Source organism: Arthrobacter sp. 05T423 (genome assembly GCF_056396245.1).
Map to the genome: position 1 here is coordinate 1 of NZ_JBFTLC010000006.1, position 57,671 is coordinate 57,671.

Genomic DNA, 57,671 nt, shown 5'->3' on the forward strand with positions numbered 1-57,671 from the left:
CTGGTGGGTGCTGACCGCCCTGATGGGTGTGCCGTACGGGTCGGTGAGCATCGCCTCCAACCAGGGGCTGTACATCTCCGCCGCCCCCGAGGACAGGGGAGTGGCCGCCGGGATCTTCCAGACTTGCCGGTACGTCGGCGCCATCAGCGCCACGGTAATGATCGGCATCTTCTACGGTACCGACGTGAACCAGGAGAACTGGGGCCGCGTGGTGCTGGTGATGCTTGCGCTGAGTGCGGTGACGTTCGTGGTGTCGCTGCTCTGGCGGGAGCGGAAGGCGGCGTAGCCGCGCGGCAGGGATATCCGCGCTTCCTGTTCCAAGCGTTAAGCATTGGACTTCGATTGCGACGAGCACCCTCAAGATTGGCTCAAGACCGAATCAGCTTTGTCCCAAGATCAACGCAGTTTCGGTTTCCGCGGGCATCGAGGAAATAGTCTCTTGCGAGAACCAATTCGGCTTTAGCAAAAAGGCCCGGCTATTTGCCGGGCCTTTTTTAATGGGAAAAAACTATGTCGAGCTATGAAAGCCTCAGGCGTCCGGGGCCATCGGGCGCGGGGCCGGCCCCGGGGCCGCCCAAGAAACCACGCGTTTCCACTTTCATTGTCGGGGGCCTCACTGCGCTATTCATGATCATGGGGGCGTTCAGTGGCGGCCTTGGGGGCGAACTGGTCTTCCTTGCCATCACGATCGCCCTTACCGGCCTCTACGTCCTGGCGACCGGCCGCCGTTCCTGGGCGTGGCTCCCGCCCAAACGGAAAGCAGGGGCCATCGCCCTTGCCGTCTCCCTTGCCCTCTTTATCGGCGGTGCTGTAGCGTTACCGCGGACCACCACAGGGAACCTTCAGGCCGCGCCATCGGAGAGCGCGGCCTCGCCAACCTCCACCGAAGCGAGCGCGACTGCCGAAGCGCGCGGAACTGCCAAAGCGGCACCCACGCCGTCGTCCGCTGCAACCGTGCAGGAGACCGGCGCTCCGCTGGATCCTGACAGCCCCTACCTCTTGGCGCAGGGGGCCAGTGTTGCGGCTCCGAAGACTCAGCCTGCCTTCGCCACCAAGGCAGTCGACCTGCTGGCCACCCTTCCCATCAAGGGCCGGGCACCTAAGACGGGATATGACCGCGCGCTGTTCGGGCAGGCCTGGGCAGACGTTGACCGTAACGGTTGCGACACCAGGAACGACATCCTGAAACGCGACCTTACCGGTATTGCCTACACCAACAGCGTCCCCTGCAAGGTGCAGTCCGGAACTCTGGCGGACCCGTACACGGGCACCACGATCGACTTTCTGCGGGGGGCTGCCACCAGCAGCGCCGTCCAGATCGACCACGTTGTTGCCCTCAGCGACGCCTGGCAAAAGGGGGCACAGCAGCTGACCGCGGAACAGCGGACGGCTTTCGCCAATGACCCTTTGAACCTGCAGTCGACAGACGGCCCGACCAACATGAAAAAGGGCGACGGCGACGCAGCCACCTGGCTGCCGCCGAACAAGAGCTTCCGGTGCGAATACGTGGCCCGGCAGATTTCGGTGAAGGCCACCTACAGCCTGTGGGTCACCCAGGCGGAACACGACGCGATGGCGAGGATCCTGGCCAACTGCTCGGGGCAACTGGCGCCAACAAACGAGAAGGCACCGGTGTCACCGACCAAGGCACCTGCCGCCGCTCAGACTGCACCCGTGGTGGCCGCGCCTGCCCCGCCGGCTCCGGCTGCTGTTGAGCCGGCTCCGGCCCCAGTTGCTCCCGCACCGGTAGTGCCAGCCCCGGTTCCCACTGTGCCGGCACCGGCGGCTGTCTACTACGCCAACTGCTCGGCGGCGAAGGCCGCAGGTGCGGCGCCGCTGTATGCAGGGTCCGCGGGCTACCGTCCAGCGCTGGACCGCGACTCCGACGGCGTGGCCTGCGAACGCTGATCCATTCCATCACTCCACCGTTTCAATCTTTCCAAGTGGGAAAAATGAAAAAGACACTCACACTACTTGTGCTGACCGGCCTCATGCTTACTGGATGCGGCGGCAACCAGGCGGACAAGCAGGCGGCACCGCAGCCGACAGAAACGGCCACGGCCACCGCCACTCCAGAGACGGTCACCGTTCCCAGCGTGATGAGCCTGACCCTGGATGAGGCCCGGATCAACTGGAAGATCTCGGGTTCGAGGTCGACTCCGTGGACATCGTCGACGGCAAAACGATCGTCCTTAAGAAGAACTGGCAGGTGATGTCCCAGGACGCCGGGGAAGGCGCACAGGTGGCAAGGGGCTCCATCGTTCACCTCGGCGTCAAGTCCCTGGAAAAGATTGCAGCCGAAAAGGCTGCCGCCGACAAGGCTGCGGCCGACAAAGCGGCGGCGGCGAAGGCTGCGGCTGACAAGGCTGCGGCAGCGAAGGCCGCGGCGGACAAGGTGGCGGCCGACAAAGTGGCGGCGGCCAAAAGGGCAGCAGATGCGGCGGCCGCCAAACAGGCGGCCGAACAGGCAGCTGCGGTGCCGGCGCCTGTGGCGCCTGCCGCTCCCGTCGCACCTGTCGTTCCGGCAGCGCCTGCGGCGGCTGCTTATTACGCCAATTGCGCTGCCGCCCGGGCTGCAGGTGCCGCACCGCTGTATTCGGGGCAGGCGGGCTACAGCACCAGTCTTGACCGCGATCACGACGGCGTGGCCTGCGAGTAGTAGTCGTCGCTGACTTCGAAGCCGTGGATACCCTCGTTTCGAAGGTATCCACGGCTTTCACGTCAGCAAGTCGGTGTCAGCGCCAGGTGCGACGACGCCGATCTGGCTTTCGCGTCCCAGCAAGACGTCCTGCCGCGCACGGTGTGAAGTCCGGAACGCGCGGAAGCATCCCGCTCAAAGTCCGGGCCGGTGCGACACCTGGTAGAGCGCCAGCGTCCAGTCGTCTCCGCTGCGCTGTGCGGCGACGCCGATGAGCACCGGCAGCGTCGGCCGACCGTCGGCGAACCCGAAATCGACGCCGAGGTAGCCGTAGACGTAGTCGCTTGCGGGCCTCCGCGTTTCGAGGATTCGGTACTCTGCGGTCAGTCCGAGGGGCTGGGAGGCGTAGTAGTCGGCAACCCCTTGGCGGCCGACCGTGTACGGGTGCAGGCCCTGGAAGATGGCGTCTTCGGTGAACAGTTCGGCGATGCCTTCGGAGTCGTGCGCGTAAATGGCGGCTTTCCAGGGGTCGAGGACGCCCCGCAGGATTTCCACGTCCGCTGGTGTCGTGGTCATTTGTTTGCTCCTCTCGGTGGGTGTGGTCAGCGGCCGGCGCTCATGCCGCCGTCGACATGCAATATCTCGCCGGTGACGAACCCGGCGTGTTCGAGGAAGACGATCGCGTCGACAATGTCGGTCACTTCGCCCATGCGGCCTACGGGGTGCAGGGCCGCAAGGTCTGCATACGTCTCGGGCGAGTGCATGGGGGTCTGGATTGTGCCTGGGGCCACGGCATTGACCCGGATGCCACGGGTTGCGTATTCGATGGCGAGCGACTTCGTTGCTGACTGCAGGCCGCCCTTGGTCAGTGATGCCAGCACCGAGGGAACGCGGGAGTCGGCGTTGTCGACAAGGCTGGTGGTCACGTTGACGACGTGGCCAGCGCCGACGGTCAGCATTTGTTCGACGGCGCGCTGGGTGATGCGGAAGAATCCGTCCAGGTTTACGCCGGTTACGGCCGCGTAGTCGTCTGCCGTGTAGTCCGTGAAGGCCTTGGCAATGAACACGCCGGCGTTGTTGATCAGCGTGTCGAGCCGCCCGAACCGCTCGACGGCGGTGGCGATAACGCGGTCGGCTGTCGCGGGGTCGGCGACGTCTCCCTGCACGGTGATTAGCTCTGGATCGTCGGACATCGGGATGGAGCGCGACGTGGCGACGACGGTCCAGCCGAGCTTGCGGTAGGCGGCGACGGCGCCCGCGCCGATGCCCTGGGATGCGCCGGTGACGACGGCGACCTTGGGAGCTGGGCGGGTGGGCAGGGTGCGGGCGGAGGCGGGGGTGGTTTGCGTTGTGGTCATGTATCGAGAGTGCTCCTGACCCGCCTGCCGCCGCCACGACCGCCGTCCTCCCTTCTGGTAGTCGGAGCCTCTCAGTACGGCCTAAGGGGCCGGGCGACGGTGCGGGTCGCCAGCGGGCAGCCAGACATCGGGGCGATGCAGGTCGAGGTCGCCGAGATCCGTGGACAGAGCCTCGACGACGGCGTGCACGGCGGCCCGCGTCTCGTCGGAGCGCCACACGAGCGACCACGTCCAGTACACCTCCGGTGCCACGACCGGGCGCTCATGCAGGTCGGGCGGAATCGGCGCGATGATGTCCTTCGGCGATCGGAGTACGGGGCGGCCGCTGCGCCGCACGTGGTCGAAGAACGCCGGGCCCGTGATGCCGCCGTCGGTGATGCGGTGGGTGTGTGCGCCGGTGTCGCGCGCGAACTGCCCGGCGTAGAGGTTCCACGACGACCACGAGGCGGTGTCGTCGTCGAGCAATGCGACCACGTCCCGGGCCGCCACTTCGCCGACGGTGTCCCCGGCCGAGACCGCATGGAGGCGGTCGGCGCCGAGGAGCGCGGCCCGCAGGCCGTGTGCCTCGAGGTCCGCTGCGCGAACCCAACACACCGCAAGGTCAAGGCTCCCGTCGGCGACCCGCTCCGCCTGGGTGTGCGACGGCGCGACCCACGGGTCCACGTGCACTTGGGCCACCGACGCGGTGCGCGCGGCGAGGTCGGCCGGGAGCCAGCTGACATACCCCAGGCGTACCGGCTCGGTCCCGGACAGGCGGGCCGCCCGCAGCTCGACGTTGTCGGCGCGAGCCAGGAGATCGCGTACCTCGGGGAGCAGTGCAGCTCCGGCCGGGGTGAGGGTCACGGATCGCCGGTCCCGGTCGAACAGCCGCACGCCGAGATCCCGTTCTAGCGCCTTGATCTGCTGGGACAGGGACGGGCCAGCAATGAGCAGCCGGGACGCCGCCCGCCCGAAGTTCAATTCTTCGGCGACTGCGACGAAATACCGCAGCTGGCGCAGTTCCACGGCCCCAGTCTACGTGCGCTAGGAGGCTGTGCCTATCACAAGCGAGGACGCCGGTCGTGGCGGCGGGATCGGGAGCGGCCGGACTATGAAGAGGTACGGACGGCCTGCAGAAAAGGGCCGTCGGAGGAAAGAACGGAGCCAGATCATGCGAGAGTTCCTAGTCGAGATCACGACGAGCATCCCCGAGGGCACAAGCCCTGACGAGGTGGACCGTCGCCGCGCAGCTGAGGCAGGGCGCGCGCGGGAACTGGCGGCCGCGGGCCGCGTGGTCCGGTTGTGGCGTCCTGTCGGCGAGCTGCGCAGCATCGGGATCTGGCGGGCGGCCGACGAGGCCGAGCTCCACGAGAAGGTTCTCGGCACGCTGCCGCTCCGTCCGTGGATGACCGTGACGGTGACCGCGCTCGAGTCCCACCCGAACGACCCCGGCCGCACGGCGGCAATGCCGGCCACGGCATCATGACTTCGATCGTGAACGCCGCCGTGACTTCCACCATGAGACCGTGGCTGCACGTGTGGCAGGCCGCCGCGGCGCTGGCCGCGGGGATGGGCGTCGGGCGGTTTGTGTACACGCCGATCCTGCCCGCCATGCACGCGCAAGCAGGTCTGTCGACGGTCGCGGGGGCGCATCTGGCCACCGCGAACTACGTCGGCTACCTCGCGGGCGCGCTGGCCGGCATCGCGGTCCCCGCGGTATCTCGTTCGCGGGCCACGCTGCGGGGCTCCTTCGCCGTGTTGGTTGCGAGCCTGGCGGCGATGCCGGCTACGGAGAGCGAGCTCGTGTGGATGGTCCTTCGCGGCCTCGCCGGCGTGACTAGCGCGTTGATCTTCCTGGTTGCGGTGAACGCGCTCATCAGCGGTTTGCGGGAAAGCCACGCCCACCTGGCGGGCTGGGGCTTCGGCGGAGTCGGCGCAGGAATCGCCGCATCTGGGCTGCTGGTTCTAGTGCTCCGGCCGGTCGCCGACTGGAGGGCAGCGTGGTGGGCATCTGCCGCGCTCACCGCGGTGCTCGCCGCGATCGGTTGGACCCTGCGCACGGCACCGGGGGACCCCGCGCCGGCCGTCGCGGCTAACCTTCGCACCGTTGGGCCGGCGGTGCCACGGCGTTTTGCGGCGTTGTTCATCTCGTACACCCTTGAGGGCGTCGGGTACGTCATTGCCGGAACGTTCCTGGTGGCCGCGATCGAACAAAAGGCCGCCGGTGGGCTCGGAGCCAGCGCCTGGGTGCTGGCCGGTGCGGCCGCTGTGCCGGCGTCAGCACTGTGGACGCGGTTGGGGCGGCGATGGTCCCGCCTCCACCTAATGCTGGCCGCCCTCGTCTTACAGGGCGTCGGCATCGCCCTCCCGGCGCTGACAGACGGCGTCGGCGCCGACCTCGCCTCCGCAGCCCTGTTCGGCGGAACGTTCGTCGGGATCAGCGCGCTCGCCCTTGCTGTCGGCAACGAGCTCCGATTCCCCAGATCGGTCGGGCTGCTCACCGCGGGATACTCCGTTGGCCAGATCGTGGGCCCGCTGGTCGTGGCCCCGATACTGCAGCAGGGATACGGCCCGGCGCTGGTCACCGCAGGGGCAATCGTTCTCGCCGCGGCCGTCGCTGCGGCCAGCGTGGGGCGCGTGCCCGCCCGGCAGCTCTCCACGCCGGCCCCAGTCCTCCCCGAAAAATGAGGACCCTTGTCTGCCGGGCCCATCGAGCGGCTACTTCGGGCCGGCGATGGCTGTTGGGGCTGTGCGGGCGGCAATGGCCAGGGTAAAGGCTGTTGCGAGGCCGAGAATCGTCCAGGCGTAAATCTCCCGGCCGGGGAGGTCCGTGGTTGCGAGCCAGCGGATGGCATAGTTCGTGGTTGCGCCAACGGGAAAGGTGAATACCCAGAACATTTGCGTGAAGGGAAGCTTGCGGTACTCGGGGAGGAGCATGACCTGCATCAGCGCCATGATCACCAGCACGCCTGTCAGGCCGAGCTGCACTGCCCCTACGGGTCCTGGATGTGAAACCATCCAGGCGATATTGGCCGTTGCAGGCGCAGCCAGATATGCGGACAGTCCGATCTTGGCGGCTGGCGGCACCTCGCCGCCGGTCATCAGCCGCACGGTGACGACGGTTCCCACGACCAGCCAGAAGAACGCGCCAATGCCAAACGCGGCCATGGCCGCATCGTGGGCATGGATGCTTGAGAATCCGATGCTGGCAACGAAGAACCCCGGCACGACGGGCAGCAAGTAGCCGGGATGGATGGACTGCATGGACACCCCGCCGGTGACCCAGTGGGCGAGGAGCTGGGCAGCGACGATGGCAAGGGCGGCAATGAAAGCCATGCACAGCCACGCGCCCCATGGCGGCAGATACTGGCTGTAGTGCGCCGAAAGCAGGATCCCCACTAACGGGATGAAGGCGGCAAACGGCCCTGTCAGTTCATGTCTCAGGTCGGCCCTGAAACCTCCTTTTCGGCGGAGGCCGCGGAATACGTAGAGGGCCGTCAGGACCAGCCACAGAGCGCTGGCAGCTCCGTATAGGATTTCCTCCGGCCACATCGGGGATCCGAGTGTGCTCCTCGCGGCGGACCAGCCACCGCCCAGACCGGCAAGCCCCAGAGGAATTCCGAAGCGGCTCAAAGCCCCCGTTCCCGAAGGGGCGGCCGGGGGCAAGGCGCGGTCCTGGGCTGTCGGCGTCAGCGCCGCGATGGTGCCGGTATCAGTCATTTCGTGAGTCCGCTCGGTTGGTGGGGGAAGATGAGCAGCGTGCTCGTGGCGGTGGCGAGGAGTTCTCCGCCGGCGGTGCTGAGGCGGCCTTCGGTGAATATCACCCGCGAGCCGGATTTCACCACTGACCCCACTGCGTGAAGAGCGCCCTTGTTGAGCGTGATGGGCCGCAGGTACTTGACCGCCAGATCGATGGAGGTGTAGCCGATCCCTGCTGCCAGCGTGCTGTGTACTGCGCAGCCGAGCACCGTGTCGAGGAGCGTGCATGCCAGGCCGCCGTGCACCATTCCGAGGGGGTTGTAGTGCGCTTCTCCCGGCTCGCACTGGAACTTCACGTGTCCGTATTCCGCCTCGACGAGATCGAAATTCATGAGGGAAGCGATCGGCGGCGGCGCAATGCTGCCGTCGCGGAGCCCGGAAAAGTAGTCCAGGCCCGACAGCCGTGGCAGCTGTTCGAGGGCGATTGCCGGATCCATCCACGTGAATGTTTCCGAGCGTTCCGCCGCGGTGTTGGTTGACATGGGGGTTCCCACTTCAGGTTCTCTGCAGGTCTTCAGTGTTTGACGCCGTCATACGGGAGCATTGGCAGTCAGGGCAGGGTACAGATCCGAGATCGGACCGGACAGGCCGAGCTTCACTCCGGCGCTGATCTCGTCCACGATGACCTCGTAGTCACCCTGCTCGAGCCCATCGAACGACTTCCGCGCAACTTCCCCGGGGGAGGTCTTCGGGGCATCCACGCCCTTGGCCATGGCTGTGTCCATGTAGCCGACGTGCACACCCGTGACCTGCGTGCCTTGGGGCGCCAGCTCCAGTCGGAAGGAGTTGGTGGCTGACCACAGTGCGGCCTTTGACGCGCTGTAGGCACCGGTGAGTGCGATCCAGCTCAGCACCGAGTGGATGTTGAGGACCGCCGATGTCCCGCTGGCGGCGAGCACCGGTGCGAATGCCCTGGTCAGGGCGACCGGTCCGAAGAAGTTGGTCTCCATGACTGCACGGATCTCCTCGTCGGGCAGTGCCAGCAGAGTGTCCGATTCGACGCTCATGCCGGCGTTGTTGATCAGGACTGTGACGTCCGGGGCCTGGGTGACGGCTGCCCGGATCGAGTCGGGGCTGGTGATGTCGAGAGCTAGGGCGACGATCCGGGGATCGTTCCACTCTTGCGGGCGGCGGGCGGTTGCGTACACCTTCGCAGCACCCCGGGCGAGGGCCTGTTCCACGAGCTCGCGGCCCAGGCCGCCGTTCGCACCGGTGACAAGGACGACGGCGCCAGATAGCAGTGACATGAATTCTCCTGATGTCGGATGTGCCGGCGACGCAGGGTGTCGCGGCCTCGGAGTTTCAGGCTACCCGAGTCAGTTGGAATTTCCAACTGACCTGTATACTTGAGGTGAGTACTGAAAGCAGGTGAAGGATGAATCAGCAGACCGAGACGTCGGTTAGCGCGCCGAGGGCGTGTTTCATCGCGGCAGGACTGGACGTGTTGGGGGAGCGGTGGGCGCTGCTTGCGCTTCGTGAGATGTCGCTGGGCGTTCACCGGTTCGATCAGATCGCACGAAACACAGGCGCATCCCGCGACATCCTGACGGGCCGGCTGCGCACACTCGAAAGCCGTGGCGTGATCGAGCGCGTCCAGTACTCCGAGCGTCCCGCGCGCTACGAGTACCACCTCACAACTTCCGGAGCGGAAGTCGCGCCCATTCTCATTTCCCTCGCGGCCTGGAGCAGTACGTGGATGCGCGACGAGACGCCCCGTGCCTCGTACAAACACACTTGCGGGGCCGACTTGAAACCGCTGGTCTTGTGTGCGGAATGTGGTGAGGAGTTCAAGCCAGGAAGCTTGATGCTCGGACCGCTGGTGTCAACGGCGGAAACCACACCGGCGTCCGGCCAGTAACCACAAAAACCAGACAGAGGACGACGGCGGTACCTCCCGCCGTCATCCGCCCCGGCGCACGCTCACGCCGCCGGGACCACCGGCACACTGAGCCGACCGCCCCGGTACGTGACGGCGAGGACCGTTCCCAGCTGCTGCGGGTCGGTGATGTGGGCCAGCCGGGACCAGTCGGGAAGGGCGGTCCACACCACGCTGGTGTGGGAGTACCACTGGTCCTCCACGACGGCGCTGACGGTCAGGTCCCTACCGCCGACGCTAACTTTATCGCCCAAGGTCAGTGCGAGGTCCCTGGCCACGGTACTGCCGATCACCACGGTGCCGGGCGGCGCGACGGCGGCCGGCGCCAGCCCGCCGTCGGCCTTGACGCCCGTCGACTGGTCAGGTCCAGCTGCTCGAGCGGCTGGCCACGGGTCTGTCCAACCGCGCCATCGCCAAGGAAATGTTCATTTCCGAGGCAACGGTGAAAACGCACCTGGTGCACATCTACGAAAAGCTCGGCGTGGACAACCGCACGGCAGCAATCGCCGTGGCCGCTGAGCGGCGGATCATTCGGGGACGGGGCTCCCGGTAGCCGGCAAACCCGGGCGTAATTCCCCGGCGCGGCTATTCGGACGAACGCCGGTTGCGTGCCAAGCGCGCCAGCCGGCTGAAAGCCAAGACAAAGATGGTCTCGATCAGCACCATCAGCCCGAGCAGCAACCACTGCCCGCGGCTGATGAAGAAGACGGCGCCGGTGACGACCAGTACAGTCCCGAGGGCCAGGGCGTAGACCGCGAACCCGAGGGCCACCCGGGCGCTGCGCACGCCCGTGCGGAAGCCAAAGCCCTGCGGCTGTCCGCCCGGCAGTCCATCCACGCGGTCGCGGCCTGCGGGCGGGAGCCGGTCGAACTCCTGCCACAGATCCTCGTCGTGATCCCGATCGGTCATGCTTCTATTATCCCGCGTACGTGGGCGGCCGCTGTAAAGTACGCGGACGGCGACGCAAATCCCTACCGGCGACCTGCCCGCTCGTCACGGACGCGCACTGTCGATCGTTTCACGCTGGCGGGACAGACGGTTCCAAGGGGGGGGGCGGCAGAGTTGGGTAATTTCACATTGCCGACGGGGCGTAGAGTCCGGGCAGCAAGGCAGGATTCGCCGGAATGAAGAAGGCGAAGATGAGCAGGGCGGCGCCGATGGTCTTACTCAGTGCAGGGCCGTGGGTCCACGTCTTCTCGAGGAATACCGTCGCGGCGATGACAGCCATCCAGGCCAGGTTCATCACGCCGACGGCGATGAGGACCGCCATCAGCCCCCAACAGCATCCGATGCAGTACAGGCCGTGGTACAGCCCGACGCGCAGGTCGCGGAGGCGCCCCCTATAACTGGAGACGTGGAGCAGGAACGCTACCGGCGAGCGGCAGTGGCGGAGGCAGAAGTCCTTGAGCGGTGTCACTTGATAGATGCCGGCGGCCCCCACTACCCCGGCTCCCACCCAGGGCGCGGCATCCGGCACTCCCATCGCCAGCCAGGTCGCCAGCTGCGCGGCCGCGAAGGCGACGGCCCCGAAGACAGCCCACGCCACCAGGTACCCGGTAACGAGTGCCACGGTTCGGGCAGCCCGGAGCGCAGCACTTCGGGTGGACCGGATGGAGCGCAGATAGACGGCCGTCAAAGGGGACAAAGCCGGGAGCATCATTGCGGCCATCATCAGTGTCCAAGCCGCCAGGAAGCCGATAATTCCCAACCCCATTGTCCCCTGCCCGGGAGGCATGTCCCGGAAGCCCAGGACTGTGAAGTACCAGGCGGCAGCCGCGAAGCCCAGCAGCACCAGCAGGGCCGCGTGGTTGCGGATCGACAGGTGCGCCTGCCCGCCCATTCAGGCCGACCAGGCGAACGGCGCCGAGAAGGAATTCTTTCCGGCGTTGTCCCACGACAGGCCGAACACGTCGACGGTGGAAGTGACGGCGCGTCCGGCGGCCACGGTGTCGGCGGGGAAGACCACACCGCTGACCTTCACCCCGGCGCCGGTCGTGTCAAGCGGTGAGACGAAGTCCTCCACCGTCATCTCCACCGAGCTGTCGATCCGGACCCGGTGCTGCCTGCCGTCATCCACGTAGGTGAAGGCGCGGGACTCCATGCCCAGCATTTCGCCGATCAGGGGGCCCACGCCTTCCATCGGTCCCCCCAGCTGGCCGCCGAACACTGCCCCGAGCGCTTCGGTCTGCTCCGGCGAGGCAGCCGCGTCCATCAGGAGACCCACTCTCCAGCCGCCGTCGCCCATCAGCGCAGGTGAGTCGACCACGACGCAGGTATTCAGCCCGCCGACGTCGACTCCGTTGACGTTGCCGGTGTTGATATGGAACACGAGCACCACGTTGCAACGGTCATAGTCCCCCGGTGCGGTCATCCCAGAGGGGGTGCATGGACATATCATGTCGCAGTTACAGTTTTCGAAGTAGGTTCCTTCGATTTGCCATGCCATGTGAGGCTCCTCTCGAACGGACCCCCCTTATGCTGGCAATCTGGACCCTGCATCGGGATCCGTCAAGAGGCAGGCGACATAAATTTTCCGGGTCCATAACCGGGTGTTTGACGGGGTGTCCCTTTTTACAGTCAGGCTGCCGGAGGAGGTTTTGGCCATCAGGATCCTGGGCTGTGCGTGTGCCGCCTAGAAACCGACAGTGGGTGTGGCCCTGAAGGCGTTAACAGCCCTATCTGCGATAACTTGGGCGTCACTTCCGGAATCAAGGATCGTATTCCGGGCTGATTCGGGATCGACCATGACGGCCGTAACGGCGAGGCCGTCCGAAACCTCGGTCGTCAACAGAGCGTCCACCTGGCCCTCGAAGCAGGAGTCACTTGACTTGGAGTGAACGTCCATCGCCACCACGTGGTTGTTGGAGACGAAGTTGCCAACGCCCGTCATCAGCCGGATGATGACAGGCGTCGCACCGGTCGGCCGGATGCTCTGTGAGTCGGTGATCTGGGAGAAGTGGTTGCCGATGACAGAGTTGTTGTTGCCGCTGACGCAGAGAAGTCCGTTGAGGTCGTTCAGTCCGTTGTCGACTCCCAGGAAGGGCGTCCAGGGCTCGTGGTCACGCAAGAAGTGATTCGTGGCCACGAGGTTTTCCGAACTATTCTCCGCCAGAATCACCATCCCGGGGTAGAACGAATGCAAACGGTTGTTGGTGACGCTTGAACGCGTGACACCGTGGAGATGGACGCTGCTCGCACCGCGGGGGAAGACGTTATTCGCGGTTATCAGGAGCCCGCCATGGTTTTCGGCGTAGATCGAGTGACCCTTGAAGCCTGCTCCGACCAAGTTGTCGGTGATCTTTGATGCCTGTCCCCACCCGCGCAGCTCGATGCAGCTTCCGCATTCAGCGATGAAGTTGTCGTGAATGGAAAGCGCGTCCGCGTTGTAGATGGTGAGAGCGTTCTCAAGGTAGACGAACCCCATGCCGTTTACGCGGAATGAGTCATTGGCGCTCGCGACATAGATACCGGTCTTGCCGTTGACGTAGGTGTTCTCCGGATGCGTCCCCGAGCCATCCGGGGTGAAGTGCAATCCGTCGATGCAGAAGTTGGAGAACTCGACCGAGCTGATCCGCGGGCTCCCGCTTCGCTCAACGTAGAAGGCGGCTCCCTTGGATTCCTCCCCGTCTCCGCTGAGGGGAAGGTCGACGAGAATGCGACTCCCTCCGGGCCACAGCTCATGCAAGTCGGGCCATTCGTCTTCCGGAACGTTGAACCGGATGCTCGACGACGTAAAGCCGTGTCCCGAGCCTTGGATCTTCAGGAAGCTGACGTCGATCACCACCTGCGTACGAAGATGGTAGTCCCCGGGCGGAATGTAGATCACCGCGCCGGGCTTCCCTCCATTGTTCTCATCGGTGACGGCCTGCCGGTCCTTGATGTCAGCGATGATGCTGTTGATGACTTCACCGACGTCCTCGGAGGGATTGCCGACCGGCCACGTAGTCACGTCGTAGTAGTTGTTGCTTGACATGGTTTTCTTCCCTTGATGTTGCGGTTTCTCAGCCCGATACCGGGGCGCCTGCACCGGACTTTATTGGGCCACCGGTTGATGCTCCGGGAGTTCCTCTCGCAGTTCCTCTGACGTCGGAGGGTGAGCGCCTGGGCGGCGTACTGTGATGGCCGCTGCTTTGGATGCCATGCGGCCCAGCGACTCCAGCACCGACGGTGCCAGCCCGTCTGCTCCGCGCATGAGGAGTCCGTAGATCAGGGCAGACATATACGAGTCGCCGGCCCCGATGGTGTCCACCACGGCAGACTTAACCGAGGGAACGAGGACCCGCGTGCCTCCCGTGGTGAGCAGGGATCCCTCCGCTCCCATGGTGACGGCGACGAGTCCGGCCCCAAGTTCCAGGATCCGGTTTGAAACGTCTTCCAGGGATAGCCGCGGATAGAGCCACAGTGCGTCCTCATCGCTGAGTTTAACTACCTCTGTGAACGGGACGAGTTCCTCGAAGATGGTTTTTGCCTCAAATTGGCTGCCGAGCAGCGCAGGGCGGATGTTGGGATCGTAGGTGACGACACAGTGCTTATGTGATTGCTCGAGAAGCTCTCTTACGGCTGCCGCTCCCGGTGCCAGGAAGGTAGCTATCGAGCCGGTGTGCAGGACTTTGGGACGGGTCGCCGGAGCGATCCGCGGGAGGTCCCACCGGATGTCGAAGTCATACTGCGCTGAACCATCGGAAGCCAGAATCGCAGTCGCCGTAGCGGTTCCGCCACGGCCCTTTGAACCGGGCAAGAGATTAACACCGGCGCTCCGAAGGTGCTTCTCGATGGCGGCGGCATAGTGGTCGTCGCCGATCGAGGTCAACAATGCGGTGTCCGTACCCAGCCGTCCGAGTCCGTGGGCAACGTTTGCGGGTGATCCGCCGGGGTGTTCCACAGTGCCTCGGGGAGAGACAACTATGTCCACGAGGGCTTCACCGACAACAAGGACATCAATGCTCGGTTTGGGGTCACCGTCGGTGTGCTGGACTGTTGGCATTCTGGACCTTTCATGGAGTCAGACTGGTTAGGTGAGTGTTGAGACCGCGAGCTTCAGGATTGTTGCTGAGCCACCCTCAGCCGATAGCCAGTTCTCCGGGTTTTCGGTTTCGGGGAAGATGAGATCAGTCAGGACCACCTTGCCGTCCTGCGCGAAGACCTCCACCGAGCAATGGTCGACGACGATCTGCAGCCTTAGCACGCCGTTCTCAAGGACCAGCGGGGCTGACTCCACGGATGCAAACTTTTCGTGGAAGCAGGTGTTTCCTGATTGTCTGCGGTCAAGGATGAGTCGGGCGCTGGTGGTGTTGTAGCTAAGAATGGTGCCCTTGCTCCCGTCACTGTTTCCGAAGAGTCGGAAATCAAAACGTTCGGCGCTTCCGGGCAGTATCTCCGCCTCGATGAGTTGGGCGCTACCGGGTACCGCATCCGGCAATCGGAGGGCGGAGTTCCGCAGCTCGAAGGTGTCTGCGTTCATTTGGTCCCTCGCAGCAGGCAGCTCTTTTCCCGGGCCGAGGTCGGCCAGGACCGGTTGCTGGATCAGGCGGGCGGAGCCGTTGACTGCTGTGAGGCGCACTTCGCGGGCGAGGGTCATGGAGGACCGCCAGGGGGCGGTGGGCAGCTCGTTGGCGTAGTCCCAGTTGTTCATCCAGCCGATGATGATGCGCCGGTCATCCGGGGCGTCGCTGAAGGATACGGAGGCGTAGCAGTCGCGTCCCCAGTCCAGCCACAGGCATTGCTGCAGCGCCGCAGCGGCCGAGGCGGAATCGCCCAGGGTGCTCACCCCGGCGGGCGCCGCGAGTGAACCGGCGTCCGGGAGGAACCGGGCGCCGTCGAAGTGTCCGATGAAGTACTGACCGCCGGAACCGCCCGCCACGGCGCCGGGGTTGATGTTTACGATCAGTACCCATTTGATGTTGTCCGGGTCCCCGTCCACGGCCAGGGGAAAAAGATCGGGGCACTCCCATTCGCCGGCGTCGGCATTGGCCGGGCCGAAGTCGCTCAGGAAATCCCAGGATTTGAGGTCTTCCGAACGGTAGAAAACCACCTTTTGGTGCTGGGCTTCGACGGCGACCATGACCCAGCAGGCACCCTGGTCCCCTTGGTAGCGGAAGACTTTGGGATCGCGGAAGTGCGCGGAGTTCCTGGCGAGAACAGGGTTTCCTTCGTATTTGCACCACGTCATTCCCGCGTCTGTGCTGTAGGCCAGGGACTGGGCCTGCGTACCGCAGTGTTCGGAGCCCGCTTTGTAGGCACTGGTGTAAATGGCTACGAGGGCAGGTGCATCCACCGTGCCGAAACCGGACGTGTTGCGGTGGTCGACTACGACGCTCCCGGAGAAGATGTCCTCTGTCTCGTCGCAGGCGATGGCAACAGGGTGTTCCGTCCAGTGCAGCAAATCACGGGAGGTTGCGTGGCCCCAGGACATGTTGCCCCAGACGTTGCCGTACGGGTTGTTCTGGAAGAAGAGGTGGTAGAGGCCGTCATAGTAGACCAGGCCGTTGGGGTCGTTCAGCCAGGTATCCCTTGCCGTGAAGTGGATGGCTGGCCGGAACCTGAAGGTCTCGTCCGGGTCTGTTTCCGGGCGTGCGGCATCAAGGCAACTGGACATATTCGGCGTTTCCTCTTGGAATGTGGACGGGGCTGGCTGCCTATTGCCGGGGAGCGGCGACGGAATCACGGCTCACCAGCGGGCAGTCCAGGATGGTCGGGTGAAACGCCATGAGGGTAAGGTCGGTCTTCCCCTCCACGGCGTCAATCAGGTGCTCGGTGGCCCAGGCACCCATCTCGTAGTGAGGCAGGGCCACGGTGGTGAGGCCCGGGTGAAGGTTGGCGGCGATCAGTTCCTGGTCATCGAAGCCGACGACCGAAAGGTCAGCGGGGATGGTGATCCCCAGCTCCGCCGCCGCGCGGTAGGCGCCCATCGCCATCCGGTCGTTGTAGCAGAACAAGCCGGTGGGCCGGTCCTCGCGTGCCAGGATCCGACGGGCCGCCTCATAGCCGCCCTGCACCTCGGAGACCTCGGACTCGACAGGTGCCGCACCGCCGTCGAACCCTGCTTCTGTCAACATGGCCCGGAATGCCTGGAGCCGCTGACGGGTCGCGGGGACATCATCGGTGTTGTTGATGAAGCCGATACGGGTGTGGCCTGCTTCGAGGAGCGCGCCCACGGCGGCGCGTGCACCGCCTTCCTCGTCCGGGATCACGGCAGTGATGTTACCGCCGGCGGCAACGGAGTCCACCAGGACGGAGGGAACGCTGCCGAGGTTGGCCGGCAGCTCCACGTTGCGGTGGTACATGGTGGCGTAGAGGATTCCGTCCACCCGGCGTTCCAGGAGGGTCTCGACGTCGGCCTGCCGGGATTCGAGGCTGGCTGAGCCAGAGGTGTTGATGATCATGAGGTTGTATCCCCGGGCTCTGGCGGCCTCGTCAGCGCCGAGGATGATCCGGCCGGCGTGGGGCGTAGTGGCGATTTCCTCGCTGACCAGACCCAGCATGCCGGTCCGCTGGGTGCGAAGGGCCTGGGCAAGGCGGTTGGGGCCATAGCCCAGTTGCTCCGAAATGGCCCTGACCTTGTCCCTGGTTTCGGGGCTGATTCGGGCGTAGGAAACCTCGTTGAGGACGTGGGAGACAGTTGTCACGGAGACGCCTGCGGCGACGGCCACGTCCTTGATACCGATGTTCTTGTTGCTCATCTGTCTCCGGCGTCCTTACGGTTGGTGATGCCCCTGGGGTTACCAGTAGGCTACTCGTTGCTGGTGGTCTAACCCTTGACGGCGCCGAGCGTCATGCCGGCGACGATCTTGCGCTGCAAGAGAAGGGTCAGGAGGATGACCGGGATGGAGTACACGGCGGCCAGCGCCGTCATGGATCCCCAGTCCAGGCCGAACTGGGTCTGGAAGTTTGCGATCACCACTGGGGTGGTCTGGGACCGGACAGCGGTCATGAGGAGCGCGAAAAGGAATTCGTTCCAGGAGGCCAGGAAGGCGAAAATCGCAGTGACGGCGATGCCTCCTGAGACCACGGGGATGACCACCCGCCACAGGGCACCGAGCCTGCTGCAGCCATCGACGGTCGCTGCCTCTTCCAAGTCCTGCGGCACGGCTTCGAAGAAGCTGGACATAAGCCAGATGGACAGCGGCAGGGAGATGGTGGTGTGCGCGATGGACAGGGCGATCGGCGTATCGGCCAGACCGACTGAGGCCATCATGGATGCCAGCGGGATACCGATGGCCACCGGCGGAACCATCCGTGTGACCAGGGCAGCCATAATGAACACCCTGCCGCTGCGGGTCTTGTAGCGAGTGATGCCGTACGCAGCGGGGACGGCGAGGACCAGTGAGAGGGCCGTGCTGATCACGGCCGTCTGGATGCTGTTGATGAACGACGCCGGCACCCCGCTGCGGCTCAATGCACTGACGTAGTTCGCTATTGTCCATTCCTTAGGCAGGATGGTGGGCGGGACGGCGATCGTGTCGATGGGTGTCTTGAAAGACGTGAACAGCAGGTAGAGAAACGGGAAGCCGTAGAGGATCAGCGACGCAGCGAGCAGGATCCACAGGATGGTCCTGGTGCTGCGCTTTCCGGCTTCGAGTCCTTCACGGTTGACACCCCGGCGCCTGCGGCCGCCGCCTGCCGGCGAAGGCGCCTTGGCGATCTGCCGGGCAGGGATTGTTGGCCTTTGAAGGGTGCTCATCAGGTGTCCTTTCCTGGCCGCCAGATGGTGGTGACCGCGACGAAGGCGATGGCGAGCATGGCCAACAGATAGATGGTGCCCATGGCGCTTGCGAGTCCGGGGTCACCGAAGCGGATCATGGTCCGGTAGATGAGCAGGCTCATGGTTTCGGAGGCGGACTGCGGCCCGCCGTTGGTCTGGATCAGGATGGTGTCAAAGGCCCTCGCCGCGTCAATGCCGCGGACCACCAGAGCCACCGCGATGACCGGCCGCAGGAGCGGGAGGATGATGCGGAACAGAAGCGATGGTGCGCGGGCGCCGTCGAGCCTTGCCGCCTCTATGAGGTCTCCTGGGATGTTCTGCAGGCCCGCGAAGAGCACCAGGCACATGAACGACGTCGTCAGCCAGATGTCCGGGATGGCGACGGAGAACAGGACGATGTCCGGGTTCGAGAGCCAGCCGATCTGATTGGGGTTCTGCAGGATGCCCGCCTGGTTCAGCAGGGTGCCAAGCAGCCCGAAGTTGTCGATCATGAGGAACTTCCACAGCAAGCCGGCCACGATCGGCGCAATCATGAGTGGGTACAGGAACATGGTCCGCCAGACCTGGGATTTCTTGCCCAGTGCGGTGAACAGGAGCGCCATGCCGAGGCCGAGAACGAACTCGAGTGTTACGACCATCAGGGTGTAGGCGAGCGTCCGCCAACCGGCGCCGATGAAATCCGGGGACGTGAAGGCTCGGACGTAGTTGTCCAGGCCCACGAAATCGCGGGGACCCCCGACAATCGGGGAGATCTTGAAGAAGCTGTCCGTGATAAGTCGGAACAGCGGGTAAGCAACAAAGACTGCGAGGAACAGCGCCGCCGGAGTCATGAGGTAGAGGGCGAAGCGGCGATCAGGGATGCGCACGGGATTCTCTTCCACTGGTTGGGGCCGCGGCCGGCACCGCCATTGCTGGTAGTGCCGCATGGATTGATGCCGGCCGCGGAGTCTTACTTGAGGAGGGCTTGGATCCTGGTTTTGGCGTCAGCCAGCAAGCTTGTGCTGTCTCCGCCAGCGACGGCCTTCTGGAGCATCGGTACCAGTACGGTGTCGACGATCTGCTGCCACTTCGCCGTTGGCGGACGCGTTGCCGTCGCGGGAGCGTTGAGTGTTTCGATCAGGGGCTTGAAACTCTCATAGCCGGGCTGGTCCTGGTACTTCTGGAAGGCGGAGATTCGTGACGCGAGGCCAAGGCTCGACTGGATGGCCAAGTCGTTGTGGTCGAAAGCGCACTTGACGAACTTCTTTGCAGCGTCCGTATTCTTGGTTGCCTTCGGGATCGAGAGGTACCAGGGACCAGGAACACCGGCCACGCCGGCGGAGCCGCCGATCATCGGCGCGGTGCCGACCTTGCCGTAGACGGGTGAGTCCTTCGGGATCTGCCGGTACGCATGGGCCCAGAACTGGGTCATGGCTGTCTTGCCCTGGTTGAAGAGGTTCTGCGCGGCAGCCCAGTCGACCTGTGCCGCACCCGGAGGGGCGTCCTTTACGAGGCTGGTGTAGAAATCCAGCGCTTGTTTGCTGGCCGCATTGTCAATGACCACGTTGTTGTTGCTATCCAGGACCAGCGGGGAGCCGGCCTGCAGCACATGGGCGAGGTACTCGGTTTCAACACCGCCCTTGACGTCGGTCCCGTACATGCCGTCCTTGGTGAAGAACGCTGAGATGTCCTGATACTGCTGCCAGGTTGTGGGTGCCGCCAGGTCGTAGCCGTACTTGGCCTTGAAGTCCGCCTTGTTCTTGGCATCTTCAAACAGGTCCTTGCGGTAAAGGACGATCTCGGCGTTTGTCCACGCGGGCATTCCGATGAAGTGTCCGTCGACATTGGCTTCCTTGACCAGCGAAGGGAAGATGTCCTTCTTTGCCTCGTCCGTGAAGAGTTCATCGATGGGCTGCAGGGCGTCCTTGAAGCTTGGCAGCCAGACGGAGTCAAGCGCGGCAACATCGAAGGAGACAGTGCCGGAAGAGAACTCACTGGAGAGGCGGTTGAACAGTCCGTCGTACGGGAGTTCAACGAAGTTGACGTTGACCCCGGTGTCTTTCTTGCACTGATCGGCGATGGGCTGCAATTCGGCGTGGCCGCCTGCCTCGACCAGGACGTTGATGGAGCTGCCGCCGCTTTCGGGGGACGCCGCGCCCCCTGCGCCGCATCCGGTTGCAGCCAGCGCCACGGCGGTGCAAATGCCGCCGAGGGTTGCGAGCTTGGAGATTGTCTTTCGAGAGGACATCGCTGTCGACTCCCTTTCTCTTGTATGGAAAGGCCAGAAACTGGAAGTGTGAAAAACCGTTTTGCCAAAACGACTTGGCAACAGATTAGGGCGCAACGGCGAGGCGTGTCAACAGCCAGGTCCCGTGTGCTTTGACAAAATCCAGCGCCACTTTTTTGGCATTGACTTCCCGGCGAGACCCCTCATAGGCTCATTCCGGCCCCGCCGGAAAAATCGTTTTGGCAAATTTGGCACTGGGGGCCCGAAGATCCCAATGAAGCAATCCCTGCACAGAGGAGAACCCGTGGAACGAACCAAGGGACAGAACGTAAGCCCGGCGAATCCGAGCCGTCGTCGGATGCTCGGAGCCGGTGCCGCAGGCACCCTGGCGGCGGCACTGACGCTGGGAGTACCACAAAACGCGAATGCCGACGACGGCGGCAAAGGGGCACTGTTCGGCTCACCAAACACCTACGATGTGACCGCCTGGAAGATTAAGGGGCATCCGGAAGTTACCGCCCAGTCCGATGTCGGTGCCGTCATCAACGACATCATCGCCGATATCAAGCGGCGGCAGACAAGCCCCGGTGCGAGACCTGGAGCGGTCATATTCGTCCCGCCGGGGGACTACGACCTTCGCACTCAGGTGGTCGTCGACATCAGTTTTCTGACCATCGCGGGCTTCGGCCACGGATTCTTCTCGCGCAGCATCCGCGACAATGTGGATACCACTGGGTGGCTGGAGCTCCAGCCAGGCGGCAGCCACATCCGCGTCCTCACGCCTGCGGCCACGCCTCAGGCATTCCTCGTGCGCCGAACCGGCAATCCGCGCCTATCCGGAATCGTGTTCAGGGATTTCTGTCTTGACGGGGTGGACTTCGTACCTGACCAGAACAGTTACCACAACGGCCGGACCGGAATCGAAGTGGCCTCGGATAACGACTCCCTGCACATCACGGGAATGGGATTTGTCTACCTGGAGCACGCGCTCATTGTCCATGGTGCCGACGCGCTGCGTGTGCACGACAACATGATCGCTGAATGCGGAAACTGCGTTGAACTGACAGGGGCTGGCCAGGCGACGATTGTGAGCGACAATCTTATGGGTGCTGGCCCGGACGGGGTCACGCTCCTTGCAGAAAACCATGAAGGCCTGCTCGTCACCGGCAATAACCTCTTTCCGCGGGGACGGAGCCTTATCGAGTTCACGGGATGTACCAGGACTTCGGTAACGTCCAATCGCCTGCAGGGTTTCTATCCCGGAATGATGCGCCTGCTCAATGGCTGCAAGGAAAACCTTGTCACGTCCAACCACTTCAGGAGGGGAACCGAGGGTTTCCCGCCATTCCTCGGCAAGAGCAACGGCCTGGACGACCTCTATGGTGTTCTCCACGTGAACGGAGACAACAACCTCATCTCAAACAACGTCTTCGCGTACGACGTCGCCCCCACCAAGGTGATTCCCCCGAAAGTCGAGCCCACCATCATCCTCATCAGCGGCGGGGACGCTAACGTTGTGGCTCTCAACCACGTAATCGCCAATCTCCCTGCCCAGCATGTGGTCCTGGACGCGTCAACGACCCACTCGAAGGTTCTGGACAGCGGCGCCGCCTCGACCATTACTTCCTATAGCCCGGACACCGCGATCCGGCCTACTCCCTGACGAGGCGGCAGGCAGCGTCCCCTCGCCTCAGTGCCGGCCGGACACGTCCGGCAGAGTTGTTGGAGGATAGGTCAATTGCGCGCTTGAACCGGAGATAGCTATCCGGGAGAGCGGACGACGGCGGAGGCCCGGGCCGTGTGCACGGGCTGCAGTTTTCATTGTTGTGCCAGTCGGGCAGTGGGAAGATGGTCGGAGAGCTGGGCTTTCCGCTGAACAGGGAGGCCGCCAGTACGACGGCGTGTGCCCAGCCTGGAGACCGATGCGACGGTGACCGAGCCATGACCGAACATCCCCTGCAGCAGCGCCGGCTGCGCGTGTCCGACGTCAACGTCGTCAATCACCGCACGCTGCGGAAGGCGCTGGGCGGGACCATCGTGGGCAACACGATGGAGTGGTACGACGTCGGCGTGTTCGGTTACCTGATCACCACCATGGGTCCGGTGTTCCTGCCCGAGGCGGACAGGGCCGTGCAGAACCTGTTCCTGCTCGGAACCTTCGGCGCCACGTTCATCGCCCGCCCCTTGGGTGGCGTGTTCTTCGGCTGGCTCGGCGACAAGATCGGCCGGCAAAAAGTCCTGGCCATGACCCTGATGCTGATGGCGGGAGCCACGTTCGTCGTCGGCCTTCTCCCTGGCTACTCGGTGCTGGGCATCTGGGCCGCCGTGCTGCTGGTCTTCACCAAGCTGGTCCAGGGCTTCTCCACCGGCGGCGAGTATTCCGGCGCCACCACGTTCGTGTGCGAGCATGCGCCGGACCACCGCCGCGGCTTCTTCGTCAGCTTCCTGGACATGGGCAGCTACCTCGGCTTCGCACTGGGCGCGGGGATGGTGTCCGTCCTCCAGCTCGTCCTGGGGCAGCCACAGATGGAGGCCTGGGGCTGGCGCATCCCGTTCCTCGTTGCTGGTCCGCTGGGCATCGTCGCCATCTACTTCCGCATGAAGATCGAGGAGTCACCCGCCTTCAAGGCCACGCAGGAGGCGGAAGCCGTGGCCGCCGGTCATCACGAGACCGACGACGAGCTCCGCCCCGTCGGTCCGGTGGGGATCTTTAAGGACCACTGGCGCCGCATCGTGCTGGCCATGATCCTGGTGGCCGCCGGCAACACCGTGGGGTATGCCCTGACGTCCTACATGCCCACGTACCTGACCACCAACAAGGGCTACGACGAGATCCACGGGACGCTGCTGACTGTTCCGGTGCTGGTGGTCATGTCCCTGTGCATCCCGCTGACGGGACGCCTCTCGGACAGGATCGGCCGCCGCCCGGTGCTCTGGATCGGGGCCATCAGCACGGTGGTGCTGTCGCTTCCCGCGTTCCTGCTGATCTCGATCGGAACCGTGCCGGCCACGCTCGCCGGCCTGGCATTGGTCGCGTTTCCCGTGGCGTTCTTCGTCGCCATTCTCGCATCGGCGCTGCCTGCGCTGTTCCCCACGGTCCACCGCTACTCTGCCATGGGCATCGCCTACAACTTCGCCGTCGCGATCTTCGGCGGCACCGCCCCGTTCATCATCGCCGCGCTCATCCAAGCAACTGGTAACGACCTGATGCCCGCGTTCTACCTCATGGCGACGTCGGCCATCGCGGCGGTCGCCATCTACTTCCTGCCGGAATCCGCACAGCGGCACCTCCCCGGGTCCATGCCTAGTGTGGATTCGGACGAAGCCGCCCGCGAGTTGGTAGAGACGCAGGACAGCAACCCGCTGCTGGAAATGGACTCGCTGCCGTTCGACAGCAGCTACGAGGAAGCGCGCGCGGCGCACGGGGACCGTCCGGACAGGCCAACGGTGATGTGAACAGGACGGGCGAGCCGTACCAATTCCGGCCCTAGCAACTGAGCGTTGACTACGGCTCGCGCAGGCCTACGATGAGGCGCATCAGGACATTCCAAGGAGGAGATGTGTGATGTCACGCGCTGAAGTAGAGCAGCTCGACGACCGCGGCATGGCGGCCTGGGACCAGCATGACACGGCGGCGTTCGCCGGCCTGCTGGCCGATGATTTCACCTTTGAGGACGTCATGGCGCCAGAGCCGTTCCGCACGCGGGAGCAGGTGAAGGCCTACATGGACGCATGGTTCGAGGCGTTCCCCGACATGCACGCCAAAACCACCAGACGGGTGGTCAGCGACGACGAGGTGGCGGCGGAAATCGAATTCACCGGCACCAACACCGGGCCGATCCACATGGGGGACAAGGAAATTCCGCCCACGGGCAAGTCGGTGACCGGAACCGGCACGTACTTCGCTTCAGTCAGGGACGGAAAGATCGTCTCCTTCCGTGCCCATCCGGACGTCGCCTCGATGATGGGGCAGCTTGGGCTGATGCCCGGGATGTGAACCGACAAAGGGGCAGGTCTGAGTACTAAAAAGGAGGCAGCCGGCGAGGCAGCCTCCTTTTGGTGCTGGAGGGCGGGCTCCGCGGCTTACGGCTCTGTATGGCTCGCCAACGCGGCAAAGCCCCCGGTGGTGCACGGGGGCTTTGCACTGTCCTAAGTGATTGTTACTTGACGGCTACGAATACTTTGTCGCCCAGCATGCCGGGCCTCACAGCCAGGACGCCTTGACCAGCGCCGGCAGTGGGCACTTCAATGGCCATGTTGCCGGTTGCGGTTCCGCCCTTGTACAGGGTGCTCGTGGTGTCGATGGGCTTGGGTGCGACGGCAGTCTTGTCCAGTCCATTGACGGTGGTGCCCTTTGTGGTGACGTATTCGAGTGACACGAACGCAGGCATCTGACCGTTGGCGTCATCACCGACATACGTAGCGGAGTAGTTCACGAGGATGTACTCCGACCCCTTGGCAGGCGGTTTGTTGAACTCGTTGGCCGCGAGTACGGCATCCGTGGCAGCGAGTTTGACTGAGTTGATCACAACCTGCCAGTCGTCAGACTTTATGACGGAGCCAATCGGGTACGGGTTCTCACGCGTTCCGGCTTTGGCGGCAGAATTTGCCTTTGCCGCTGCTTGGTCCTTCGTTCCTGCGTCCCCAGAGGGCGGAGCGACTGTGGTGTCGCCGCTGCCGAAAGCGTTGTCAAACGACGTCGCAACGACGGAAGAGAAGACGACAAACCCGACGATCGTGCCAACTATCGAGACGATAAGTGCGGTGACGCCCGTCCACTTGGCCTTGCGTTTAATAAAGAGCGAAACGATGGCCAAAACGAACGCGATCGGCAGCAGTACCCAGCCGACGATGAGTGCTCCAGGCATGCAGGCGAAAATGAACCCGAGCGCCGCTGCGATAAGCGCGATCAGCCCGACTACATTCGATTGTTTCTTCTGTTTTCTTGGACGGGGCGCACCTGTTTCAGTTGGCGGCCCATAATTCGGCTGTGCGAGAGGTGGTTGCTGTGGCTGATGGGGGGAAGTCTGCACTGAGCTTGCCCCCGGAAGCTCTGGTGTTGTCATTGCTCAACTATGACAGAAATGCCGAGCCTTTAGCACCCTGCGAACCTGCATTTGTATCAACTATTAAGAGCGATATTTATTTTGCGCCAGCCCCATCAAGAATGGCGCAATTATTGCGCAGGTTTAACGCACCAGCGGCTTCTCAGTGGTACAAACCTCGTGTAGATGTAACCAGTTTCGCAAAAGCAATAAGATAGGCGAATTCACCAGGTCTTTTCTCTTGCGAAGGAGTCAAAGAACGCGACGTCACTGACTTTTCGTGCTCTCGGCTCGCAATCACCTTTGGGTGTTTGGTTGTGTGTCATGTGTTGCAACCGGAGCATGACTGCAGCATTCCTTGACGCCCACCTGCGGCCGACAACGGTTCGAGGGCATGGCGCATGACGGGATCAATGGCGCCGCACCGCCCGTGGAACCCAGTAGTTGTGGACATGGGGGTGGGCGGCACCGGCAGTGAAGTCTCCGGTATGCATTGTGCTTTGCATGGTGCAGTTTGAATTGGATTCGGCATCCTCGACATGCTGGGATATTGCCGACCCTGAAGGGTGGCTCCTCAGCGTTGCTGCTAGTGCTGGAGCGCCGGCTCAGCGGCTTCCGCGTCTGACCAGCCGTGCTCATCGCGGCCCGGCGGGTAGGCGTGCCGCCGGCCCGCAGTGTAATGACAAGCGCGACGGCGACTGGCACCGCCGCGGCGACGGGCACCATGAGCGGGCCGGCGAGGACCAGAGCGGCGGAACCGTAGAGCGCTCCGATGGTGATGCCCACCTGGATGGTCAGGACCGTGAGTCCGTTGGCCGCGTCCCGGTCCTCGCGCCCGGCGCGGAGGATCGCCGCCTGGTTGTAAATGCCGATCGCGCCGATGCCAGCGCCCCAGACAGTCATGAGGATCATGGCGCCGGGCATGGTTCCGCCGCCGAGCGGGAGAAGGAGCATCGCGACGGCGACGGCCGCCGTCGTGATCAGCAGCGAACGGCGGGGCCGGGAGTCCACGGTGACGCCGGCGGTCCAGATGCCGATAAGGCCGGAGGCGCCGAGGACAGTGAGGGAGAGGCTGATGGCGTAGTCGGGCAGGCCGGCTTCGCGGATGAACGGCGCGATGCAGGTGAAGAGCGCGAAGTGGGCCAGGACCAGCAGCGGCCAGGCGATGGCGACGGACCTCACGCCGGGCTGGACGATGGCTTGCCGCATGGAGCGGCGGACGGCGTCGGGGATCCGGCGGACCTAGGGCAGCAGCCAGAGACCAGTCCGGTCAGCAGCAGGCCGAAGCCGGCGAGGAAGAGGAAGGAGACGCGCCAGCCGAGGAGCCCGCCGAGCGCGCTGCCCACAGGGGCGCCGATGGCCATGCCAAGGCTGTTGCCGCTGAAGACGATGGCCAGGGCCTTGCCTACTTTGTCGGCCGGGACCACCCACGAAACGAACGGTGCCACGGTGGTCCAGAGCAGGCCGTGCGCCAGGCCGCCGACGAGCCGCCCGCCCATGGCCGCCGCAAAGCTGGGTGCGAGGCCGGCGAGGACATTGCTCAGCGCGAAGGTGAGGACCAGTGAGATGAGCAGGGTCTTCCGCGGAACACTGGCCAGCAGCCGGGCGGCCGGGATTACGGTGACCACGATGACGGCGGCATAGGCTGCGGCAAGGTAGCCGGCCACGCCTCGGAGACGTTCAGGCCTGCACTGATTTGCGGCAGCAGGCCTGACGGCATGAGTTCGGTGGTGATGGCCGTGATGGTGGCCAGAACCAGCATCGCGGCGAGCGGGAAGCGTTTGGGCGCAGGCGGGGGCAGGGCGGAAGACACGGGGGGAGCGGATCCATTCAAAGGGGTGGGAGAGAAGGACGGCGCCGGTGCCAGAGTCCTTCGTCCAAGTCAGCCGAAATTTTCGGCGCGAGGCAGGCCCTCTCAGACCCTGTTTGAGGTAATTCAGATTGCGGGGAGCTCTCAGGTGAACTCCGCCCAGGGCAGGCTCCCATCTCATCGGGAGTACTTACAAAAATTTGTTTAGCGCTAAGAGTTTTTTGTAACTGCCGCTGTTGTCGGCACCTAGGGATACATTGCTGCCATGACGGAAGAACTGAGGCCTGCAAAGAAGCGGGTGACTGTCCGCAAATGCCCCATATGCGGGCATGAGTCCTGGCGAATTGCGTACGGCATGATGATGCCTGAGGCCATAGCTGAGAACCCGAAGACGGAGTTCGCCGGCTGTTGTATGACGGAGGAACTGCGGATCTATCCCGCCACGGGCAAGGTGGAGTCCGGGGTGCCCACGTGGGCCTGCCAGAATCCGAAGTGCCGGCACCGCTGGTGGTGAGGGGTCGCTTCGCGGTCACTGGACCAGCAACTCCCTGGCCTTTTGTACTTGTCCGTCAGCCGCAACCGAACTTCGGGTTCCAAGCGCGCGGTCCGCTCGGGATAGGTGTTGTCCGCGATGTCGGACAGCTTCACAGCCAGCGCGATGGGATTGCATCGGATGGCCTCCTGTTAAGCGTTGCCATTGTTGTCCTCGGTACGGGTGAGCAGGACGACGGCGTCAATCACCTCGCAGCTGATGCCGGCGGCTGTCAGGTCGTCCGGCGTGATGCCGCAGTCTTCGATGACGTCGTGCAGCCAGGCCGTCGCGAAGTGCTTCGGGTCGTCCAGCGCGGGGCGGACATTGAGCGCCATGCCCCGATCGGAAAAATGTCAGTGGGGCCGCTGACAATGAGGGCATCGGTTAGAGATGAAAGGCACCGACATGCTAGATAGGATCGCACTTCCCGAATCCTCACTGGAGCTAAGGCTGGAGCTTCAGTACCACGAACTGTTGGAATGGAAAGCTCAGGTGGGTGAGTGGGACACGGGCTGGCACGACGTGGAGTCACCCTCTCATCTTGTTGGCCTCATCCAAGCGGTCTGCCATGACGGCGACTGGCTGGTGGTGCAGACCAGGCATGTCGATGTGACGCATTTTGGGAGGTACGCCCAGGCCATGAGTACAGGAAGCGGATACCACGTGGAGGTTGCTATGGTCAGCGGTGAGGTCACCAACAACTGGCGCATCGGGCGGGGACTGGCGGCAGATGAAGCCGGGAACGAGCCATATGCGGGAGTCGCTCCGTCCCAGAACCTGAGCCTGGCTGAAGCCTCGGAGGTGATGGTGTCCTGGCTGAATGGCCGCGGGCTGCCGCTGGGCTACGGTGCAGCACTACACGTATACGGCTAAGCCAGCGAGCGAGAATGTGGAGCCGTGACGCAACCGTAGGAGACCTGCGGAGGGTCCATGAGGAGGCGAAGGATAAGTCCTACGTATCCAGCCTCGACTGGATCGCTAGTGGGGCGTTCGTAGACTGGGGGCAACCCGACGATACGCCGCTGTTCCCCCGGTCCGCCGCACCCATCAAAGCGCCGGACGGCGATGACCCTGACTGACCGCTTGCCGGCTTAGGCTAATTGGACTAATGCTAATTTCAGCAATCACCTCAGCCCTCGGTGCGCAACATTCTGGCCCCATCGGTAACCAGACCAAGTAGCCGCCGGCTGGCCACAAGGGCGCTTATGAACTAGATGGCGCTATTGAACTAGAACTCGCCTCATTCAGCCTTCCTCGTAACCTCTTTTGTCGTCGTCCCCGCACCCGGGAAGGCTAGCTTGGAAAACTTGTCCCTCACCGATCTGGCTCGGTCGAGGGCCTCGTTACCGAGACGTCCGGCGGCGTCGATACCCTCCATCCCCGTCTCAACCGCCTTGTCCCTCGCCGATTTGGTTAGGTCGAGCGTTTCGTTACCGAGGCGACCCGCAGCATCGATTCCCTCTGCTCCTGTCTCGAGCGCCTTGTCCCTTACTTCCGCCACCGCGTCCAACCATCGTCTCGCCTCCAATGACTGTCGGCTGTCCGCGATCCCGAGCCGCCCGTGAAAGTCCACGACGCCGGTCGCGACATGGTTGCTCGAATACACCACTGCCCGCGACGCGCCCGGGTGCAGCAGCACCTTCGCGTTGGCGGTGGCAGCAGCCGCATCCATGCGGGCCATCAGTCGCTCTGTGCTCCGCGCGATGAGTTCCAACCGGTTCTTCCGAGCAGCCCTCAGAGCGAGGCGATGCTGGTCCAGCTCATCCGGAGATGAGTCCAGCACGCGATCAAGTTCGAGAACGGCGATCGCATCTTGCAGTTGAAAGCAGCGAGCCAGAACGGCGAGCCACTCTTGAACTTTGGACTCGGCTTCCTTGACGGTTGCGGCGAGGTCACCCACCTTCGTTTTCTGTTCCATCTTCTCCGCGAGTGCGTCGAGTTGACGCAAGGTGTAGGCCTGAGTCCGCGCGATCGTCATCGAGGTAGCCTGCACCTTCGACCACGTGACCTCGGAGACCCGGCCAACCTGCTCACGAATGGTCATAGCCTCCTCGATAACGAAGTCCACTCCGATCATGTCCGCCAACACAGCGTCCTTCTGAGCGCGGAGCACATCGTCGACTTTCTCATCGATCGCGGCGAGATAGTCGGTAATTTCGTCCATGGTCTGTTGCATCGCTACTTGCGCCATGATCCCCGCGGCACCAGCCAGGATCGCGGGATTGGCCACAACCGATCCTGGTCCTTTCACGAATTCGACGAATCCTTTGATCTGGCCACTGTTCCCCTTCAACACGCCGGAGCTGAGACCCGTCTTCGAACTTTCCCTCAGCCCGTACTTATGGACAAGCTGTGCTGACTCCTTGCTCAGCTTCACCCAGCGACCTGAGTTGGCTGCAATCTCGGACCCTGCCTGCGCGACTCCAGCCGCGTTACCGAAGGCGGTTCCGAGCCGCTGCAGCCCGAGATCCTTCGACGGAAGTCCCTCGGCGACGAGAAAGCGTTCTACAGCCGCGGGATCACCGATGACCGCCAAGCCATCACCGTCACTGATCAGCTGAATCTCATTTTCCATTGTTGGCTCCTAACCATTGTTGGCTCCTAAAGCTTGCAGGGAAAGCGGCATTTCTGACATGAGTTTGTGTTCGAGATGCACTTGGGCGTGGGGTCCGTGCGACTACCTTCACACTAAGTAGTGAGCTTAAGTGCTGCACCGACACTACTTCTGCTCCTCGACGCGTCGTCGAAAGAGCTCTGCTTGTCCGGGCCTGCAGAAGATCAGGATTAGCTCGCTCACCGTCTGCCCGGTGATACGCTCCACCATCTGCGCGTAAGTCGACAACTGACGCCAGTATGCTGCCATTGTTTCCTGCTGGACGCTGATGTCTGTCTTGAAGTCGCCAATGACCAGGCTTCCGTCGTCTTCGCGGTACATCAGGTCGACTACGCCCTCCACTGTCACGCCGTCAACGGATGTGACGACGGGAAGCTCGAGCCAGTGCTCCCGGTCCGCGGCCCTCTGAACGGGTGCGCTCCTCAGGGCAGAGCGGGCACGCTCGGCGAGGCCGGCAGGATCATTGAGCCCGGCTGGGCCGGCCACTCTTTCAGCCAGCGCCTCAAAGTTCTCAGCCTCCCGCAGGTCGGTCAGTTCGAGCAGCCGGTGCAGGGCGGTACCGAAGTCCGTGCCGTGGTCCCCTCCTGGCTCAGCGAATGACGGTAGCTGAGCGTCGTCTTCCATGGCCACAAACCGGAGTGCCTGCTCGGTTCCCAGGCCCTTCTGTCCGTTTACGGCACCCTTTGCCGTCGCCGTGACCGAAGTGGAGGACTCTATCGCCGAGGACCTTTGCCACGTCTCGCGGCGTTGCTGCCATGCATCGAACGGTTCGACTGGGCGAGCCTCGTGCGGCGTTCGGGCCTGCGCTGGCATGTCCTCCGGGATATGCAGGTCTGGCGCTGAGGCTGCGTCATCGGCGTCCTTGAGGAACTGGCCCAGACTATTCTTGGCGTTCACGTAGTGGGAGACGACGAGGTGGCTCTCCGCGCGGGTGCAGGCAACGTAGAGGAGCCGACGTCGCTCGGCGTCATCAAACAGCTTTTCCACGCCTTCCGCGCTACCGTAACCGGCCGAGCGGATATCGCCGATGAAGTGCACTTGCAGTTGCGACTTTTGATCCCAGAGGGCTGCGGACTTCTGATTGTTGGGACCTGATCCGGTCCCGGCCAGAATCACCATGGGGAATTCCAGGCCCTTGGACGCGTGGATGGTCATGATCCGTACGGCCTGGACGTCCGTTTCCGGCACCACAGCTTCCTTGACCCGCGAATTGTCCTCCTGCTGCACGCCAGCCCACACGAGGTAATCGCGCAGTCCGCCATGTGTGGCCTCCGTCCAGGCCCTGGCCTGGTCAATTACGAAGCGAAGCCTGCGCCAGACGTCGCGGTAACGGGGGGCGTCAATTGCTGCCTCCAGCATGCGCCGGTCGGTAACCAGACGCTCCATGATCTCAGCGGGCGTCAGGACTTCGATGTCCCGGCACAGTGCGGCAAGGTACTGAAGGGAGTGCGCTACGGTGGAGTCTTTTACCGCATCCGGCGCAGCAGAGAACAGGTTCCAGTAGCCTCCGGCTTTCTTCCACTCGAACAGTTCATCATCGCCGCAGCCGAACATCGCCGACCGCAGGGACAACACAAGCGCAGCTTCATCCGCCGTGTTTGAAATTGCCCGCAACGCGAGCAGCAGGTCAGTGACCTCCTGGGTGGAGTAGACCAACGATGACGCTTCCGCCCGGTACTCGATGCCCGCGTCATCAAGGGCGTCTTCGAGAGCGGCGAGGGACGTGCGGGTGGGGATCAGGACGCAAATGTCCTTCAGCTGTACCGGTGAACACGTGAAACCGCCGGTCCGTTTGCTTTGCTTCTGCCACGCCGGAAGCCCTGCGGTGCCGGTCGCGATTCTGATCGCAGCAGCAACGTCGGCTGCCTCCTGCCTGCGCATGTCGTCAGCGGAGACCTTCCCCGATTCGCCGGGCTGGGCACCTGCGCGCCCAATGACGGAGACAGCCGGACCGTTTTCTTCGCTCCACTCGGGGCGATGCGGGTCGGGCGTCAGCGCGTGGTATTCAGGCTGAATCGTGCCGCTCGGCTTGATGAGCTGCCCAAATGTGGCGTTGATCCATTCGAGGAGGCGCCCCGTTGACCGGAAGTTGGTCTGGAGCGACGCGATTGCCGAGCTTTGGTCGTCGGAGAAGCGCTCCTGGGCCGCCAAGTAAGTGGCGATGTCGGCCCTGCGGAAACGGTAGATGGATTGCTTGGGGTCGCCCACCGTGAACAGCCGGCCTGGAGGGACGTGTAGCTGCTCCCACCCGTCGGGTCCGCAGACGTCGTCGGCCGAGATCCGGATGGCAAGTTCCGCCTGGATGGGGTCCGTGTCCTGGAACTCGTCCAGCATGATGCAGCGGTAGCGATTGTGGAGCGCCGTATGCACAGCCTGCTTGTCTTCGCCGACCAGCAGGTCCCGGGCGTGGATTAGTAGATCGTGGTACTCCAGCTCGCCGCTGTGCTGGCGTTCGCGTGCGGCCTGCACGAGTACCTCAGCCATGGCGGCTGTGACCGTTTCGACGGCGGGTTCGACGAAGCTATTGCGCAGGGCGATAGCTTGGTCGGCCAGGTCCTTGCAGGAGGTTCGCACGTCGGCGACGTTAATGGACCAGTTTCCTTTTTGCCCGCCGCCGAATCCCTTCTGCGGAACAGAGTGCAGGAGCTCGAGCACCAAGCCGAGTTCCCCGGTCTCGGCCTCGGTCAGCCGGCCGTGCCAGCTCCTGATGTGTTCGAAGGCGGTGAACAACTTGTCGGCCGAATCCGTGCAGTGATCAGCATGTGCGAGGACCTCGGCGGTCTGGCGCAGGATCGGGCCAAGGTCCACAGCCGGGATGTGCCGCTTCCGGGGAGGGCGGCTTTCCAGTCGGTCCCAGTTCGCGTCCAAGTCAGCGGCCACATTCTGCAGGTGGTCCAAGGAAACGCCGACGGCGAGGATGATGCGGAGGGCGTCGTCGATGGACGCGTCTGTGAAGAGTTTTTGCCGTGCCGCTTCCCACCGGCGCGTGAAGGCGATCTGGGACCGCAGCTCGTCCACCACGGTGATTAGGGGCGGCACCCCGGCTTCGATGGGATGTTCGCTGATGATCCGCGCAGCGAAGGAGTGGATGGTGCCGATGGGAGCGGTGTCCAACTGATTCAGCGCCCTAAGGCGCCGCTCGGTAGGGGCCGGGTCGGACAGCTTCCGGCGGACTCGTTCCCGGAGCTCACCCGCTGCCTTTTCCGTAAAGGTGATGGCGGCGACGCTTTTGAGTTCGACGCCGGCGTCGACCATAGCGCAGATGCGTTCGACAAGTTCATGCGTCTTGCCACTGCCTGCGCCTGCTTCGACGAAGATGTTGGTTCCGAGCTCCTGCTCGATCAGCGTGCGGTCTGTCTGGTCGGTGAGTTCCAGGACTTGGGATTTCATTTCTCCGCCTTCAGGAGCTTGGCATACGGCTGCAGTTCGTGGGCGTTTTGAAGCTTTAGCCACTGCTGGCCAAGCTCCTGGGCCCCCATCATGGTGGTGAAGTTGATGTAGCGGTCAGACTCGGGCCGCGGGGGGAATACGCCGTTCCGCAGCGCCGACATGATGAGGCCTGCGTCTTCACGAAGCTGCTCCATGACGTCGTCAGTCACGGTGTAGCCGATCTTCGCGAAGTGGCCCGCTTTGGAGATGAACCAGTACTCGGCGGCGACAGGTGACTGAGGATCTGCCAGCGTCCGCGCGAACAGGCCGTAAACCGGAAGTTGGTACCGGGTGCCGTCCGCGGTGGGATGGTTTTTGAGTGGTGCGTACTTGTCGGCCTTGCCGGTTTTGTAATCGATGACCTTGACGGTGCCGTCGGCATTCCGGTCGATCCGGTCCACCTTTCCCCGGAACCGGATCACGGTGCCGTCGTTGAGGGTCAGCTCGACCGGCGGGTGGCTATCGGTGTCCTCCGGCCCGAAGCTTGCCTCCTCGGCGAGGTAGCTCCAGCCGCCGGTGAGACTGTCGTGGTCCTCAGCCGCTACCCGCTGCAGGTCTTGGCGGATCATGGCCTGATTCCGCTCCCAGACGTGACTGAGCCACGCAGGGTTGGCGGATTCCGCAAAGGCGGCATCCGCCAACTCCATGAGGCGGTCCGACGACGGATCAAGGCCGTCTTTGGTGATGCTGCGGACGTAGTCTTCCAGCACTTGGTGAACGAGAATACCCCGCTGCTGAGGCGAAATCTGAACCTCCAAGGTGACGTCTTCCAGGATGTTCACCTTCAGGACGTGCTTCAGGAAGTAGTTGAGCGGACTGGTCACCCAGTCCTCGAGGCGAGTCGGCGACAACGCCTTTTCCGCTTCAACGATGGTTCCCGCATGCGCTCCGAGATTGCCGTTGAATCTGGAGAAAATGCCGTCGCGCCGGTCCCGGGTAACAGCCAGTGCCTGCTGCAGCGCCGTATCATCCCGAAGCGCCGCCATACGCTCCTCGGCGGTGAGGATGCGTCGTAGCCGCCACTCCTGGGCCGTTGGGGGAAGCCCGGCCTTAGTAGGGGAACCGTTCTCTATGCCGTGGGCGAAGGACTGCAGTTCCTTGTCAGGACGGGCGCTCAGCCATCGGGAAATCTGGTAATTTCCGGATCCACGTAGGTCCCCCCGGGGGCTTGTGACGATACGCTCCGATCCCGCGGCCAGTGCGGCGAAGAACTGTTCCTTGCTGGCTTCCGCCCGCTGCTCCACAGTGGGGAGACCACAGGCCATCGTTGCCCTGACGGTGTCCGGAAGGAGCGGGTTCTCCCGGATTCTAGCCGGCGCCAGCCCTTCGGCCGCTCCGACAAGGAACAGAACGTCCAGATCCCTGGCAACGGCGTCGGCGTAGCTGCCGATGACGACGCCGGTTCCACTCTTCCCGGTCCAGCCACCCTTCGAAGCTATCGCCTCCTCCATTGCACTTTGCACAAGCGATGGCCGAGGCTGCGGGCCGACGAGGTCCAAGTGTCGGAGCTCAAAAGCGGCCTGGTTCAAGGCGTCACGGGCAGCCGCCTTCTCCGGCCGTTCTGTTGCTGTTCGCGGGCCCATGAAATCTTCAAGAAGCGAGACCATCCCAGCTGACGCGTCGCTCCAGGTTTCGCTAGTGTGGATCTGCTCAAGCCGGGCTGCGAGTGCCGCGACAAAGGATTGGAATGTTTCGAACTGCTCAAGTTGACGGGCTCGGCTATCCGAGCTCTTCTCTCCGGTCTCGTCTCCCGCGGGTGGACTGGTGTGCAGCTTTTCACAGACGGCGCTGCTGGGCAGCTTCTGTTCCTGCCAGGCGAACGTTCCTTCGGCGTGGATGTTCAGGATGGCGCGCGTGTCAGGTTGCTGAGGATCGAGTTTCAGTAAATGAAGAAGGCCGCGGGCGAGCGGCGAGTCGGTGAGCCGATGGGCTGCCGGACCGACGAAAGTTAGCCCCGACTCTGTAAGCCGCTGGGACAGCAAAGCGGCGTACGGCCGGGAGGCTGAGTGGAATATGCCGATGCGGTGGCCAGGAGTGCCCGCTGCCAGTCTTTCAACGACAAGCCGGACGACTGCGCGGACTTCGTCATCGGCATCCGAGGCTGTCATCAGGGTTGTGCTGTCGCCCAGGTCACCGGACGCAGCCATGCTTTGCATGCCGCTCTCTTCGAGGCTCTGCCGGAAGGAAGATTCGGAGGGGCTGGGCTCGGTTCCGAGCATGAAGCCAATAACGGTCCCAAGCCGCCGCTTCATTGGGGTGGTTCCAAGTTTCTGGCCCGCGAGGATGAAGGCATCATGGTCGGTGTACCACTGGGAGGCCAAGGCCTCCTTGGCAGTCCCGTGAATCCGAAGCACTTCATGCGTAAAGCCGGGAAGGGCAGGATCGGTTGGATCCGGTGCGGCGTCCAGCAGCTCGGCGGTCTTAGCTATGGCACTGGCCGTGGCGGCCCGGTCGGCAACATCCTTGAAGAGACCCGGAGCATCATTCAAGACTTGGCTGACCGCGCCCAGCCTGAGGACCGGCAGCAGTGGGCGCTTTCCATTTAGGGCTGCGTCGTCGGCGATGAGTTCAGTCGCCAGGTCCTTCACGGTGAACGCTCTGACGCCCGCACTTCCTGCGCCTGAGTTCAGCGTCCGGCCGAGGTACCTGCTTACGTCCAGACCGGAAGCGTGGGACGGGACCAACACGGTGACAGGCGCCAGAGGGTCCGTGGCCTGTGCATGGCCGATGATTCCGGCGAGCTCAGCCAAGGCGTCGCTTACCGAAGAGAAGTTACTGCAGGTCATTTCGTTCCCTCATCCCGACGTTTCACACAACATAGCAACCTGCACTGACAGGATTGTCATTGCGTCCCCTCCCCGTTATTCCGACCGATGTCCTCGGCGGGCTGTACGGAGGTGACAGGCTCTGATGAATCCGCCTGCCGGGCGGCTAGCGCCGGCTCGCCGTCAAAGTGGAAGCTGCGCAGCGGTCCGGAAATAGAGGGGTCCTTGAGCAGGTCCATGGTCTTCTTCTCGATCTGACGAATACGCTCGCGGGTGACCCCGTAAACCTTCCCGATTTCGTCGAGTGTCTTGTGCTCGCCATCCGTGAGACCGAATCGCATGGCGATCACGCCGGCCTCCCGCTCGGTGAACGTGTCGAGGATGGTGTGGATCTGTGCAGTGAGCTCAGCCGCCGCTATCCGTTCGATGACATCCACACCGGAGGGATCGACCAGTTGTTCTCCCGCCGGCTCCAGTCCGCCCCTGCCGTCGGGAACCAAGAAGTCCAGCGAATAGACCATCTTGTCCAGGTTCAGGAGATACTCGACTTTCGAAGCGGTGGTACCAGCACGGTGTGCGATATCCGCGCTGGTGCAGGGGAGGCCTTCCAGAGCCGCGCCACGCTGCAAAGACAGGACCTTCTGAATCTGCTCCACCATGTGGACGGGAAGCCGAATCAGGCGTCCTTGATCCGCCAAAGCACGGGTGATGGACTGCCGGATCCACCACGTCGCATAGGTCGAGAACTTGAAACCCTTGGTGTAGTCGAATTTGCAGACTGCACGGTGGAGGCCGAGGTTTCCTTCCTGGATGAGGTCCAGGAAGTCCAAGCCGTGATTCATGTACCGCTTGGCGATAGACACCACGAGCCGCAGGTTTGCTTTGAGCAGGGCGTCGGCAGCCCGTTCACCCAGGAGCGCAATCGCTCGAAGTTCCCGGGATTCCCTGCGGCCTCGCGGAGTGCCGTCTTGCAGGAGGTGTGTGGCGAAGAGCCCTGCTTCGATCTCCTGCGCCAGCTCCACTTCCTGCTCGGCTGTCAGAAGAGCTGCCCGTCCGGCACGCTTGAGGTAATCGGAGACGGCGTCGTCACTGAAGCCTTCTGTCCCGGCAAGTTCCTCCGGCCACTCAGGATCTTCAAGATCGAACGAAGTCGGCGCGGCTTCATCCTCATCGTCGTAGCAGGCCGTCGGCAGAAGGTCCTCCTGCCCTACGCCGTCCAAGACATCCTCGCCGGGCTCGGTCTCCGGCTCATCCGAGGCATCTTCCCCGGCCGGGACCCGGGGGTCATTTGTACGCGCGGGAGGCGCCGGCTTGGGCTCAGGGGCCGGCGGTGCCACAGGCTCCGGCTGGCGAAGGAACTCCTGCAGCCGGTCAAGGTCCGTCTTCATGTCAAAGAAGTCGACCTCACGGGCGAAGGGCAACACTTTGCCGAGGAACTCCTCGCCCTGCACGTCCGGATCCTCCACAGTCCCCTTGGAGTAGAGAACAACAAGCCGGCCCACGCGACCGTCCGCCTTCTTGCGGATGACTCGTCCCAGCCGTTGCACCATCTGCCGCTGGCTTCTGTTGGCCGCCACGATGATGCCGAGGTCCGCTTCCGGCACGTCGATGCCTTCGTCGAGCAGCCGCGGCGCAGCGAGGATCTGGGAGGCGCCGCTGCGGAAGTCCTCCATGCCCTGTTTCCGGTCGTCCTTGGCCATGCCGCTGTACAGCGCGGAGGCCCTGGAGCCCAGAGCCGTGTAGACCTGCTCGGCCCGGCGCGCGGACTCCTGGGTCTGGGTGAAGACCAGCGTGCCACGGGACTGGTCCACGGTCTCCTTCAGCGCGGCCAGGGCGAGGTACTTGGTCCGCGCCTCTGCCAGCAGCGTGAGTCGGGATGACATGGCGCGCATGTACCTGCGGGCGAGCGTCGCTTCCCGGCTCGGGGACTCGGAGGCTGCCAGCGCGGCGACGGCGGCGATGAACTGGTGGAAAGGCCGTCGCGGGATACCGGCGTAGGACTCCAAGTGGCGGGCCGTCTCGGCCATCGTGTCGGAGAACTCGTCGTAGCTGACCTGCTCCGAAGCGGTCAGGTCGACGCCTACGAGCGCAATGTCGAAGGGCGCAATGACTTCGTCCTGCAGGGCTCGGTCATACCAGAGCTTGTAGACCACCCCGCCGAAGTACGGAGTCAGGAGGTTCTCGTGCTCGCCGTCGGACCGCTCGTAGGTGGCCGTGAGCCCAAGGCGCCAGGCATACCCTTCTTGGAGAGCGCCCGTGAATATCGGCGCTGCATAACGGTGGCACTCGTCGGCGATAATCAGCCCGGCTTTGTGGCTGCGCAGCGTCTCCCGGTTGGAGGCCGAGTGCACGATGGCCACGAGGATGTCGACGTTGTCCAGGGAGTCTGAGCGGCCGTTGCCGAGCGCGCCGCGCCGGGCCTTCGGCAGGTCGCGCTGGAGCGAGGCCAGCCATTGGGCTTGGAGCTCGGCAGTTGGGACGAGGATCAGCACCTTGATGCCCTGCCGGACTGCCTCGAATGCCGCAGCGATGCCGACGCGCGTCTTGCCTGCACCGGTGACAGCCTCGATGACGCCGCGGCGTGCATTGGAATGCCAGGCCTTCAGCGCCTCCTGCTGCCAGGCGTAAAGGAAGGCATAGTCGTACTCGGTCGGAACAGACGCGGCAGGGACCGCTTCAGACACCCGGGTGAGCGTGGCACTTAGGTGCGACGCGTCGTCGGCAAGTTCTGGCATTTCATCCCCCATTGGACGGTTTGGAACTCAGTGAATGAAGACTATGGGGCGGGTCTGACAAAAAACAGAACTGCCCGCCGTCGTGCTCGCCCAAACAGCGGCCAGCAATGGCGTCACGCCTGAGGAGGCCACCACGTCTGGGCCCGAGACAGTGCCATCTTCAGCTCCCTGCCGCCGGCCTCCTCCAGCAGTGTGCCGTCGCCGACCACCACCAGCAGGCTCCTCGCGCGGGACAGGCCGACGTACAGCTGCTCTGCTGCGCGTTCCATGTCCTTGAAGCCGTTGACGCACAGCACAACGACGGAGCGCTCCAGGCCCTTGAAGCCCAGTACGTGGCCGTAGAATTCCGCTTCGCCTGCGTGGAACTCGCGCCAGTAGTCTTCCGTGGCGCCGCGCTCGAAGAAGTCCAGATGGATCGGGTGCCGCTCCTTTGTGGTGAGGAGCGCAATCTGGTTGTTGGCCCAGCCTTCGGTGATGAGCGCATCCACGCAGTCTCCGCCGACGTCGAGCGCCTCGTCCGATGCGCAATCCACGAAGCGGACGGGCAGGCCCGTGCTGCCGCGCGGAGTGAAATGCTCTCCGGCCAGGGGCTTGAAGGTTTCGGCGATCTTGCGAGTGTTGCGGAGGTTCTCATCAATGTGGATGGGCACAAAGCTTGCCGTGGGCCCAAAGGTGAAGTCCGCCGTCGCCCCGCCCCACCTGCGGTAGACATCCTGACGGTCATCCATGAAGGCATACACTTCACCGCCGTCGGGGTTCTTGGTGCAGGCGAGCAGCGCATCCCACCACAGCGGGGCGAAGTCCTGTGCTTCATCGACGACGACGGCGTCCAGCCGCTCATGCTGCTCCATCGTTGCTGCCAGTTCCTTCAGCAGGCGGGGCATCGCCACATCGAAATACTCCTGCCCCGAACCGTCGGGAACGCCTAGCCCCCGTACGTATTCGTGGAACTCGCCGGTGAAGACCGGCTTTGCCTGGCGCCAACCGGAAACCCGGTCCTGCAGATACTGCCCGAGGCCCTTGTTGTAGCAGAAAAGGCCCACGCGTTTGCCCTGCCTGCTGAGCAGGCGGGCCTTCTCCACGGCGAGCCAGGTCTTCCCGCTGCCTGCACCGCCGGTGAACCGGACCCTGTCGAGTGACCTCGTAGCCTGAAGCAGTACAGCCTGCCGCTCGGTGAGGTGATCCTGCGTGTCCTCGGCTTCCTGCGGATCCAAGGAATCAACGGACTGCGTATTCAAATCCCCGCTCAGGTGCCTGACGATGCGATCCATGAAGGACGGAGCCAACACGCTGGCTCCGCCGCCTTCGCGCTCTATCGCTTCACGTACCAGTTCCGCCGGCGAAGCGACGTCTGCCTTGTCAAGGACAAGGGCCCGCGGACAGCCAGCCATATCCCAGTCCTGCCGCACGGGGGTGTACGGCAGCGCAACCATGTAGGCGAACCGGCTGGTCACAGGCGTACCAAGTTGCCTGCCAATCCAGTTCTTGAACGCGTGGAGCGAGCCTTGCGACTGGGCCACAGGGCTCAGGATGCGGTGCTTCCCACTTCGGTCGGACTGGCACCACTGCCCGTTGTCGATGGAGACAAGCCCGCCCTTAACTTCGATTGCGGCCATGCCGACGCCGGGCCACAGCACGAGCAGGTCGATCTCATGCTCAGCCCGGCCATCGCGCACTTGGACGGAATGGGCCAGCACGCAGTCATCCGGCAGGCTGTTCCGCAGCGCTTGCCATACGGCTTTCTCGGCCACCTGTCCGTCGCCGAACTCCGGTACTTCCGGAATAGACCTCACTGTGCCCCCATCTTGGTGCCCAACTCCGGGCTCGACGATGCGTACATCCTATGGCGTCGGCTTCCATTTCGGCGCGCAGAATTCATCGCTCGTTGCGAGTCTCCTGCCCCTCGATGGCTGTTAGCGTTTAGGTGGCCCTGCCTCGGCCGTGCATCCTATTGGGGTGGTCCTGTGTGTCCTCGGCTTCCTGCGGGTCCACCGGCACTGCGAAGTCCGTGTTGAGGTCCCCGCTGAGGTGCGGCACGATGCGCTCCAGGAAGGAAGGCGCCAGCGGGATGGCTGCGTTGCCTTCGTGTTCGACGGCGTGACGGACCAGCTCCGCCGGTGACTTCATGTCCGTCTGGTCCAGGATCAGCGAGCGCGGGCATCCGGCCATCTCCTTGTCCCTGGGGACGTCGGTGTAGGGAAGGCTGACCAGATACGCGAAGCGGCTGCTGAGCCGGGAACCGAGTCGGCTCTCCAGCCACTTCTCGAAAGCATGCAAAGAGCGCCACCGGGCTCTTGATGGGGTGCTTGCCGGCTCTGTCCGACTGATGCCACTGTTCACCATGGCGGCACGAAGAGCTGCTTGCTTCCTGTCGGTCCTCATGTCTTTTGACGCGAGAATTTCGACGTTTCAGATGGCTGGGTCAAAGAGCTCTCGGATGTCATAGCTCATCTCGCTTTGACGAATACTTAAGATCAAGCGACGGGCTTGGTCGGCGCCGGGGATGTGGAGTTGCTCGCCTTGTTGGAAAGCCTTGGCGCAGTGTTCAAGCATCGCCCGGTCTTGGCTATTCACATCCGGCTCGGGCTGAACGTTGACGCAATTCCGGCGAAATATGTACTGCCATGCGCTCTGGACATGCTCGTCAGTCTCGTAGGGTAGAGCGATATCCGCTTGACGCGTACTGGTGGCATTGATGTTCAAGATTTTCATGCTTTGCGTGCTAACAACTCTGCGCCCTTGCTGTTCTTCCTGAACTACAGGAACCTCAGCATCGACCAGCATCATGATCGCTGATGCTAAAGCTGGCCACTGCCTGAAAAGAACTGTCTTCGCGCTTGGTCCCCCCGGTTCGAATTCATGGTAGTCCTCCCACACCTCGGCAAGAGGACGGATCAAAGCCGTTCGCGGATCTGCAGGTGGCTTGGGAGGACAGGCGTGGTCCGCGCGCCAACGGTCGAATATCCAGCGCGCAGAAGTTCCGGTACCGACGGTTTGCGTGCTGGCTCCGCAGGAGCAGCGCTCCTCGATGATGGGGTAGTTGAACACAGCACAGCTTTCTAATTTATGAGGCCAGGGTGAGTATCAGTGGAAATTTCAGTTATCCTAAGCATCCTAAAGAGATGCGACTTCAGTAGTAGCCCAAGCTGAATCCATACATGTCGACGATCTTGGCACAGGTGAACCGTCGTTCGGTGAGCTTTCCCGATGTGAAGTCCAGAGTCTTATAGGCCCGGGCCAAACCTTCGATTTCCATTTTGTTTTGTCCGTAGAACTCCTCAAGTAAAGAGAGTGAACGGATTCCGAGTGTGTTGAATGCTGCCTTCTCCCGTCCCTCACCTAATGAGCGAAATCCCATGATGAAGTACTTGTCAAAAGACGGTACCGTCCCCCAAACTCCCATCATGACCTTGGTGACGAGAGTCAGGGCTGTACCGCCTTTGGGCAGGATGGCCCGACGTAGATCAGCATAAGCGGCAAGTGTCAACTCTTGCGCTTTGGGATCGAACAACGGCCTGTCATTCAACTCACGCATCTCTGGGTTGTAGCGCTCGATAACCTCGATGGTCGACTGATAATGGCGGGCGTTGGTTTCACGGAACAGGTACGTTGAACCACGCAGCATGCCCCAGCTGGCGATGTAGTAGCCAAGTTGAAGGCAGCTTAGCTCCATGTCCTGTGTGGGTGTGGAGTTCTCCTGAAAGTAGTTGAAGCAAAAGTCCCAGCTCCTCTCCCGGCGGTACATTTCACTTGACTTTCCGTCCGTTGAGCGAAGGAATTTCGCAACGGCCGATGTGATTTCTCCAGCAGGAACCGATTGCATGAGCTTAGACTAGCCGCAGTATTTGGATATCTAGTTGAGGCTCGATGAAACCGAGTTTAGAAGCATCTGCTCCGGACCGTTGGAAGTTTATGACTAAACGCGCGCTGAGTCGTGAATGGATATGTCCGCGCGTTACCTCTGCTGAGGGCTAGGTCCCAGTGCATCGATGTCGTTTACCGCATTTCCCAGCACGTCCACAAACAGCGGATTCGGCCGCGCCCCTGGCAAAACGGACTGCAGGTCTGCCAACGCTTCCAAGGGAGTCAGGCCATCTACCCGAGCGCCATACAGCGCCGCCACGGTCGGCGTCCGGGATTCCGCCCGGACGCATTGCAGCAGGACGGTCTTGCCCTCCGCCCGGTAGCTTTCGACGGCGGCCGTCGCCTCCCGGAGCACAAAGTCAGGATGGGCGTTGTCCCCGGCATCGAAGGAATCAACCACCCAGAAGGTTGCGTGATCGGCAGCGCCGACAGCCGGAACGTCGTCAACGCCTAACCGGCACAGTGACACCACCGCATCGATCCCCAACTCGGCCATCTTGGCGACGGAACCAACCCCGCCCAGCCAGACGCCGTCGTCGTGCGGGTGCCGGACCAGCGCATCGGTACGGCCCCATATGCTGTAGTCGTGGGTCACCGCTCGCGGCCAGGAGTCCAGGCGGCGGCCGTCGCCGCGGGCCAGCTCCATGCCGAGCGCCATCAGGTCCCGGGCACGCAGCCCCGGCCAGCCGTGCAGGTGCTGCCGCCACTCGAACGGCACCGCGCTGTAACCGTAGGCCGCACCGAGCGGGCCGCCGGCGATGGCGGCAACAGTATCCGTGTCGCGGCCGCCGCGGACGGCTTCCTCTAATGCCGCCCGGAGATGAGCCGGACCGGAGGTGAACGCAGACGTGTAGTGGATGGCGCTCCACGCTCCCTGGAACGCCTCCACGACCCAGCCGTTGCGGGCGAAGTCCCGCGGCCGGGACTGCTCCGCGGTCTCAATTCGCTCCAGCCAGACGGCCGCCCGCCCCGGGGCCACGTAAGCAAGACCCGCCCGAACATCCAGCGTGCCGGTGAGCACCGCCTTCCGGATCGCGACGCACCACAGGCCACACGCCTCCTGCGCATCGGCATCGACATGGGTCAGCGCGCTGACAACCCCGGCCTGGGCCATGAGCTCCTCAGGGCTGCGGTCCAGATAGGCCAGAGCCAGGGGAGCGGTGCGCATCAGCGAGCCGTTGCCGGCGCTCCGGCCCGTGCGGGCATGGAACTCAGCGGCAGCGGTAGTGAAGTCCTCAGCGTCGGCCTCGCTCCGGCCGGCGGCCACGGCCAGCCGCCGGGCAGCAGCGATGACCGAACTGGTTTGCGCGCCAACGTCCTTCGCGTCGGTGGCCCATCCCGTCCACGCCCGGACAAGAGCAGTCAGCACGGAGACCGAGCCGGGAGCGGACGGGGAGTCCACAAGCGCTTCGGCGAGGGCGACGGCCATGGACGTGTCGTCGGTCCACTCGGCGGGGCGAAGCCGAACGGGCCGCCGCCCTTCATGCTCACCGGGGTGCCGTCGGGCAGCGGTGCGCCGAATTCGTAGCCGGCGCCGAGGGCGTCACCGGCGGCCAGGGTGAGCAGGACGCCAGCGGCGCGGTCGTTCTGCAGTGGGTTCAGTTTCATGCGATCTCCATCAGGGGGTGGTGGGTGTTCCAGCCGGTCAGGTGGGCCAGCTCGGGTTCGCGGTGGGGGAGTGCGACGGCGATCCCCGCCGCCGCGAGGCGCCCAGTGGTCCGGGTGACGTTGCGGCTGCGCAGGGCGTCGTGGTTCCGGACCTCCAGGCCCGGCAGGCCGCCGTCGAAGTGCCCGAAGTCAAGAGCTTGGACGGCGGCGGCGAAGTCGCGGGCCCGCTGGGCGGGCATCGGGCCGGACGCCATCACGTGCGGCGGCAGGAGCTCCAGGTCCAGCAGTGCGGACTCGACCAGCTGGCGGTAGTGCCGGCGGAACAGTGTGTGGGTGCCGAAGACCTCCAGCAGGAGCGGCTGCGTGCCGAGCCCGATCAGCACGCCGCGCTGCCCCTCAAGCGTCGCCGGGGCGTCGTCGGCACTAAACCGGCGGTCCTTCCGGGGCTCGGCGGTGAACCGGTCCAGGTGCTCGAGCAGGGAGCTGGTCACGGACCAGCCGCGGGCGGCGTCGAACCGGCTGACCCGGTTCCAGATGCGGCCCTGGCGGTCGCCACCCCTGGGGTCGGCCGGCCCGGTGGCGAGTTCTGCCCAGACATTCAGCGGGGCACGGCGGGCCTGCCGCCGGTGGCTGGACGCGCCTTCCCAGCGGCCGCCTCCACGCAGTAGGTGTCGATGTCGCGCGTTTCGCCCGGGCCGAGGAGAACGTCCCTGGCGCAGGTCCGGTGCTGCTGGCCGCCCTCGAGCAGCTCGCCTTCGAGCAGGAGGGCGGCGCGGGCCCCGTTGTTGGTGACGGTGAGCTTGGCGACTTGTGGGCCGCCGGCCAGCTCGGTGACGGCGACGTCGGCGTGGGTGCCGGTGCTGATGCCGAGCTCGCCGGCACCGCCGGTCCAAACTGGAAAGATCGTGAGCGGGCCGAGCGCAGTGCCGACCCCGACGTGGAGCTGTTGAGCCTTCATGATGACCTCCAGAATCTTTAGCTCAGATCTGAGCTAATTGACTCCAGTATGCGCGGCTTGAATCTTTTGCGCAATACTGAAATAAATAACCTGTGAAAGCCTCTAGGAATGCTCCGCCCCCGTCCCTGCTCGACTATCCGCGCCCGTCGGTGGCGGTGGACACCGCTGTTCTTACCGTCGCTGACGGCAGCCTCCGCGTGCTCCTGGTGCGGCGCGGCGAGGGGCATCATCACGGCGAGTGGGCGCTGCCCGGTACCTTCCTGCGCGAGCGGGAGCGGCTGGCGGATGCCGTGCTGCGGTCGCTGCGGGAGAAGGCAGGGATCTCCGGGCGGGTGCCCCGGCAGCTGCACGTCTTCGACGATCCGGAGCGGGACGACCGGGGCTGGGTGCTGTCCGTGGCGCACGTGGATGTGGTGCCGCTCGCGGACCTAAGGGACGCATTGAAGTCCGACGGCGTCCGGTTGGCTTCCGTTTCCGGGGAGCCGAAGCTGGTCGCCGGGCTCCCGTACGGGCATACGGAGATAGTGTCGAAGGCGGTGGAATGGCTGCGTGCCGCCTACGCTGAGGCGCCGGACCCTGGAGCACTGTTGGACGAGCCGTTCACGCTGAAGGACCTGCGGGACCTGCACGAAGTGGTGGCCGGTCGCACGCTGATGCGCGATACGTTCCGGCGGTTCATGGAGCCGCAGCTAACTGGAACGGGGCAGATGTCCGATGGGACGCGGGGGAGGCCCTCGCGGTTATGGGTGCGGGGGGAGTAGCTTTCGAAAGCTTTCCAGTCACACGCTTGTTGTTCATGGCCAACGGACTCTGCTCGGAGTCAGAGCTCCTCATTTCTCGGACCCGCCTAGAGTTCTCTGCATTTCGTCGATTACACCAACAACGCTGCTTTCACCAATAGCTGCGGGCAGGGTCTTTAATTTGAGAAGTTCTCCTCTCGATTGCCTTCTTTCATGTTCAGGCCACCTTCATATTTGGGGCGCCAAGAAGTAGAAATGGCTCGATGTGGAGTGGCCGGTTAAAGCATCCAGAAAGACTTCAAGAGTTCGAGCCGGGTCGTCTGAGCACCGATGCTCTATAGAAATAAAACCGAGTTTGTCCTTCCACTTCCGGACTCTTTGTCTCACCAGCTGCTTTGAATCGCTGCGTTTCTCGCAACGGGTGACTAAATACCGCCCAGCAGATCAACGGTTGTGCGGGGCGCCAGCATCCTGGCCTGAATATCTTGAGAAGGTGCTCGTCGTCACCATGACCAGTGTGTTTGCCTTCCTGTTCGGGGCCAAGCGGTAGCGGTTCGTGCGGGAACCGCAGGTCGCACTGCATATCCTTGCTTGTTTCTTTGACCAGACCCTGCGCCGGGCTAGCCGACAATACTCCGGCCGGACGGCGCGGACCTTGTCCCGAACGGTGAGGCGGTGCCCGTCCAGCCAATGCATTCGGGCCACACCAAGGCCGGCATCGTCGGTATCTGCACGAGCAACGCCCGGACTCTCTGGGAGTCGGCGTCGAAACTGGAGCCGGCTGGCCTACTCATATTGCGATGGTCGGGCGGCCTCAACGCCCGGTCCACGTCCCACGGGAAACAGGGCTATCCGGCCAGCTCTCTGTTGGGCGATCACCTTCCATGAGGGTAAGTGGACTCATTTTCAGTTGGTTTTTGGTTATTTTCGACTGCCGCCAGCATGCTCTCTCATCCCGCAAATTGAGCTCCTCCCGGCCGGGAGCAGGACCAAGTACTATATCCTGGCTCCCATGGTTATGGGTGAGACGGGAAAACCGTGGACTGACGACGAGGTTAATGCGACGGTAGCGAAATACTTCGACATATGGCTCATGGATCTTCAGGGGCGACATTTTGTCAAGGCCGCAATTTATAGAGAGCTATCGGCGCGTTTCAAGTCAAGGAACGTAAATTCAATTGAGCAAAAAATGAGCAACATTAGTGCGGTGCTTGTTGGGCTTGGATACCCACATCTTCGCGGTCTATCTCCCCGCGCCAACTATCAGCGAAGCTTGGTGGAGTCCGTACTCGGCGAGTTGATTCGCCGCAAATCGCTCGATGAAATTCTTGAAATTGTGCTTACAGAGAGTGCTCCCTTGGGACCTGTTGATATTCTTCGGGAGTCGGTCGCCCCGCCCGAAGTAATCACAGATCTTTTGCATGGCCGGGCAATGGCGCGGACGTTCAAACGCGACTATCTGGCCTTAGAAGCCGCCAACCGGGCACTTGGTCTCGCGGGTGAACTGGCTGTCGTAAAGCGCGAGCAGTCCTTTCTCCACAATATTGGTCGAAGGAAGTTAGCGGACCGCGTTGAGCACGTTGCGCAAACGAAAGGGGATGGCCTCGGATATGACGTGCTTTCCTTCGATCCCACCGGCCGAGAAAAATGGATCGAGGTCAAGACCACCAAGTATGCGATAGACGTTCCCTTCTTCGTCACGCGGGGCGAAGTTCGTGTCTCAAGTGCCTCTCCGGAGCTTTACCACCTCTACCGTCTGTACGGATTTGGATCGGCCAAAGGGACCGGCCTCTACCGACTCGAAGGAGACCTGGAAAGATCATGCAAGTTGGATGCGCTTTCGTTTGAGGCGGCACCCAAGAACCACCTGACCGTCACACGTAACGGCAGAGGAAGCCGGCCACCGAACATGTGAGTAGGTGAGGAGGCAGCACTCACGTTCAGGGAAGGAACTGTTGCTGACCGCGTCTGAAGTGGCGCCCATGCCGAGGTCGTCTTGGTTTCTGGCCTGCCAAACACCTTGACGAATTCGAGCATCTTCAAGTTTACTTCGGTGGACGCATCGAGCCAGGAGATGAGGGAGGTCATATCGGTGTGTGCACTCGCTTCTTGTTGGGTCAAATCTTTGCGGGACTCTACGAAAAATGCTCCAACGACCCCGACTTATGAAGTGAGGTGAAGCGTTGTCTGAGCTTCGAGGCAAACAGGGGATCGCGTATGAGAACACCAGCTTCCAGATTTCCGTGAGCTGCGGCATTGCTGAAGTTTGCGCTCGTCACAAAAGCGAGGGCAGAATCCACAATGACGACCTTCGAGTGTTGAAGACCGTTTTGCCCACTCGGCGGTACGTACTTAAGGAAGCGCGCGCCTTGGAGCTTGTCTTGGAGCTTGACGGCTGTTTCGGCCATCTTTGACCCTTCTAGGACAAGCGTTACAGTCACACCTCTGGCGATTGCTCGCCATAGGGCCTCTACGAACGGCGAGCCGATCGATGCTGAGTAAGTCGAGGCGAGAACGTCATCCTTAGCTTCGTCGATCAGGTGCGCGACAGCTGCCGTCGTGTGGTCGCCGTCGCCGGGGAAGCTCGGGCCGCTCCAGACTGCCGACGGCGGGGCGGGTGCCCGCCCCGCCGCGGTCGCGTATCCCCTCAGCACTGACGCCAAGAGCGCTGAATTGCCAAGCAATGACAGCGCCTTCCCCAACAGCTCGACCGCGGCATGCGAGGAGTCCGGCAAAAATGATGCTGCTCGGTCCAGCCGCCCGTCGATTTCCAATGATGCGGCTATGCTCGTCGCCTGTGAGGCAGACAGGGCCTGCGCCAACTGAAGCAATGCATCTGCCACGACACCTAGCCTCCGAAGGCTTCGAGCACCGGTTGGAGCAGACCATCGACCGCGTACTCAGGCCCTGAATTCAGCGTTAGTGCGAAGCGACGGTCAAGGAAGCGGTTAGCCTTCTCGCAGGACGTCTCCGACACGAACAGACAGAAGTGGCAGGCCGCACCGTGTAGGAAGTCCTCTTGACCGCTGGGCACCCGATGCGCACAGATAGGGTCCGAAGAACACCGTTCCGCTCGCCGCAGCGCATCTCGGAATACCCCTTCCAGCCGCTCCGTTCTGGCCAGATCAACCAACCCCCCGAGAGTTCCCTCGCTGTCGGGGGATGTTGTGGCGATCAGAATACCTGCGGCAGCCTCCCGATCGTCCGTCTCACGCCATGCGTAAAGACGTTCGGACAGTGATGCCGAGCCGTAGCCGCTGGACATTGCCATCTCACGGATGAGTAAGTGCGACATCGTGTGCAGCGCCCAGTATCGCGGCGGGGGCATTCGGTCTGCCGGGTCGATCGCCACCGCGGTGCGACTCTGGCGCCTTTTGACGTTGCGCTCGTGAGCGGCCACATGGGACTGCCACACCTTAGATTCGAGTACGCCGTCCTCCCAGGCGCGAATGGCGTCCTCATCGAAGCGCAGGAATACTCCTTCCCCGCGGTCCTCCGTTGCCGGAACCCACTTCGGCTTACCTGACTGGACGAGAGGCGCTATCCGGTTGGGAGCGTCTCCTACACGGTCCAAGGCGTCGATGCGCGTGAAACCGATGAACGCGTTGGCCTTCTTGACCCTTTCCACCGCGACGACATGGGACAGAGCCGGTCGCAGGGCCGATGCCACCTCCACGGGCCGCACGCGGAAGCCAGCCTTTCGGTCTTCGCGCTCGAAATCCTCGGGGTGAACGAGGGTGTCCCACTCTGGTTCCAGCAGGCTGATCGGATCGAAACCCGAGGGTGAGGACTCGGGTTCAGCGACTGCCTGGCCTCGAGCGACCTGAATTCCGTTCCACAGGGCGTCATCTGCGATTCCGTCAAAGATCGTGCGGACATCCTTCGGGCCGTACTTCCGCCACCCGACTAAGTCATCGAGCGTTTGCACATCTGCGAAGGTGACGGCCGGCAGTCCCTTCACTGTCTCTGCCACGTCCGCGGTCGTAATGTTCTTGCGCGCAGGCAGTACAAGCACGCTCACCGACGCTGGGAACCACTGGTTCGCGGCGCCCAGCAGCATCAGCCTAACGTCCGCTTGACACGGACTGTCGGCCGGCGCGTAAGTGGGAAGGTGTGGGTGCCGTCCGCGGCAGTCGGGAAGCATCTCTTCTCCGCCGGCCCGCGTGAGCTCAGCGATATTTCGTGAGGCGTCGCAGGCCACGCAAGAGATCTTCACCTGCGGTCCGAGGTTCGAGCGCCATTCCATCATTCGCATCTCAGGCTTGGCGACCTTGCACTTCACGGGCTCGCCGTCGGCGCCATGTACCCACTCGACATAAGGGAACTCGTCGAGGTGCCCGTCGGTACAGGCAATCAAGTAACGGGCAGGCACGGCCAGGCGCGGCCGCGCTTCCAAAGTGCCCTGCTTCTGGCCCTTCTTCGGGCGGCCCTTGCACGACTTGTGCACGAACTGCGCCTTGTCGGGCCGGTGCTTGCTCGTGTTCACGAACTCGAACTTGGTCGACTCCGAGATGGGCGCCAACAGGTCACAGCCGGTGCAGCGCAGCCACTGGGGGAACACGCGGGTCGGGATTCCGATCGGAGTGCCGCCTTCATGGGCCTTCTCCGGCACCCAGGGGGGTTGCCGCAGCTCTTCGACACGAGGCAACATCTTGCGGACCGCCGCGAGCAGGCGCGGCACCAAGACCAGCTGCGGGCCGCCCTGCTTCGAGTAAGCGATCTCCCAAGCGTCAAGGCCTTGGGGCATCACCGCTATGTGAGGCATGTCCACCGTGGCCCCTATGCCCGAGGTGTACAGCAGGGCGCTGGGTCGCACCGAGCCGACGCGGCTGTGGTTCTTCGCGCCGGCGGCCTCCAGCTCCCCAAACGGGTTGGCCACCACTCCGGCGACGCTGGATGCCTCTTCCTCTACGACTTGACTCATTTCGCATCCTTCTTCGAGAAGACCCATTTCGGCGCAGCTGCACTTAGCGGCTCCGCTAGTCTGCCAACGATCGGTGTTACAAGGAGATTGATCTCGGGCTGAACTTCGCGCATCGAGTTGGCCACTTGAAACAGACGGCTGTCTTCGTCGGGAACCACTGTCTCCGGGCTCACCAGCAGGGGTGACACGATCTGCCCACCGCCCAGGGAGTCCTTTTGATAGGTCAAGGCGCCTGACCACTTGTCCGACTCGTCCGTCCACTTATCGAGGCGCAGGATAAGCTTGCTTTTGGCGGCGTCCGCTACCGCGTCGTTCCCGCCGCTGGCAATTCTGATCCGTGTGACGAGCCGGTCGACAAGGGTGTCGACGAACGTTCGCCGCTGCACGATCGTCCCAGCCCCGATTTCGGGCGAGAGCGAGGGCTCATTCCGTTGGTCGGCGACGCGGGCCGCCGACACCAGCACGCCAGTCAGGCCTCGCTCCAAAGCGGCGTCGGAGAACGGGGTCACGGACAGTGCTTCGACGTGCGCATAAAACGTGTCGTGGTAGTGCTCGAACTGTTCATAGTGCGCCATGTCCCGCGGCCGGGACCGGTTGGCGAGCGTCACCACGAGGCCGGGTTTGGAGGCTTCACGACCAACGCGCGAAGATGCCTGAATATACTCCGCGGTGTTCTTCGGTTGGCCAACCACCAGCATCAAGCCAAGCCGCGGCACATCCACACCTACCTGGAGCATGGAGGTAGCGAGGACCACGTCATACGGCATGTCCCGCGGGGGAAGCTTCCTGCCGGCCTTCTTGGCGGCTGCGGCCCGCACACCGTATTCCCGTTTAGCCTCAGACGTATCCCGGTCCGGGTCGAACGGGACACCCAGGTTGGTGAGCGTCTTCGAGATATCCGCTGACGAGATGCGGGACGTCAATTCGCCGATCCGCAGCCCGCTGGACCCTCGCCGCGGGTACCCTGATTCCTTGTCCGGGTTGCTTGTTCGGGTGACTATGTCGTCTTCGAGATATCGTCGCATGCCTGCCAGTTCCCTGGTCGCCGAGAAATAGTCAACCAGCGTCACGTACGGCTCGGCCGCTGCGCCGTGCGCATCGAACAGCTTCTGTCCGGCGAGGAGCAGAATTTCGCTAACCCGGATTTCCGCCAGCGTCAGGCGTGCCCCGTGGGCGCAAACGCCGACATAACGCCGGCCGGGGTCCACCTCACTGATAGTGACTTCCTTCGAAAAGAAAGTGTCTGTCACTGATAGCACCTGGGGTGGGAAGATCTGCACCTGGCGCGCATAGAGCTTCATCACCTGATCCCGGGCGTTCCGCACGGTCGCGGTGGAGGCGATAACCAGGGGCTTCACTAGCGAGGGGCTGTCGGCGGAGCCGTATTCCCACGTTGAAAGCGTGTCGATTGCTGCTTCGAACAATCCCACTGCAGTGCCGAGCGCGCCGGTGATGAGGTGGAGTTCGTCCTGGATGATGAGGTCCGGCGGACGCAGCCGGTCCGCATCCTTCACGATGGCCTTCGGATAGGTTCTCCCGCCCTCCGATTTTGCGGAGTGGCCGCTAGCTCCGCATACAGAGGTCACGGTGTCCGGGTGCTTGTAGCCGTGCCGTTCGCACCGCTGAGACACGTAGCCAAACAGGCTCGCGGCCTCGCCCTCGCGGGCGAGTCGGGCGAACTTGTCGACGGTCGCCAGCAGGAAGGTCGGCGGATTCCGGTAGATCTCGTCGTCGACGGTTAACACGGGCAGACCGTCGACCGCACTGCCGGCCGCCGAGAACGGGCACCGTCCGAGTTTGTCCCCGCAGTAGACATGGATCCGCTGGGTGGTCTTCACGGCAACGACATCCGCTTTGGGGTTGATTGGCGTTCCGCACCACGGGCAGCTGCTGAACTGGAGCACGGTGAGGCCGTAGGCGGAGTTGCTGTCGTCGTTGCGCACGTCGCGCACCTGTTGTTCCGCCTCAGCAAAGCGTTTCGGGCTGACGCTTGAGCCTACCCAAAGGCCGATGCGGAAGGGTTCCTGGCCCCAGGTCGCTGGGTTTTCACGCCGCACTACTTCGGCGGCGCACATGAGCGTGGTGGCACGCAGGAACTGCTGAGAGGTGAGCAGGCGGAGCGTGTACCGCATCAGCACGGCGACACCGTCGCTGCCGTCAATCAGACCGCCGGGCGTCTCAATGACGCCTTGGAGGCGGCGGATGCCGAACGTGAAAGCCGCGAGCCCCAGGTAGGCCTCGGTCTTGCCACCACCCGTGGGGAAGAACAGGAGCTCCGCTCGGGGCAAGTCACCGGACCGCCGAGGCACCGTCGGGTCGACGATCGAAGGCAGCTGCATCAGGATGAACGCAAGCTGGAAGGCACGCCATGAAGCAGCGCCATCACCCTTCTCGTCGATGGCTGCGGTCGCCTCCTTGACGGTGATATCGCGGTCTGCGTTCCGGAGCGCCGCGATCTGGGAGCGAATGCGCTGTTCGCGCATAGTGCGGTTCATGAAAGCAAAGGCTTTTCGAGCCTGTTCGCTTGCATGGGCGTTCGGATCAGTATTCGTCAGCAGACCGAGCCCCGCGCGCAGACGCTTGAGCGCGTCCTCGCCGTCCTTGATCCCCGTCTCAGCGATCTTCTGGAGGTGCTCCGGCAAGGCGTCAGCGTCGAAGCGGCGATCGCTGAGCCAGGTCTCATAGCCGTCGATCAACGGCGTCAGGTATTGCTCAAGCTGGTCAGGAGACGCGTCCATCAGCAGCCGCATGCTCATCTCGGCGCCTTCGATGGCTGGTGCAAGGGTCTGCGGGACCTCGGCGGTGGGCAGCCAAGCGGTCCGCACCGAAGTGGCCGTGCGGGACTGTGGATCCGGCAGGGTCCAGGTGGCGGAGGCCGTGCGGCCGACAGCGAATTCAAGGCGATCGCGGTACAGGAGATCGAGCTGCAGCACCTCGGGGTCGCCGAAGTCACGTGCCTGCTCAAGCGCGTCGCGAGTGGGACGGAAGACTGCGCTCTCGTCCTCGGCGCTGACTTCCAGCTGGGTCTGGAACAGCCAGACCTTGGGCGGGAGCTCTTTACCGGTGACCTTGGTGTTCTGGAGGGCGGCTTCTACCACCCGTAGCCCGTCGTGGTCGAAGACTTCGACCGAGATCGCGACGTGGCCCTCAATGATCACTTCGGTATGCGTCTGACCAGCGCCGATTGCCGCAATGTCGATCGTCCGCGGCACAACGTGGTCGGTCCGGTCGTAGAAAGTCTGCGTGCGGCCGTCCTCGTCGGTCTCCCGGCGGGACGCGTATTGACCCCACCGTGCTGTGAAAACGAGGTTGCCAACGTCGGGGCCGACCTGGAAGCGGAGGCCCATCGACGACGGCGCGATGAGCTTGGATTCCGGACCGCGGTCTTCGTCGGCTTCGACCCCACCCGCATCGGTGATGGTCTCGTCAGACTGGTCCAACACGCCCTGTACATCTCGACTCGCATCGGCGTCTTGGACGGCCGGGACGTCTGAGTCACGGAAGTCATCGGGGCCGTCTACTGCCGGCTGAGAGTCTGCTTGAGGCAGCGGGGCGTCGTCGCCGATGGCGACGGGCGCCAGCGCTCCGACCAGGTACCGGGCACGCGGCGTGCCGTTGACCGTCTCGTCCGTCTCGCCCCAAGGCCCAATCAGATCGCGCTGCAATAGATCTATGAGCTCGTCGCGAACCTGGGCGGAGGTCGCCGGTTGGGCGGGTGTTATCTCGGTGGTCACTTAGAACATGGCTCCTTCGGGGGCAGTCTCCGGATCAAGGTCGAGCTCCATCGGGGCGACCGCCTTGCCGCCGTTCTGCGCCTCAAGTGCCGCCCGGCGGTGGTTCTCTTCGAGCAGCCGGTCGAGAATTTCGACGCGGGCAACCGGGCTGACGGTAAAGCGCTCCATCTGCCGGTAGGTATGGAATCCATGATCGAGCGGAATGTCGCTCCAACCGTAGGCCTCCATCACGGCTTGGTCGGTTTCGACGTGGATATCTCGAACTCGAGCCATGTCCGGATCGTTTGTCACGCTCGGATCGTTGACGAGATTGTAGAGAGCCGTAAGCCCTAGCTCACGTCTAAGCATTATTTCCCGACGCTCGGCGTCCAAAGTCTCGCCAATTTTTTGCATCCACCCGGTCGATTGCGGTCGAGGAAGTGTCTCGAATACATCGGAGGGGGTGTATCGGGGGTCGTTCCGCATTCCAGATCCATACTTGATTGCCCAAGTTTGATGCGGCATCGACGAGAGCACCGCTAGGTCCGCGTAATCGTCGAGGGCAAACACTCCTAGGGTATTCGCGAAGACCTGGTTGGCGTGCACGCGGAGGGGCATCACGGTCTTACTAACGAGCGCAATAACAATTACGTGTGATTGTCCGGAAATAGCTTGGTACATGCCCGGTCGGCGAGCCTCGAACTGCCACCATTGCTCAATGAGACGGGGGTATTTTTTGGCATCGAGAAGTAGCCGCCCGGGGCGTACGCGTTCCAGCAAGAGCCTCCAAGGGCCATCAAAAGCTTTCGCACTGGTCTCGTTCATCCCGCCGAAGTCAACGACGTACCGGGAAGCACTAGCATCAGGGCGCGAGTTCAGATCCTCGCCTCCGAAATAGGGAATCACCACCTCGGCGTTGGCGCCGCTTTCGGCTATCAGGGAATCCCTCTCGCCCGCGGACAGGAAAAATCCCGAGCCTCGAGCAATGATTCCTTGAAACGCGATTTTGGCATTGTGTCGCAGACGTATGGGCTCTCCTCCAACTCGTCCCTCGGGCTCGAGAAGCGAGGAGATTCCATGGACAAGGCTCCCATCCGATTCGACTCGGACGCCCGGCGCCAATGCGCGACCGCTGGCCCACGCCGCGGCGTACTCCAGATTGGCGCTTCGTGCAGGCCATCTTGCGCTTTGGATCGACCGGCGAATTGTCCAACCTGCCTCCACCATCGCTCCCAGGCCAACGTCTCGAGTCGCACCTTGCGCGACCGTATTGGTTCCGATTAGCCCGAACTGTCCGTGCCCTTCCTCCGTGAGGGCACCTACACGGAGGAAAAAGTAAGCAACGAGATCTGCGCTTCCGCGGCGACCGCTAGCAACGACATGCACTAGCCAATCGCGCACGTTGTCACCCATGGCACCCGTGAGCTTCTGCCCACCCAGGAACGGGGGGTTACCGATGATTGCGTCGAAGCCGCCGTGGTCGACGATGACATCGGGAGCTTCAATCACCCAGTGCAGCGGTTTCCACCTGGACTCGCCGGTGTCGACCGTAGGGGTGAGTCCTCCGGCGAGGATCGCCTCAAGATGGCTCCGGTCACCGTCGGCCCCGCTCGGAGGGGATGCAATGTATAGCGCGTCAGCCAACTCTTCATAACGAGTTTCAAGCGCCTTGCCGGGTTTTCCCCCTTCTCGGAGTCCTGCCGCGATGATGCCGTCGGCGACGTCACGCAGCCGGGCGGTCACCTCACGCGACTCTTCCAGGAGTTTCCGCTTGGCGCGAGTGGAACGCATTCGGTCGGCGTCGTCGACTTGGCCGCTGGAGAGCTCGCGACGGAGCTGCGCGGCGCGGGCGAGGTCGCTGTCGACGTCGAGCTGCAAGAGCTTCCTCTGGAGGATTCGACTGCGGCTGGGGTCGATATGCTGTGCGCGGAGCTGCCGCTCAGTGGTGACGCCCAGTAACGAGTTGCCATGGAATACACGGTCATCTACGAAGGAAAACGGCTTACCCGGGTCCATCGAGACGAGCCACAAAGAGAGCTTGCACATTTCGACGGCCATGCCGTTGATGTCGGCGCCGTAGAGGCAACGGGCAACAACCTCCCGGATTGCCCAGCGCCTGGCGTCCTCGTTGGCGGCAGCACTTAGCCCCTCCTTTGAGCGGGCCTCGATGAGGCGTTCCGCGAGGTATCGGGCGGCTGCAACGAGAAAAGCTCCGGAACCGACGGCGATGTCCGCAACCTTGAGGTTCAGGATCTCAGTGGAACTCTTCAGGACCCAGTCGTCCCGGTTCTCGGTGTCGAGGGGACCCGGCGAGAAGACGAGCGGTTCCAGCGCATGAAGTACCACTTCTTCAGCGAGCGATCGTGGGGTGTAGTGGGTTCCTGTGTTGGCTCGTTGCGGGGACTCGGTCATCACAA

General features: G+C 63.3%; 46 protein-coding genes and 3 pseudogenes (1 of these 49 running past the window's edge). 13 read left to right on the forward strand and 36 right to left on the reverse strand.

Annotation, left to right across the window (positions count from 1 at the left end; all coding sequences use genetic code 11):
- The 3 genes and pseudogenes from AC1DFE_RS06895 to AC1DFE_RS06905 all read left to right on the forward strand — a co-directional run.
- Nucleotides 1-286: pseudogene (locus tag AC1DFE_RS06895) on the forward strand (MFS transporter); the annotation flags it as partial.
- A gap of 341 nt (nt 287-627) precedes the next feature.
- Nucleotides 628-1,908, forward strand: a complete 1,281-nt coding sequence (locus AC1DFE_RS06900) for a GmrSD restriction endonuclease domain-containing protein (protein ID WP_476905163.1) — start codon at nt 628-630, stop codon at nt 1,906-1,908.
- Between the two features lie 253 nt (nt 1,909-2,161).
- Nucleotides 2,162-2,659 (forward strand): excalibur calcium-binding domain-containing protein, encoded by a 498-nt coding sequence (locus AC1DFE_RS06905; protein ID WP_476905164.1) that lies wholly within the window; start codon nt 2,162-2,164, stop codon nt 2,657-2,659.
- A 174-nt stretch (nt 2,660-2,833) separates the two neighbouring features.
- On the opposite strand, the gene AC1DFE_RS06910 is transcribed toward AC1DFE_RS06905, so the two are convergent.
- The 3 genes from AC1DFE_RS06910 to AC1DFE_RS06920 form a co-directional block, all read right to left on the reverse strand.
- Nucleotides 2,834-3,214 (reverse strand): YybH family protein, encoded by a 381-nt coding sequence (locus AC1DFE_RS06910; RefSeq protein ID WP_476905165.1) that lies wholly within the window; start codon nt 3,212-3,214, stop codon nt 2,834-2,836.
- Between the two features lie 26 nt (nt 3,215-3,240).
- Complete coding sequence (locus AC1DFE_RS06915) at nt 3,241-3,996, reverse strand: SDR family NAD(P)-dependent oxidoreductase (protein ID WP_476905166.1); 756 nt, start codon at nt 3,994-3,996, stop codon at nt 3,241-3,243.
- A gap of 81 nt (nt 3,997-4,077) precedes the next feature.
- The gene (locus tag AC1DFE_RS06920) at nt 4,078-5,001 is read right to left on the reverse strand and encodes a LysR family transcriptional regulator (RefSeq protein ID WP_476905167.1); all 924 of its coding nucleotides are present in this window, start codon (nt 4,999-5,001) and stop codon (nt 4,078-4,080) included.
- Between the two features lie 145 nt (nt 5,002-5,146).
- On the opposite strand from AC1DFE_RS06920, the gene AC1DFE_RS06925 reads away from it, so the two are divergent.
- Together AC1DFE_RS06925 and AC1DFE_RS06930 are read left to right on the forward strand one after the other, a co-directional pair.
- The gene (locus tag AC1DFE_RS06925; protein WP_476905168.1) at nt 5,147-5,461 is read left to right on the forward strand and encodes a muconolactone Delta-isomerase family protein; all 315 of its coding nucleotides are present in this window, start codon (nt 5,147-5,149) and stop codon (nt 5,459-5,461) included.
- Complete coding sequence (locus tag AC1DFE_RS06930) at nt 5,458-6,663, forward strand: YbfB/YjiJ family MFS transporter (RefSeq protein ID WP_476905169.1); 1,206 nt, start codon at nt 5,458-5,460, stop codon at nt 6,661-6,663. The genes AC1DFE_RS06925 and AC1DFE_RS06930 overlap by 4 nt, the downstream gene beginning before the upstream one ends.
- A 30-nt stretch (nt 6,664-6,693) precedes the next feature.
- On the opposite strand, the gene AC1DFE_RS06935 is transcribed toward AC1DFE_RS06930, so the two are convergent.
- From AC1DFE_RS06935 to AC1DFE_RS06945, 3 genes are read right to left on the reverse strand one after another with little or no spacing between them, the layout of a single operon-like run.
- Nucleotides 6,694-7,695 (reverse strand): SLAC1 family transporter, encoded by a 1,002-nt coding sequence (locus AC1DFE_RS06935; protein ID WP_476905170.1) that lies wholly within the window; start codon nt 7,693-7,695, stop codon nt 6,694-6,696.
- On the reverse strand, nt 7,692-8,216 hold the full coding sequence (locus tag AC1DFE_RS06940) for a PaaI family thioesterase (RefSeq protein ID WP_476905171.1): 525 nt from the start codon (nt 8,214-8,216) through the stop codon (nt 7,692-7,694). The genes AC1DFE_RS06935 and AC1DFE_RS06940 overlap by 4 nt, the downstream gene beginning before the upstream one ends.
- A 48-nt stretch (nt 8,217-8,264) precedes the next feature.
- On the reverse strand, nt 8,265-8,981 hold the full coding sequence (locus AC1DFE_RS06945; RefSeq protein WP_476905172.1) for an SDR family oxidoreductase: 717 nt from the start codon (nt 8,979-8,981) through the stop codon (nt 8,265-8,267).
- Between the two features lie 128 nt (nt 8,982-9,109).
- On the opposite strand from AC1DFE_RS06945, the gene AC1DFE_RS06950 reads away from it, so the two are divergent.
- Nucleotides 9,110-9,592: a winged helix-turn-helix transcriptional regulator gene (locus AC1DFE_RS06950; protein ID WP_476905173.1), complete on the forward strand. Its 483-nt coding sequence runs from the start codon at nt 9,110-9,112 to the stop codon at nt 9,590-9,592.
- A gap of 62 nt (nt 9,593-9,654) precedes the next feature.
- Here the strand turns inward: AC1DFE_RS06950 and AC1DFE_RS06955 are convergent, their stop codons facing one another.
- Entirely contained in the window at nt 9,655-9,939 is a 285-nt protein-coding gene (locus AC1DFE_RS06955) for an ABC transporter permease (RefSeq protein ID WP_476905295.1), read from the reverse strand.
- A 32-nt stretch (nt 9,940-9,971) separates the two neighbouring features.
- On the opposite strand from AC1DFE_RS06955, the pseudogene AC1DFE_RS06960 reads away from it, so the two are divergent.
- Nucleotides 9,972-10,163: pseudogene (locus tag AC1DFE_RS06960) on the forward strand (response regulator transcription factor); the annotation flags it as partial.
- Between the two features lie 32 nt (nt 10,164-10,195).
- Here the strand turns inward: AC1DFE_RS06960 and AC1DFE_RS06965 are convergent.
- From AC1DFE_RS06965 to AC1DFE_RS07010, 10 genes are all read right to left on the reverse strand, one after another.
- Nucleotides 10,196-10,519, reverse strand: a complete 324-nt coding sequence (locus tag AC1DFE_RS06965) for a hypothetical protein (RefSeq protein ID WP_476905174.1) — start codon at nt 10,517-10,519, stop codon at nt 10,196-10,198.
- A 163-nt stretch (nt 10,520-10,682) separates the two neighbouring features.
- On the reverse strand, nt 10,683-11,450 hold the full coding sequence (locus tag AC1DFE_RS06970; protein ID WP_476905175.1) for a DUF2182 domain-containing protein: 768 nt from the start codon (nt 11,448-11,450) through the stop codon (nt 10,683-10,685).
- Nucleotides 11,451-12,056: a DUF1326 domain-containing protein gene (locus AC1DFE_RS06975; RefSeq protein ID WP_476905176.1), complete on the reverse strand. Its 606-nt coding sequence runs from the start codon at nt 12,054-12,056 to the stop codon at nt 11,451-11,453. It lies immediately after the preceding gene.
- Between the two features lie 186 nt (nt 12,057-12,242).
- Nucleotides 12,243-13,583 (reverse strand): NosD domain-containing protein, encoded by a 1,341-nt coding sequence (locus AC1DFE_RS06980; protein ID WP_476905177.1) that lies wholly within the window; start codon nt 13,581-13,583, stop codon nt 12,243-12,245.
- Between the two features lie 60 nt (nt 13,584-13,643).
- Complete coding sequence (locus tag AC1DFE_RS06985; RefSeq protein WP_476905178.1) at nt 13,644-14,594, reverse strand: carbohydrate kinase family protein; 951 nt, start codon at nt 14,592-14,594, stop codon at nt 13,644-13,646.
- Between the two features lie 27 nt (nt 14,595-14,621).
- Nucleotides 14,622-16,205, reverse strand: a complete 1,584-nt coding sequence (locus AC1DFE_RS06990) for a glycoside hydrolase family 32 protein (protein ID WP_476905179.1) — start codon at nt 16,203-16,205, stop codon at nt 14,622-14,624.
- A 40-nt stretch (nt 16,206-16,245) separates the two neighbouring features.
- Complete coding sequence (locus AC1DFE_RS06995; RefSeq protein WP_476905180.1) at nt 16,246-17,289, reverse strand: LacI family DNA-binding transcriptional regulator; 1,044 nt, start codon at nt 17,287-17,289, stop codon at nt 16,246-16,248.
- A 68-nt stretch (nt 17,290-17,357) separates the two neighbouring features.
- Nucleotides 17,358-18,290 carry a carbohydrate ABC transporter permease gene (locus AC1DFE_RS07000; RefSeq protein WP_476905181.1) on the reverse strand — a complete coding sequence of 311 codons (933 nt, stop codon included), beginning with the start codon at nt 18,288-18,290 and terminating at the stop codon, nt 17,358-17,360.
- On the reverse strand, nt 18,290-19,177 hold the full coding sequence (locus AC1DFE_RS07005) for a carbohydrate ABC transporter permease (protein ID WP_476905182.1): 888 nt from the start codon (nt 19,175-19,177) through the stop codon (nt 18,290-18,292). Before AC1DFE_RS07005 ends, AC1DFE_RS07000 begins: the two co-directional genes overlap by 1 nt.
- 83 nt (nt 19,178-19,260) lie before the next feature.
- Nucleotides 19,261-20,538 carry an ABC transporter substrate-binding protein gene (locus AC1DFE_RS07010; RefSeq protein ID WP_476905183.1) on the reverse strand — a complete coding sequence of 426 codons (1,278 nt, stop codon included), beginning with the start codon at nt 20,536-20,538 and terminating at the stop codon, nt 19,261-19,263.
- Nucleotides 20,539-20,875: 337 nt separating this feature from the next.
- On the opposite strand from AC1DFE_RS07010, the gene AC1DFE_RS07015 reads away from it, so the two are divergent.
- The 3 genes from AC1DFE_RS07015 (at nt 20,876) to AC1DFE_RS07025 (ending at nt 24,514) form a co-directional block, all read left to right on the forward strand.
- On the forward strand, nt 20,876-22,180 hold the full coding sequence (locus tag AC1DFE_RS07015; RefSeq protein WP_476905296.1) for a NosD domain-containing protein: 1,305 nt from the start codon (nt 20,876-20,878) through the stop codon (nt 22,178-22,180).
- A 278-nt stretch (nt 22,181-22,458) separates the two neighbouring features.
- A complete protein-coding gene (locus tag AC1DFE_RS07020; RefSeq protein ID WP_476905184.1) occupies nt 22,459-23,973 on the forward strand; it encodes an MFS transporter in 1,515 nt (504 codons plus the stop codon).
- 109 nt (nt 23,974-24,082) lie between these two features.
- Complete coding sequence (locus AC1DFE_RS07025; RefSeq protein ID WP_476905185.1) at nt 24,083-24,514, forward strand: ester cyclase; 432 nt, start codon at nt 24,083-24,085, stop codon at nt 24,512-24,514.
- 163 nt (nt 24,515-24,677) lie between these two features.
- Here AC1DFE_RS07025 and AC1DFE_RS07030 read toward each other — a convergent pair whose 3' ends face one another.
- The 5 genes from AC1DFE_RS07030 to AC1DFE_RS07050 form a co-directional block, all read right to left on the reverse strand.
- Complete coding sequence (locus AC1DFE_RS07030; protein ID WP_476905186.1) at nt 24,678-25,385, reverse strand: hypothetical protein; 708 nt, start codon at nt 25,383-25,385, stop codon at nt 24,678-24,680.
- Nucleotides 25,386-25,859: 474 nt separating this feature from the next.
- Nucleotides 25,860-26,771, reverse strand: coding sequence for an MFS transporter (locus tag AC1DFE_RS07035; RefSeq protein ID WP_476905187.1), 912 nt, complete (start codon nt 26,769-26,771; stop codon nt 25,860-25,862).
- On the reverse strand, nt 26,741-27,229 hold the full coding sequence (locus AC1DFE_RS07040; protein WP_476905188.1) for an MFS transporter: 489 nt from the start codon (nt 27,227-27,229) through the stop codon (nt 26,741-26,743). Before AC1DFE_RS07040 ends, AC1DFE_RS07035 begins: the two co-directional genes overlap by 31 nt.
- Nucleotides 27,178-27,375 carry a hypothetical protein gene (locus tag AC1DFE_RS07045; protein WP_476905189.1) on the reverse strand — a complete coding sequence of 66 codons (198 nt, stop codon included), beginning with the start codon at nt 27,373-27,375 and terminating at the stop codon, nt 27,178-27,180. Before AC1DFE_RS07045 ends, AC1DFE_RS07040 begins: the two co-directional genes overlap by 52 nt.
- Before the next feature lie 681 nt (nt 27,376-28,056).
- The gene (locus AC1DFE_RS07050) at nt 28,057-28,239 is read right to left on the reverse strand and encodes a hypothetical protein (RefSeq protein WP_476905190.1); all 183 of its coding nucleotides are present in this window, start codon (nt 28,237-28,239) and stop codon (nt 28,057-28,059) included.
- A gap of 70 nt (nt 28,240-28,309) precedes the next feature.
- Between AC1DFE_RS07050 and AC1DFE_RS07055 the strand changes: the two genes are divergently transcribed.
- Nucleotides 28,310-28,777: a hypothetical protein gene (locus AC1DFE_RS07055; protein ID WP_476905191.1), complete on the forward strand. Its 468-nt coding sequence runs from the start codon at nt 28,310-28,312 to the stop codon at nt 28,775-28,777.
- A 367-nt stretch (nt 28,778-29,144) separates the two neighbouring features.
- On the opposite strand, the gene AC1DFE_RS07060 is transcribed toward AC1DFE_RS07055, so the two are convergent.
- The 10 genes and pseudogenes from AC1DFE_RS07060 to AC1DFE_RS07105 form a co-directional block, all read right to left on the reverse strand.
- Nucleotides 29,145-30,479: a hypothetical protein gene (locus AC1DFE_RS07060; RefSeq protein ID WP_476905299.1), complete on the reverse strand. Its 1,335-nt coding sequence runs from the start codon at nt 30,477-30,479 to the stop codon at nt 29,145-29,147.
- Between the two features lie 144 nt (nt 30,480-30,623).
- Nucleotides 30,624-33,908, reverse strand: a complete 3,285-nt coding sequence (locus AC1DFE_RS07065; RefSeq protein ID WP_476905192.1) for a UvrD-helicase domain-containing protein — start codon at nt 33,906-33,908, stop codon at nt 30,624-30,626.
- Nucleotides 33,905-36,733, reverse strand: coding sequence for a PD-(D/E)XK nuclease family protein (locus tag AC1DFE_RS07070; RefSeq protein WP_476905193.1), 2,829 nt, complete (start codon nt 36,731-36,733; stop codon nt 33,905-33,907). Before AC1DFE_RS07070 ends, AC1DFE_RS07065 begins: the two co-directional genes overlap by 4 nt.
- Before the next feature lie 56 nt (nt 36,734-36,789).
- Nucleotides 36,790-39,447: a sigma-70 family RNA polymerase sigma factor gene (locus AC1DFE_RS07075; protein ID WP_476905194.1), complete on the reverse strand. Its 2,658-nt coding sequence runs from the start codon at nt 39,445-39,447 to the stop codon at nt 36,790-36,792.
- A 113-nt stretch (nt 39,448-39,560) separates the two neighbouring features.
- A complete protein-coding gene (locus tag AC1DFE_RS07080; protein WP_476905195.1) occupies nt 39,561-41,240 on the reverse strand; it encodes a nuclease-related domain-containing DEAD/DEAH box helicase in 1,680 nt (559 codons plus the stop codon).
- Between the two features lie 127 nt (nt 41,241-41,367).
- Nucleotides 41,368-41,724 (reverse strand): hypothetical protein, encoded by a 357-nt coding sequence (locus tag AC1DFE_RS07085; RefSeq protein WP_476905196.1) that lies wholly within the window; start codon nt 41,722-41,724, stop codon nt 41,368-41,370.
- Nucleotides 41,725-41,856: 132 nt separating this feature from the next.
- Nucleotides 41,857-42,495, reverse strand: a complete 639-nt coding sequence (locus AC1DFE_RS07090) for a hypothetical protein (protein ID WP_476905197.1) — start codon at nt 42,493-42,495, stop codon at nt 41,857-41,859.
- 82 nt (nt 42,496-42,577) lie between these two features.
- On the reverse strand, nt 42,578-43,270 hold the full coding sequence (locus AC1DFE_RS07095; RefSeq protein WP_476905198.1) for a hypothetical protein: 693 nt from the start codon (nt 43,268-43,270) through the stop codon (nt 42,578-42,580).
- Nucleotides 43,271-43,402: 132 nt separating this feature from the next.
- Complete coding sequence (locus AC1DFE_RS07100; RefSeq protein ID WP_476905297.1) at nt 43,403-44,833, reverse strand: ADP-ribosylglycohydrolase family protein; 1,431 nt, start codon at nt 44,831-44,833, stop codon at nt 43,403-43,405.
- Between the two features lie 82 nt (nt 44,834-44,915).
- Nucleotides 44,916-45,877 (reverse strand): annotated as a pseudogene (locus tag AC1DFE_RS07105) (ARPP-1 family domain-containing protein).
- A gap of 92 nt (nt 45,878-45,969) precedes the next feature.
- On the opposite strand from AC1DFE_RS07105, the gene AC1DFE_RS07110 reads away from it, so the two are divergent.
- The gene (locus AC1DFE_RS07110) at nt 45,970-46,638 is read left to right on the forward strand and encodes an NUDIX hydrolase (protein WP_476905199.1); all 669 of its coding nucleotides are present in this window, start codon (nt 45,970-45,972) and stop codon (nt 46,636-46,638) included.
- Nucleotides 46,639-47,806: 1,168 nt separating this feature from the next.
- Nucleotides 47,807-48,532 (forward strand): protein NO VEIN domain-containing protein, encoded by a 726-nt coding sequence (locus AC1DFE_RS07115; protein WP_476905200.1) that lies wholly within the window; start codon nt 47,807-47,809, stop codon nt 48,530-48,532.
- 220 nt (nt 48,533-48,752) lie between these two features.
- Here the strand turns inward: AC1DFE_RS07115 and drmC are convergent, their stop codons facing one another.
- The 4 genes in view from drmC to AC1DFE_RS07135 are tightly spaced (at most 5 nt apart) and all read right to left on the reverse strand, a layout consistent with a single transcriptional unit that may run on beyond the window.
- Nucleotides 48,753-49,460, reverse strand: a complete 708-nt coding sequence (drmC, locus tag AC1DFE_RS07120) for a DISARM system phospholipase D-like protein DrmC (protein ID WP_476905201.1) — start codon at nt 49,458-49,460, stop codon at nt 48,753-48,755.
- A gap of 5 nt (nt 49,461-49,465) precedes the next feature.
- On the reverse strand, nt 49,466-51,541 hold the full coding sequence (gene drmB, locus AC1DFE_RS07125) for a DrmB family protein (protein WP_476905202.1): 2,076 nt from the start codon (nt 51,539-51,541) through the stop codon (nt 49,466-49,468).
- On the reverse strand, nt 51,538-55,275 hold the full coding sequence (gene drmA, locus AC1DFE_RS07130; RefSeq protein WP_476905203.1) for a DISARM system helicase DrmA: 3,738 nt from the start codon (nt 55,273-55,275) through the stop codon (nt 51,538-51,540). The genes drmB and drmA overlap by 4 nt, the downstream gene beginning before the upstream one ends.
- Nucleotides 55,276-57,671, reverse strand: partial view of a DNA methyltransferase gene (locus AC1DFE_RS07135; protein WP_476905204.1) — the 3' portion only. The gene runs 1,651 nt beyond the window's last position; 2,396 of the gene's 4,047 nt are visible here — the last part of the coding sequence; its start codon lies off the right edge, out of view; the stop codon is at nt 55,276-55,278.

Bases quoted from the DNA above. Each gene is read 5' to 3' on its own strand.
- AC1DFE_RS06930 (WP_476905169.1), top strand. From the start codon at position 5,458: ATGACTTCGATCGTGAACGCCGCCGTGACTTCCACCATGAGACCGTGG.
- AC1DFE_RS06940 (WP_476905171.1), bottom strand. From the start codon at position 8,216: ATGTCAACCAACACCGCGGCGGAACGCTCGGAAACATTCACGTGGATG.
- AC1DFE_RS06990 (WP_476905179.1), bottom strand. From the start codon at position 16,205: ATGTCCAGTTGCCTTGATGCCGCACGCCCGGAAACAGACCCGGACGAG.
- AC1DFE_RS06985 (WP_476905178.1), bottom strand. From the start codon at position 14,594: ATGCCAACAGTCCAGCACACCGACGGTGACCCCAAACCGAGCATTGAT.
- AC1DFE_RS06925 (WP_476905168.1), top strand. From the start codon at position 5,147: ATGCGAGAGTTCCTAGTCGAGATCACGACGAGCATCCCCGAGGGCACA.
- AC1DFE_RS07115 (WP_476905200.1), top strand. From the start codon at position 47,807: ATGAGCAACATTAGTGCGGTGCTTGTTGGGCTTGGATACCCACATCTT.
- AC1DFE_RS07055 (WP_476905191.1), top strand. From the start codon at position 28,310: ATGCTAGATAGGATCGCACTTCCCGAATCCTCACTGGAGCTAAGGCTG.
- AC1DFE_RS06965 (WP_476905174.1), bottom strand. From the start codon at position 10,519: ATGACCGATCGGGATCACGACGAGGATCTGTGGCAGGAGTTCGACCGG.
- AC1DFE_RS06900 (WP_476905163.1), top strand. From the start codon at position 628: ATGATCATGGGGGCGTTCAGTGGCGGCCTTGGGGGCGAACTGGTCTTC.
- AC1DFE_RS07020 (WP_476905184.1), top strand. From the start codon at position 22,459: ATGACCGAACATCCCCTGCAGCAGCGCCGGCTGCGCGTGTCCGACGTC.
- AC1DFE_RS07050 (WP_476905190.1), bottom strand. From the start codon at position 28,239: ATGGCGCTCAATGTCCGCCCCGCGCTGGACGACCCGAAGCACTTCGCG.
- AC1DFE_RS07030 (WP_476905186.1), bottom strand. From the start codon at position 25,385: ATGCCTGGAGCACTCATCGTCGGCTGGGTACTGCTGCCGATCGCGTTC.
- AC1DFE_RS06995 (WP_476905180.1), bottom strand. From the start codon at position 17,289: ATGAGCAACAAGAACATCGGTATCAAGGACGTGGCCGTCGCCGCAGGC.
- AC1DFE_RS06935 (WP_476905170.1), bottom strand. From the start codon at position 7,695: ATGACTGATACCGGCACCATCGCGGCGCTGACGCCGACAGCCCAGGAC.
- AC1DFE_RS06950 (WP_476905173.1), top strand. From the start codon at position 9,110: ATGAATCAGCAGACCGAGACGTCGGTTAGCGCGCCGAGGGCGTGTTTC.
- drmB (WP_476905202.1), bottom strand. From the start codon at position 51,541: ATGAGTCAAGTCGTAGAGGAAGAGGCATCCAGCGTCGCCGGAGTGGTG.
- AC1DFE_RS07035 (WP_476905187.1), bottom strand. From the start codon at position 26,771: ATGCGGCAAGCCATCGTCCAGCCCGGCGTGAGGTCCGTCGCCATCGCC.
- AC1DFE_RS07060 (WP_476905299.1), bottom strand. From the start codon at position 30,479: ATGGAAAATGAGATTCAGCTGATCAGTGACGGTGATGGCTTGGCGGTC.
- AC1DFE_RS06915 (WP_476905166.1), bottom strand. From the start codon at position 3,996: ATGACCACAACGCAAACCACCCCCGCCTCCGCCCGCACCCTGCCCACC.
- AC1DFE_RS06980 (WP_476905177.1), bottom strand. From the start codon at position 13,583: ATGTCAAGCAACAACTACTACGACGTGACTACGTGGCCGGTCGGCAAT.
- AC1DFE_RS07095 (WP_476905198.1), bottom strand. From the start codon at position 43,270: ATGCAATCGGTTCCTGCTGGAGAAATCACATCGGCCGTTGCGAAATTC.
- AC1DFE_RS07065 (WP_476905192.1), bottom strand. From the start codon at position 33,908: ATGAAATCCCAAGTCCTGGAACTCACCGACCAGACAGACCGCACGCTG.
- AC1DFE_RS07015 (WP_476905296.1), top strand. From the start codon at position 20,876: ATGCTCGGAGCCGGTGCCGCAGGCACCCTGGCGGCGGCACTGACGCTG.
- AC1DFE_RS07075 (WP_476905194.1), bottom strand. From the start codon at position 39,447: ATGCCAGAACTTGCCGACGACGCGTCGCACCTAAGTGCCACGCTCACC.
- AC1DFE_RS07070 (WP_476905193.1), bottom strand. From the start codon at position 36,733: ATGACCTGCAGTAACTTCTCTTCGGTAAGCGACGCCTTGGCTGAGCTC.
- AC1DFE_RS07000 (WP_476905181.1), bottom strand. From the start codon at position 18,290: ATGAGCACCCTTCAAAGGCCAACAATCCCTGCCCGGCAGATCGCCAAG.
- AC1DFE_RS06970 (WP_476905175.1), bottom strand. From the start codon at position 11,450: ATGGGCGGGCAGGCGCACCTGTCGATCCGCAACCACGCGGCCCTGCTG.
- AC1DFE_RS06910 (WP_476905165.1), bottom strand. From the start codon at position 3,214: ATGACCACGACACCAGCGGACGTGGAAATCCTGCGGGGCGTCCTCGAC.
- AC1DFE_RS06975 (WP_476905176.1), bottom strand. From the start codon at position 12,056: ATGGCATGGCAAATCGAAGGAACCTACTTCGAAAACTGTAACTGCGAC.
- AC1DFE_RS07010 (WP_476905183.1), bottom strand. From the start codon at position 20,538: ATGTCCTCTCGAAAGACAATCTCCAAGCTCGCAACCCTCGGCGGCATT.
- AC1DFE_RS06945 (WP_476905172.1), bottom strand. From the start codon at position 8,981: ATGTCACTGCTATCTGGCGCCGTCGTCCTTGTCACCGGTGCGAACGGC.
- AC1DFE_RS07025 (WP_476905185.1), top strand. From the start codon at position 24,083: ATGTCACGCGCTGAAGTAGAGCAGCTCGACGACCGCGGCATGGCGGCC.